The 56,127-nt window shown below is 74.3% G+C and carries 50 protein-coding genes (1 of these 50 only partly in view); 26 read left to right on the top strand and 24 right to left on the bottom strand.

The annotated features are described in order from the left end of the window. The 3 genes from ACZ6EM_RS31440 to ACZ6EM_RS31430 form a co-directional block, all read left to right on the top strand. Positions 1-972, top strand: partial view of a glycosyltransferase family 4 protein gene (locus ACZ6EM_RS31440; protein ID WP_465773814.1) — the 3' portion only. It extends 303 nt beyond the left edge of the window; the window shows 972 of its 1,275 coding nt (coding positions 304-1,275); its start codon lies off the left edge, out of view; its stop codon occupies positions 970-972. A gap of 174 nt (positions 973-1,146) precedes the next feature. Then, positions 1,147-1,821, top strand: a complete 675-nt coding sequence (locus ACZ6EM_RS31435; protein ID WP_465773813.1) for a thiol:disulfide interchange protein DsbA/DsbL — start codon at positions 1,147-1,149, stop codon at positions 1,819-1,821. Between the two features lie 118 nt (positions 1,822-1,939). Then, complete coding sequence (locus ACZ6EM_RS31430) at positions 1,940-2,815, top strand: alpha/beta fold hydrolase (protein WP_401051829.1); 876 nt, start codon at positions 1,940-1,942, stop codon at positions 2,813-2,815. A 111-nt stretch (positions 2,816-2,926) separates the two neighbouring features. On the opposite strand, the gene ACZ6EM_RS31425 is transcribed toward ACZ6EM_RS31430, so the two are convergent. Beyond that, positions 2,927-3,673, bottom strand: a complete 747-nt coding sequence (locus ACZ6EM_RS31425; protein ID WP_401051827.1) for an SAM-dependent methyltransferase — start codon at positions 3,671-3,673, stop codon at positions 2,927-2,929. Positions 3,674-3,730: 57 nt separating this feature from the next. Next, positions 3,731-4,918 carry a glycosyltransferase gene (locus ACZ6EM_RS31420; RefSeq protein ID WP_465773812.1) on the bottom strand — a complete coding sequence of 396 codons (1,188 nt, stop codon included), beginning with the start codon at positions 4,916-4,918 and terminating at the stop codon, positions 3,731-3,733. 18 nt (positions 4,919-4,936) lie between these two features. On the opposite strand from ACZ6EM_RS31420, the gene ACZ6EM_RS31415 reads away from it, so the two are divergent. Continuing rightward, positions 4,937-5,707: a glutamate racemase gene (locus ACZ6EM_RS31415; RefSeq protein ID WP_465773811.1), complete on the top strand. Its 771-nt coding sequence runs from the start codon at positions 4,937-4,939 to the stop codon at positions 5,705-5,707. An 809-nt stretch (positions 5,708-6,516) separates the two neighbouring features. Here the strand turns inward: ACZ6EM_RS31415 and ACZ6EM_RS31410 are convergent. After that, positions 6,517-7,752, bottom strand: a complete 1,236-nt coding sequence (locus ACZ6EM_RS31410; protein WP_465773810.1) for a polysaccharide deacetylase family protein — start codon at positions 7,750-7,752, stop codon at positions 6,517-6,519. Between the two features lie 450 nt (positions 7,753-8,202). On the opposite strand from ACZ6EM_RS31410, the gene ACZ6EM_RS31405 reads away from it, so the two are divergent. The 3 genes from ACZ6EM_RS31405 (at position 8,203) to ACZ6EM_RS31395 (ending at position 9,762) form a co-directional block, all read left to right on the top strand. Then, positions 8,203-8,427: a hypothetical protein gene (locus ACZ6EM_RS31405; RefSeq protein ID WP_359914598.1), complete on the top strand. Its 225-nt coding sequence runs from the start codon at positions 8,203-8,205 to the stop codon at positions 8,425-8,427. Between the two features lie 284 nt (positions 8,428-8,711). Continuing rightward, the gene (locus tag ACZ6EM_RS31400) at positions 8,712-9,263 is read left to right on the top strand and encodes a sugar transferase (protein ID WP_465773809.1); all 552 of its coding nucleotides are present in this window, start codon (positions 8,712-8,714) and stop codon (positions 9,261-9,263) included. 10 nt (positions 9,264-9,273) lie between these two features. Then, complete coding sequence (locus tag ACZ6EM_RS31395; RefSeq protein WP_359914604.1) at positions 9,274-9,762, top strand: NUDIX hydrolase; 489 nt, start codon at positions 9,274-9,276, stop codon at positions 9,760-9,762. Between the two features lie 66 nt (positions 9,763-9,828). Here the strand turns inward: ACZ6EM_RS31395 and ACZ6EM_RS31390 are convergent, their stop codons facing one another. Next, positions 9,829-10,368: a PTS-dependent dihydroxyacetone kinase phosphotransferase subunit DhaM gene (locus ACZ6EM_RS31390; RefSeq protein WP_359914607.1), complete on the bottom strand. Its 540-nt coding sequence runs from the start codon at positions 10,366-10,368 to the stop codon at positions 9,829-9,831. Between the two features lie 364 nt (positions 10,369-10,732). Between ACZ6EM_RS31390 and ACZ6EM_RS31385 the strand changes: the two genes are divergently transcribed. The 4 genes from ACZ6EM_RS31385 to ACZ6EM_RS31370 all read left to right on the top strand — a co-directional run bounded on the left by ACZ6EM_RS31385 (position 10,733) and on the right by ACZ6EM_RS31370 (position 13,941). Next, positions 10,733-10,960 (top strand): DUF397 domain-containing protein, encoded by a 228-nt coding sequence (locus tag ACZ6EM_RS31385; protein WP_359914630.1) that lies wholly within the window; start codon positions 10,733-10,735, stop codon positions 10,958-10,960. 734 nt (positions 10,961-11,694) lie between these two features. Next, positions 11,695-12,189 (top strand): hypothetical protein, encoded by a 495-nt coding sequence (locus tag ACZ6EM_RS31380; protein WP_030058989.1) that lies wholly within the window; start codon positions 11,695-11,697, stop codon positions 12,187-12,189. 80 nt (positions 12,190-12,269) lie between these two features. After that, complete coding sequence (locus ACZ6EM_RS31375) at positions 12,270-12,353, top strand: putative leader peptide (RefSeq protein WP_350526312.1); 84 nt, start codon at positions 12,270-12,272, stop codon at positions 12,351-12,353. A 331-nt stretch (positions 12,354-12,684) separates the two neighbouring features. After that, entirely contained in the window at positions 12,685-13,941 is a 1,257-nt protein-coding gene (locus ACZ6EM_RS31370) for an acyl-CoA dehydrogenase family protein (RefSeq protein WP_465773808.1), read from the top strand. Positions 13,942-14,112: 171 nt separating this feature from the next. Here the strand turns inward: ACZ6EM_RS31370 and ACZ6EM_RS31365 are convergent, their stop codons facing one another. Continuing rightward, complete coding sequence (locus ACZ6EM_RS31365; RefSeq protein ID WP_359914633.1) at positions 14,113-15,123, bottom strand: aminoglycoside phosphotransferase family protein; 1,011 nt, start codon at positions 15,121-15,123, stop codon at positions 14,113-14,115. Positions 15,124-15,865: 742 nt separating this feature from the next. On the opposite strand from ACZ6EM_RS31365, the gene ACZ6EM_RS31360 reads away from it, so the two are divergent. After that, positions 15,866-17,347: a DNA-binding protein NsdB gene (locus ACZ6EM_RS31360; RefSeq protein ID WP_401050257.1), complete on the top strand. Its 1,482-nt coding sequence runs from the start codon at positions 15,866-15,868 to the stop codon at positions 17,345-17,347. Positions 17,348-17,408: 61 nt separating this feature from the next. Here the strand turns inward: ACZ6EM_RS31360 and ACZ6EM_RS31355 are convergent, their stop codons facing one another. Next, positions 17,409-17,978 carry a hypothetical protein gene (locus ACZ6EM_RS31355; protein ID WP_452180643.1) on the bottom strand — a complete coding sequence of 190 codons (570 nt, stop codon included), beginning with the start codon at positions 17,976-17,978 and terminating at the stop codon, positions 17,409-17,411. Between the two features lie 288 nt (positions 17,979-18,266). On the opposite strand from ACZ6EM_RS31355, the gene ACZ6EM_RS31350 reads away from it, so the two are divergent. Continuing rightward, positions 18,267-19,778 carry a HEAT repeat domain-containing protein gene (locus ACZ6EM_RS31350; protein WP_401050252.1) on the top strand — a complete coding sequence of 504 codons (1,512 nt, stop codon included), beginning with the start codon at positions 18,267-18,269 and terminating at the stop codon, positions 19,776-19,778. Between the two features lie 88 nt (positions 19,779-19,866). Here the strand turns inward: ACZ6EM_RS31350 and ACZ6EM_RS31345 are convergent, their stop codons facing one another. Together ACZ6EM_RS31345 and ACZ6EM_RS31340 are read right to left on the bottom strand one after the other, a co-directional pair. Continuing rightward, positions 19,867-20,709 (bottom strand): undecaprenyl-diphosphate phosphatase, encoded by an 843-nt coding sequence (locus ACZ6EM_RS31345; RefSeq protein ID WP_380353153.1) that lies wholly within the window; start codon positions 20,707-20,709, stop codon positions 19,867-19,869. Positions 20,710-20,941: 232 nt separating this feature from the next. After that, entirely contained in the window at positions 20,942-21,637 is a 696-nt protein-coding gene (locus tag ACZ6EM_RS31340; RefSeq protein WP_465773807.1) for a class I SAM-dependent methyltransferase, read from the bottom strand. A 144-nt stretch (positions 21,638-21,781) separates the two neighbouring features. Here ACZ6EM_RS31340 and ACZ6EM_RS31335 point away from each other — a divergent pair, with 144 nt between their 5' ends. Continuing rightward, positions 21,782-22,378, top strand: coding sequence for a DUF4396 domain-containing protein (locus ACZ6EM_RS31335; RefSeq protein WP_465773806.1), 597 nt, complete (start codon positions 21,782-21,784; stop codon positions 22,376-22,378). Between the two features lie 89 nt (positions 22,379-22,467). On the opposite strand, the gene ACZ6EM_RS31330 is transcribed toward ACZ6EM_RS31335, so the two are convergent. After that, positions 22,468-23,001 (bottom strand): PadR family transcriptional regulator, encoded by a 534-nt coding sequence (locus tag ACZ6EM_RS31330; protein WP_401054846.1) that lies wholly within the window; start codon positions 22,999-23,001, stop codon positions 22,468-22,470. Between the two features lie 140 nt (positions 23,002-23,141). Here ACZ6EM_RS31330 and ACZ6EM_RS31325 point away from each other — a divergent pair, with 140 nt between their 5' ends. Further along, on the top strand, positions 23,142-23,912 hold the full coding sequence (locus tag ACZ6EM_RS31325; RefSeq protein WP_465773805.1) for an alpha/beta fold hydrolase: 771 nt from the start codon (positions 23,142-23,144) through the stop codon (positions 23,910-23,912). 66 nt (positions 23,913-23,978) lie between these two features. Then, positions 23,979-24,902, top strand: coding sequence for an aminoglycoside phosphotransferase family protein (locus tag ACZ6EM_RS31320; protein ID WP_465773804.1), 924 nt, complete (start codon positions 23,979-23,981; stop codon positions 24,900-24,902). An 83-nt stretch (positions 24,903-24,985) separates the two neighbouring features. Here ACZ6EM_RS31320 and ACZ6EM_RS31315 read toward each other — a convergent pair whose 3' ends face one another. From ACZ6EM_RS31315 to ACZ6EM_RS31295, 5 genes are all read right to left on the bottom strand, one after another. Beyond that, a complete protein-coding gene (locus ACZ6EM_RS31315; protein WP_452180515.1) occupies positions 24,986-25,849 on the bottom strand; it encodes a 5-oxoprolinase subunit C family protein in 864 nt (287 codons plus the stop codon). Between the two features lie 12 nt (positions 25,850-25,861). Then, positions 25,862-26,518, bottom strand: a complete 657-nt coding sequence (gene pxpB / locus ACZ6EM_RS31310) for a 5-oxoprolinase subunit PxpB (RefSeq protein WP_465773803.1) — start codon at positions 26,516-26,518, stop codon at positions 25,862-25,864. Continuing rightward, positions 26,515-27,291, bottom strand: a complete 777-nt coding sequence (locus tag ACZ6EM_RS31305) for a LamB/YcsF family protein (protein ID WP_401055377.1) — start codon at positions 27,289-27,291, stop codon at positions 26,515-26,517. The genes pxpB and ACZ6EM_RS31305 overlap by 4 nt, the downstream gene beginning before the upstream one ends. Before the next feature lie 172 nt (positions 27,292-27,463). Then, entirely contained in the window at positions 27,464-27,988 is a 525-nt protein-coding gene (locus ACZ6EM_RS31300; protein WP_401055379.1) for a hypothetical protein, read from the bottom strand. A gap of 210 nt (positions 27,989-28,198) precedes the next feature. Continuing rightward, positions 28,199-29,266 carry an IPT/TIG domain-containing protein gene (locus tag ACZ6EM_RS31295; protein WP_465773802.1) on the bottom strand — a complete coding sequence of 356 codons (1,068 nt, stop codon included), beginning with the start codon at positions 29,264-29,266 and terminating at the stop codon, positions 28,199-28,201. Between the two features lie 194 nt (positions 29,267-29,460). Between ACZ6EM_RS31295 and ACZ6EM_RS31290 the strand changes: the two genes are divergently transcribed. The 4 genes from ACZ6EM_RS31290 (at position 29,461) to ACZ6EM_RS31275 (ending at position 37,414) form a co-directional block, all read left to right on the top strand. Next, positions 29,461-30,990: a hypothetical protein gene (locus tag ACZ6EM_RS31290; RefSeq protein ID WP_401044015.1), complete on the top strand. Its 1,530-nt coding sequence runs from the start codon at positions 29,461-29,463 to the stop codon at positions 30,988-30,990. Between the two features lie 77 nt (positions 30,991-31,067). Further along, on the top strand, positions 31,068-31,943 hold the full coding sequence (locus tag ACZ6EM_RS31285; RefSeq protein ID WP_359911107.1) for a hypothetical protein: 876 nt from the start codon (positions 31,068-31,070) through the stop codon (positions 31,941-31,943). Positions 31,944-32,023: 80 nt separating this feature from the next. Beyond that, a complete protein-coding gene (locus ACZ6EM_RS31280) occupies positions 32,024-36,586 on the top strand; it encodes a hypothetical protein (protein ID WP_465773801.1) in 4,563 nt (1,520 codons plus the stop codon). A gap of 60 nt (positions 36,587-36,646) precedes the next feature. Then, positions 36,647-37,414 carry a metallophosphoesterase gene (locus tag ACZ6EM_RS31275; protein ID WP_465773800.1) on the top strand — a complete coding sequence of 256 codons (768 nt, stop codon included), beginning with the start codon at positions 36,647-36,649 and terminating at the stop codon, positions 37,412-37,414. A 15-nt stretch (positions 37,415-37,429) separates the two neighbouring features. On the opposite strand, the gene ACZ6EM_RS31270 is transcribed toward ACZ6EM_RS31275, so the two are convergent. Then, the gene (locus ACZ6EM_RS31270; protein ID WP_465773799.1) at positions 37,430-37,909 is read right to left on the bottom strand and encodes a hypothetical protein; all 480 of its coding nucleotides are present in this window, start codon (positions 37,907-37,909) and stop codon (positions 37,430-37,432) included. Between the two features lie 183 nt (positions 37,910-38,092). Next, entirely contained in the window at positions 38,093-38,788 is a 696-nt protein-coding gene (locus tag ACZ6EM_RS31265; RefSeq protein WP_359911119.1) for a FadR/GntR family transcriptional regulator, read from the bottom strand. A gap of 151 nt (positions 38,789-38,939) precedes the next feature. Between ACZ6EM_RS31265 and ACZ6EM_RS31260 the strand changes: the two genes are divergently transcribed. Then, positions 38,940-39,494: a gluconokinase gene (locus tag ACZ6EM_RS31260; protein WP_359911122.1), complete on the top strand. Its 555-nt coding sequence runs from the start codon at positions 38,940-38,942 to the stop codon at positions 39,492-39,494. Positions 39,495-39,496: 2 nt separating this feature from the next. Next, the gene (locus ACZ6EM_RS31255; protein WP_380552211.1) at positions 39,497-40,885 is read left to right on the top strand and encodes a GntT/GntP/DsdX family permease; all 1,389 of its coding nucleotides are present in this window, start codon (positions 39,497-39,499) and stop codon (positions 40,883-40,885) included. A gap of 67 nt (positions 40,886-40,952) precedes the next feature. Here ACZ6EM_RS31255 and ACZ6EM_RS31250 read toward each other — a convergent pair whose 3' ends face one another. Then, positions 40,953-41,579, bottom strand: coding sequence for a TetR/AcrR family transcriptional regulator (locus ACZ6EM_RS31250; protein ID WP_401043996.1), 627 nt, complete (start codon positions 41,577-41,579; stop codon positions 40,953-40,955). Positions 41,580-41,729: 150 nt separating this feature from the next. Between ACZ6EM_RS31250 and ACZ6EM_RS31245 the strand changes: the two genes are divergently transcribed. Next, positions 41,730-42,950 (top strand): metal-dependent hydrolase family protein, encoded by a 1,221-nt coding sequence (locus ACZ6EM_RS31245; protein ID WP_452181082.1) that lies wholly within the window; start codon positions 41,730-41,732, stop codon positions 42,948-42,950. A 145-nt stretch (positions 42,951-43,095) separates the two neighbouring features. Here the strand turns inward: ACZ6EM_RS31245 and ACZ6EM_RS31240 are convergent, their stop codons facing one another. The 5 genes from ACZ6EM_RS31240 to mmuM all read right to left on the bottom strand — a co-directional run bounded on the left by ACZ6EM_RS31240 (position 43,096) and on the right by mmuM (position 49,424). Then, entirely contained in the window at positions 43,096-44,691 is a 1,596-nt protein-coding gene (locus tag ACZ6EM_RS31240; RefSeq protein ID WP_401043990.1) for a glycerol-3-phosphate dehydrogenase/oxidase, read from the bottom strand. Positions 44,692-44,867: 176 nt separating this feature from the next. Continuing rightward, positions 44,868-46,388, bottom strand: a complete 1,521-nt coding sequence (glpK, locus tag ACZ6EM_RS31235) for a glycerol kinase GlpK (protein WP_359911136.1) — start codon at positions 46,386-46,388, stop codon at positions 44,868-44,870. Between the two features lie 99 nt (positions 46,389-46,487). Then, entirely contained in the window at positions 46,488-47,207 is a 720-nt protein-coding gene (locus tag ACZ6EM_RS31230) for an MIP/aquaporin family protein (RefSeq protein ID WP_401056094.1), read from the bottom strand. Between the two features lie 324 nt (positions 47,208-47,531). Next, positions 47,532-48,296: an IclR family transcriptional regulator gene (locus tag ACZ6EM_RS31225; RefSeq protein WP_359911141.1), complete on the bottom strand. Its 765-nt coding sequence runs from the start codon at positions 48,294-48,296 to the stop codon at positions 47,532-47,534. 183 nt (positions 48,297-48,479) lie between these two features. Next, complete coding sequence (mmuM, locus tag ACZ6EM_RS31220; RefSeq protein WP_359911143.1) at positions 48,480-49,424, bottom strand: homocysteine S-methyltransferase; 945 nt, start codon at positions 49,422-49,424, stop codon at positions 48,480-48,482. 175 nt (positions 49,425-49,599) lie between these two features. Here mmuM and ACZ6EM_RS31215 point away from each other — a divergent pair, with 175 nt between their 5' ends. The 3 genes from ACZ6EM_RS31215 (at position 49,600) to ACZ6EM_RS31205 (ending at position 53,327) form a co-directional block, all read left to right on the top strand. Further along, entirely contained in the window at positions 49,600-50,505 is a 906-nt protein-coding gene (locus tag ACZ6EM_RS31215) for an NUDIX hydrolase (protein ID WP_465773798.1), read from the top strand. Between the two features lie 51 nt (positions 50,506-50,556). Beyond that, positions 50,557-51,111 (top strand): NUDIX domain-containing protein, encoded by a 555-nt coding sequence (locus ACZ6EM_RS31210; protein ID WP_465773797.1) that lies wholly within the window; start codon positions 50,557-50,559, stop codon positions 51,109-51,111. A 68-nt stretch (positions 51,112-51,179) separates the two neighbouring features. After that, a complete protein-coding gene (locus ACZ6EM_RS31205) occupies positions 51,180-53,327 on the top strand; it encodes an acetoacetate--CoA ligase (RefSeq protein ID WP_465773796.1) in 2,148 nt (715 codons plus the stop codon). Positions 53,328-53,412: 85 nt separating this feature from the next. Here the strand turns inward: ACZ6EM_RS31205 and ptsP are convergent, their stop codons facing one another. Beyond that, positions 53,413-55,083 (bottom strand): phosphoenolpyruvate--protein phosphotransferase, encoded by a 1,671-nt coding sequence (gene ptsP, locus ACZ6EM_RS31200; RefSeq protein ID WP_465773795.1) that lies wholly within the window; start codon positions 55,081-55,083, stop codon positions 53,413-53,415. A gap of 96 nt (positions 55,084-55,179) precedes the next feature. Then, entirely contained in the window at positions 55,180-55,629 is a 450-nt protein-coding gene (locus ACZ6EM_RS31195; RefSeq protein ID WP_380554578.1) for a PTS sugar transporter subunit IIA, read from the bottom strand. Positions 55,630-56,127: the final 498 nt, after the last annotated feature.

Here is a 56,127-nt window from a genome sequence, read left to right as displayed (position 1 = left end):
GCCTCCGTGGACTGCTCCGCCGCCCCCGGGTTGCGCTCCGCCGCCGTGCTGGGCCCCGGGCGGCTGCACCCGAGCACCCTGCGGGCGCTGCGCGCCGCCTCGCGCGCCGCCGACGTGGTGCTCGCCCACGGCTCGGACACCCTGGCCGCCTGCGCCCTCGCCCTGGCCGGGACCCGGACGCCCTTCGTCTACGTCTCGGTCGGCCACCCGCGCTACTGGACCGCCAACCGGCTGCGCCGGGTGCGCGGCGGCGCGCTGATGCACCGCGCGGCCGCCGTCACCACCCTCACCGACGAAGCGCGCGTCGTTCTGGAGGAGCAGTTCCGGCTGCCCGAGGGCAAGGTCCACGTGATCCCCAACTCCCGTGCCGCGGAGAGCTATCCGCCAGCCGACGGCCGAGACGACCGGAGGGCCGCGCGGCACGCGCTGGGCCTGCCGGCCGACGTGCTGCTGGTCGCCTGGATCGGGGCGATAGCTCCCGAGAAGCGGCTCGACCTCGCCCTGGACGTGCTCGACCGGCTGCCCGACGTCCGGCTCGCCGTCGCCGGGGACGGGCCGCTGCGCGAGACGCTGGCCCGCCACCCGGCCGCCGCCCGCGCCCACTTCCTCGGCCCGTTGTCCGACCCGGCCCCGCTCTACCGCGCCGCCGACGCGCTGCTGCTGACCAGCGACAGCGAGGGCGTGCCCGGCGCGCTGATCGAGGCGGCGCTGGCCGGGGTGCCCGCCGTGGCCACTGACGTCGGCTGGGTGCGCGAGGTGGTCCGGGACGGTGCGACCGGCGCGCTGGTCGCCCCCGGGGACCCGCTCGCCCTCGCCGAGGCGCTGGGCAAGGTGCTGGCGGTCAACCGGGCGGGCCTGGGCGCGGCGGCCCGGGCGCACGCGCTGGAGCACTTCGAGCTGGGTGCCGTCGTGGACGCCTGGCAGCACCTGGTCGCCGAGGTGTGGACGGCGGGCCCGGAGGCCGCCGGCTGACCCGCCGCGCACCCCGGTCCCGTGGGCCCGCCGAGTACGTCGGTTCTGTTGGCCCTGTCGGGTGGTCCGTCCCGTCAACGGGTGCGGGCCCGGGTGCGCCGATCGAGCGAATCCGGCCCTGCCTGCGCCGCAGCAACCGGCCGGTAGCGAACCGCCGCCAGCACACTGCCCGGTGTGAACTCGAAGTCGTTGCTGCGGTCCACCGTCCTGCTCGCCGTCGCCGTCGGGATTGCCGCGTCCCCCGTCCAGGCCGGCGCGATGTCCCACCAACCCCCTGTCGAGGGCGCCAAGTTCGTCGAACTCGACCACCCGCAACCGGTGCGCGTGAGCGCCCGGACCGAGGCGGTCGAATTCTTCTGGTACGACTGCGGCCACTCCCAGGCGCTCGAACAGCCTTTGCAGGCCTGGGCGGAGAAGCACCGCGCCGATGTCGTGCTGCGCCGCGTCCCGGCCGTCTGGCCCGGCAGCCAGGACGAGGCCGTGCAACGCGGCCACGCCCGGCTGTACTACGCGCTGGACCGGCTGGGCCTGGTCGGCCGCCTCCAGAGCAGCGTGTTCCGCGCCGTGCACAACGAGGGGATCGACCTCACCACCGAGGCCACCGCCACCGACTGGGCCGTGCGCAACGGCGTCGACGCCCAGGCGTTCGGACGGGCCTACCGCTCGGCCGCGGTGGGCCGGTCGGTCGACGAGGCCGCCGCCGCCTTCACCCGCTACGGCATCAACGAGCTGCCGACGGTCGTCGTCCAGGGCGAGTACCGCACCTCGCCGACCCAGGCCGGCGGGGTCGAGGCGATGCCCGAGGTGCTCGACCACCTGGTGCAGCAGGAGCGGCAGCACCGCCACTGAGCCGGCCCTCCCGGCCACGTCGGTGACATCGGATCAGCTCGCACATGTGCCTTGTCCGGCAAGCGGTTTGCCGGACAGGGGCCTTGCCTAACTGTTCAGATGCTGTTTAATGGTTAGCATGAGCGAGCTGACGATCCCGCACGTCCACCACCGCCACGTCGACGTCGACGGCCTGCGTGTCTTCTACCGCGAAGCCGGCCCGGCAGACGCGCCCGTGCTCCTGCTGCTGCACGGCTTCCCGTCGTCCTCCCACCAGTACGCCCGGCTGCTCGACGCGCTCGGTACCCGCTACCGCCTGATAGCCCCCGACTACCCCGGGTTCGGCAGCAGCGACAGCCCCGCGCCCGGCACCTTCACGTACCGCTTCGACAGCCTCGCCGAGGTGATCGAGGGGTTCTGCCTCACCCTCGGCCTGGACCGCTTCGCGCTGTACGTCTTCGACTTCGGCGCCCCCGTCGGCCTGCGCCTGGCCACCCGGCACCCGGAGTGGATCACCGGCCTGGTGATCCAGAACGGCAACGCCTACGAGGAGGGACTCTCCGACCAGGCGCGGGAGTTCATCGCCAACAAGCGCGGCGTGCCGGGTGCCGAGCAGGCCGCCCGCTCGATCCTCACCCTGGACGTCACCCGCGACCAGTACGAGGGCGGCACGGGCGACCCGAGCCTGGTCGCCCCCGACGGCTGGACGCTCGACCAGCACTTCCTCGACCTGCCCGGCCGCAAGGACATCCAGGTCGAACTCGCCCTCGACTACTTCTCCAACGTCGAGCTCTACCCCGCCTGGCAGGCCTGGCTGCGCGCCGACCAGCCGCCCGCTCTGGTGCTCTGGGGCCTGGGCGACCCGTTCTTCACCGAGGCCGGCGCCCGCGCCTACCTGCGCGACCTGCCCGGGGCCGAGCTGCACCTGTTCGACACCGGGCACTTCGCCCTGGAGGAGAAGCTGCCCGAAATCGCCCCGCTGATCGACGACTTCCTCGCGCGGATCCCGAAGTAGCCGATCGCCGGGGCGGCGGGAACCCGGCCGCTCCGAACGCTCCAACGGAGCCGGAGGCTTCCGCGGCTTCGGCCGTCGCGGTCGCTCCGGTCACTTCAGTCGCGTCAGTCGTCAGTCGCGGCGCAGCAGGTACGTGACGAAGCCGAGCGTCCCCCGGTAGCCGTGCAGCCACTCGGTGCGGTGCCGGTCCGCGGCCTCGCGGGCGGCCGCCGCGCCCGGGTGGTCCGGGTGGTCCAGCGCCCACTCGGCCAGCGAGCCCGTCCAGGAGAACTCGTAGTCGTCCCACTCCTGTTCGGAGCTGGCGTGACCGAACACCGGCGTCCAGCCGTCCGCGAGAACCCGGTCGGTGGTCGTCGCCAGATCCGCGAAGTCCTCCCGGGCGGCGCCCAGCCCGTCCAGCGCCGGCTGCGACGGCTCGCGCTGCCAGAACCCTTCGCCGACCAGCAACCGGCCGCCCGGGGCCAGGAGTTCGCGGGCCGCGGCGAGCGTCGGCAGCAGACCGCCGAACGCGTGGGTGGCGCCGACGCACAGCACCAGGTCGAACGGCTCCCGCGCGGTGAACTCCCGTACGTCCAAGTGGTGCAGGCCGATCCGGCGAACCACGCCGAGTGCGGTCGCGGTCTCCCGGGCCCGGGTCAGCGCGGCCGCGTCCAGATCCACGCCCACCGCCCGCCAGCCCGGATGGGCGGCCAGCGTCCGGAGCAGCCAGGCGCCCTCACCACAGCCCAGGTCCAGGGCCCGGCCCCGCTCCGTCCCGGCCGTGGCGCGGTCCAGCAACCGGGCCACCGACTCGTCCGCCAGCGGGGCCGCGACCGGGTGGCGGGCATGGGCGAGGCGGGAGATCTGCTGACGGTCCATCCGAGCAGTATGGAACGGGACGGCCCACCGCGCAGCGGGTTCGGCACGGGGGACTTCTCAGGCCCGGGAGTACGTCCGGCCCTTCCACGCGGCGCCCCGGCCGCGCCAGTGCCGCACCGCCGAGTCCACCGTCATCAGCAGGTACAGCCCCGCGGTGAACGGCAACAGCAGCACGGCCGCGGCCGGCTGCCCGTAGTACCGGACCATCGGCAGGTACGTGCCCGCCATCAGCGCCCACGCCGCCCCGCCCGCGGCCGCCACCGGCGGCACCCCGCCCACCAGCCCGGCCACCGTCGCCACCGGCGGCACCAGATAGACCAGCCCCAGCCCCAGCACCGTCCCGAGCAGCAGCACGGGCGAGTGCCTGAGCTGGGCGTAGGCGCTGCGCGAGACCATCCGCCACAGCTGCTCCAGCCGCGGGTACGGGCGCACGCTGTCCACGTCGTCGGCCAGGCCCAGCCAGGTCCGGCCGCCGGCGGACTTCACCGCCCGGGCCAGCGACACGTCGTCGATCACCGCGCCCCGGATCGCCGCCACCCCGCCCGCCCGCTCCAGCGCCTCGCGCCGCACCAGCGAGCAGCCGCCGGCCGCGGCCGCCGTCCGGGCACCGGGACGGTTGCTCCGGCGGAACGGGTACAGCTGGGCGAAGAAGTACACGAAGGCCGGCACGATCAGCCGCTCCCAGCCGGTCTCCACCCGCAGCCGGGCCATCTGCGACACCAGGTCCAGCCCGTTGCTCTCGGCGGCGGCCACCAGCTCGGCCAGCGAATCCGGACCGTGCGCGATGTCGGCGTCCGTCAGCAGCAGGTACTCGACGTCCGGCCCGGCCAGCGCCACGCCGTGCCGCAGCGCCCACAGCTTGCCGGTCCAGCCCGGCGGCAGCGGGGGAGGGGTGGTGACGGTCAGCTCCAGCCCGTCGATCGTCCGCAGCTCCGCCGCCAGGGCACCGGTGCCGTCCGAACTGTGGTCGTCCACCAGGAACACCCGGGCCCGCCCCGGATACTTCTGCGCGAGCAGCGTCGGCAGGCTCGCCGGGAGCACCGGGGCCTCGTCCCGGGCCGGCACCACGACCGCCACCTGCGGCCAGCGGACCGGCGGGCGACGCGGCGGCAGCCGTACGTCGGTGCGCCAGAACGAACCGTGGCAGCACGCCAGCCAGAGCCAGACCAGCAGGGAGAACGCGGCGATCCACAGCAGGACGGTCACCCCGGCAGTCTGCCGCAGAACCGGGCCGGACGGGCGCATCGACTAAAGTCTTGACCCGTGAAGATCGCACTGATGGACTCCGGAATCGGCCTGCTGGCCGCCGCCGCCGCCCTTCGGAAGCTGCGCCCGGACGTGGATCTGGTGCTCTCTTCCAACCCGGCCTCGATGCCGTGGGGGCCGCGTACGCCGGAAGAGGTAACGGAGCTGGCCCTCGGCTGCTGCCGGGCCGCCGCCGTGCTCGAACCCGACGCGCTGGTGATCGCCTGCAACACCGCCTCCGTGCACGCGCTCGCCACCCTGCGGGCCGAGCTGGAGCCCGGGCTTCCGGTGATCGGCACCGTCCCGGCGATCAAGCCCGCCGCCGCGCAGGGCGGCCGGGTCGCCATCTGGGCCACCCCGGCCACCACCGGCAGCGACTACCAGCGCGGGCTGATCCGCGACTTCGGCGGTTCGGCGGACGTCACCGAGGTCGCCTGCCCGGGCCTCGCGGACGCGGTCGAGCACGGCGACGACGAGGCCATCACCGCCGCCATCGCCGACGCCGCCGCCCGGACGCCGGTCGGGACCGACGTCATCGTGCTCGGCTGCACCCACTACGAACTCGTCGACGACCGCATCCGCGCAGCCGTCGCCCCGACCGCCTCGCCGGGGCTCACCCTGCACGGCTCCGCCGACGCCGTGGCCGCCCAGGCCCTCCGCCGCGTCGCCGACCCCACCCGGACGGGCGGCGGCACCCTCACCGTCCTCCACGCCGGCGCCCCCGCCCACCTCCCCCCGGTCGCCGCCCTCTACCCCCAGGGCAACGCCCTCGCCACCCTCATCGGCTGACCCCGGGTGGCCGAGCGACCGACCGACGCAGCGCGCGCAGGAAGTCGATCCGGTCGACTTCCTGCTCCGCGCTCGGGCGCCACGGCTCCGCCGTCCCGAGGCCTGCTGATCGCCCACCCGAGCGCGCCTGGTGCGTGAGAAGTCGACTCGGCCGACTTCTCACGCGGCGTTCGCTTGGGTGGGCTTCACCTCTCCCGGTGCGTCCGGCCGCAAGCCCGCAGGATTTTGGTGCGTGGATCTGCCGTGCGCAGGAAGTCGACCGGGCCGACTTCCTGCGCTGCGCTGCGGTGGCTGCGGCTCCGCTGCCCGGCGGCTTGAGGGCTTCTGATCGCCAGCCCAGGTCGTCCCGGTGCGCGGGAAGTCGGCCTGGCCGACTTTCATGCCGAGCTCCTGCGCGCGGGGCCGGCTTCGGGCAGCCTCTACGCGCATAGAATCGGGTCGTGGGGTGTGGGGGAGTCGGGCTGGCCGGAATTTGGCGCGGGGCCAACTTTGGGCGTGCGGGACGTCGGCGGGGTCGGCATTCCTGGGGGCGCGCGGCTTCGGCCTCGCGGGTGCGTGAGAAGTCGATCTGGTCGACTTCTCGCGCGGGGGCGATGGCCCGGACTGGCTCGTTGCTCACATGATCTTGGAATCGAAAAGTCGGCGCGGCCGATTTTCCGGTGCGGGGAGTGCGGGAGGCCGGGCGGGGTGCGGCGGCCGTGCCCGGATGGCACCTCCGGTGCCTGTGGGGCGAGCGGGTCGGCGGTGGTGCGCGCGCAGGAAGTCGGCCGCGCCGACTTCCTGCGCGCAGGTGGGGCCTGGTGCCCCCGTTAGGCGACGGCTTGACGGCGCCAGCGGCGGTAGGCGGGTTCCAGGCCGGACAGGATGGTGTCGAAGCGGCGGGTGCTGGTGGTGGAGTCGACCTGGAGGCGGCTGATCTGGAGGGGATGGGACGGGAGCCGGGGGCCCAGGCGGTGGTCGGAGAGGAAGCCGAGGCGGTAGCCGAGCTCCTGCAGAACGGTTTCAGCACGGACGTCGTGGCCGCCGTCCGGGTAGGCGAAGGCGATCGGTGGTTCGCCCAGCCAGTGGGTGAGGGCCTCGTGGGCACCGGTGATCTCGGTGCGCACGGTGTCGTCGTCGCAGCGTCCGAGGCACGGGTGCCCCTGGGTGTGGTTGCCGATGGCGACGCCCCCGTCCCGCAGGGCGAGCAGGTCGGCCGGGGTCAGCTGCTCCTGGCGGGGTGGCCGGCGGTCGGCGCTGACCCGCAGCTCGTGCAGGCTGCGTCGGCGGTCCGGGTCCGGCATGGCCTTGAGTCGCCGGAGCAGTTGGGACGGGTGTCCGCAGTCGAGCGAGCGGGCCCGGCCCCCGTGCCGGGCCAGGAAGTCGGCTTCGTGCCACCAGAACGGCCGCTCGGTGCCGATGAGCTCCGAGATGACGAACGCGGTGGCCGGAATGCCCCGGGCGTCGAGGGCCGGCAGGGCGTGGGTGAGCACGCTCCGGTCGGCGTCGTCGAAGGTGACCAGGACGCTCCTGGGCGGCAGCGGCCGCCGCTCGGTGACGGCCTGGAGGACCGCGCCGAGCGAGACGGGTGTCGCGAGCCGCTGGAGCCGGTCGAGCTGGGCGCCGAAGGAGTGGTGGTCGGTCACCCCGTGGTAGGCGAGCACGGCGAGTCGCTGGGCGGCCAGGGCCCGGAACAGCGGCTGGACGGGGGCGAACCGCAGCCATTCGCCCCGAGCGTCCTGCTGTTCCGTGCCGCCGGCCGCCCGGTGACGGCCCCCGCCGTCCCGGTGCCCGCTGTGACGGCCCCCGCCGTCCCGGTGCCCGACATCCCGGTGTCCGGCGTCCCGGTGCCCGCCGGGCCGAGGCTCGCGATGCCGAGGCTCGCCGTGTCGATGGTCGCCCTGAAGAAGCTCACTGCGCAGAAGCTCACTGTGCAGAAGTTCGTCGTGCAGAAGCTCGTCGTGCAGAAGTTCGCCGTGGAGCAGCCCGCCGTGCAGACGGTCGGCGGGCCGTCCGGCGGGCGGGGGCAGCGCGCGCAGGCCGGGTGCCGGCCGGGCGCGGGCCATGGAGATCGATGTACTGGACTGGGACTGCGGCACGGTTCCCCCTCGTTCGCCGAGCGGCGTGGCGGTACCGCCGGAGGACGGAGCCCGGCCTCCGACTCCAGGGGCGGCGGCTCCGCTCCTGGATATTCCTGTTCTCGGTGGGGGTTCACGCCCACCCTCGAACGGCTCCTGGATCACTCAATGCCATTGAGACCGCTGTACCGGACCGATGGTTGTACCGGGGGGACGAGGATTTTTCGTGGACTGATTGTGGAGCCGGAATGCCCGCGCCGACGTCTCGGACACACCTCGCGGCGATCTCGGTGGGCCCCTGACCAGCCCGGATTCTCCGGTCGCAGAGGGTGTTCGACCCTTCACTCCCTGCGGGCTGCCACTCGCCCCGTCCCGGGGTACCTTGGGCTCATGGCAGATGCGGACCGTGACCCCTTCCATCTCCACGGGGCCTCCCGAATGGCTCGCGCGTGCAGTGGCGGAGCGCTGGTCACCCACCAGCTCCCGCTGGCCGTGGTGGGCTTGGCCTGCCTGGTGCTCGGCATCGCCGTGGCCGTGTTCGTGCCGGACAGTGACGGGCCGGCCTGGGCGATGGCGGTGGCCGGCTGTCTGGCCGCCGGCGTCCTGCTGCTGGGCCGGATCGCGTTCGGCGTGTTCCGCGACCGTCGCCGCGCCGTGCTCTGACGGCTCCCGGCCGGGGTGCCGGCCGTGCGGCAGGCGGGTTTCGTTCGGGTGTCGCCCCCACCCGTTATGTCGATCGCTCTCGGCATTTCGAAACGGCAGATCGAGCGAAATTGGTCAGACCGACTGAATATCGTCCAGTCTGACAATCTCGGGTCCTCTTCTTTCACCATTCCCGGACAACGGCTTCATCCCGCCTCTACTGTGAATGCGTTCTTCCGGCTCGACTCGAAGCGCCGCGGAGGGGGAGCGATGGGCGGCAGACCGGATCGTGCCGTGGCCACCTCATGAGACGCGCCGGCGACCTCGCCGTCGCCGCCCTGGCCGCGATCGTCGCGCTGCCGCTGGCCCTGCTGATCGCCGTCCTGCTCCGCTGCGCCGCCGGTGGCCCGGTGCTCCAGCGGCAGACGCGGATCGGACGGCACGGCCGCGAGTTCCAGATCCTGCGCTTCCGGACCGGCGGGGACGGCCGGCTCACCACCCTGTTGCGCCGCACCGGCCTGGACGAGCTGCCCCGGCTGTGGAACGTGGTGCGCGGCGAGATGGGGGTGATCGGTCCCCGGCCGGCCAGCCCCGTCCAGGTCGTGGGCTACTCCCGCCGAGAGCGCGGCCGACTCGCGGTGCGGCCCGGCCTCACCGGCTGGGCCCAACTGCACGCCCTGGACCGCGGCCGGACGCCCCGCCCGCTCAGCCGTCCCGAGTGGGCCGAACTCGATCTCTGGTACGTCGAGCACCGCTCGCTCGGGCTCGACCTGCACATCCTCGGGCTCACCGTGCTCGCCCTGCTGCGGCCCGACACCGGCCGGGCGCACCGGGTCGGCCCGGAACCGCCCCGATAGGCTGCGGTTCATGGCCATTCCCCCTTTTCTCGCCGAACTCCGCGCCATCGTGGGTACCCGTCCGCTCTGGCTCAGCGCCGTCGTCGCCGTCGTGCTGGACGACCGCGACCGGGTGCTGCTGGCCCGCCGGGCCGACGACGGCCGGTGGGCGCCGGTCGGCGGCATCCTCGACCCGGGCGAGCAGCCCGCCGACGGCGTGGTGCGCGAGTGCGAGGAGGAGACCGGGGTGGTGGTCGTGCCCGAGCTGCTCGCCTCCGTCACGGTCTCGCCGCAGGTCACGTACCCGAACGGCGATGTGACGCAGTACCTGGTGCTGACCTTCCGCTGCCGCGCGGTCGGCGGCGAGGCACGGGTGAACGACGACGAGTCGTTGGACGTCGGCTGGTTCGGGCTGGACGAGCTGCCGCCGATGATCGAGACCGAGCACGAACGGCTGCGCCACGCGCTGGAGTGCGAGGGGCCGGCGGTCTTCACCTGGGAGGGCAAGGAGCGCCCCTGAGCCCGAGCGGCCCACCCGCCGAGCCTGCCGCGCCCGCCCGACCCACCGGGCCCCGCCCGGGCGAGATCAGCCCTTGTACTGCCGGTAGGCCTCCTCCGCCGCGTCCAGCACCGCGGCCAGGTCCCCGCCCGCCGTGGCGGTCGCGGTGGCGGCCACCGCGCCCTCGACGAACGGGGCGTTGGCGAACCTGACGGGGAACGGCAGTCCGTGCTCGTCCGCGTCGGACAGCAGCGCGCGGACGGTGGTGACCGCCCCGCCCAGGTCGGCGAGCACCACCACGCCGTGGCCCTGGTCCACCCGTCGGGTCGCGGCGGCGACCAGGACGGCGCTGATGCCCGGTCCGTCCGACGGGTCGCCGCCGGTGGCGGCGACCGGCGCGGGGGAGTCGGATCCGGTCAACGCGAGCGCGAGGGAACGTACGGCGGTGGCCAGTTCCTGGCTGTGCGAGACCAGGACGATCCCGACCCGCCCGTGCACGGCGGGCCGGGCGGGGGTCGGCCGGGGCAACGACGTGGGCGAGGGGGGCGTACGGGGTGCCGGGGGGTGGGCCGAGGGGGCGTCGGAGATGGGGATGACGTCGGCGCGGGTGCCGTCCCGGCGGCTCATCGGCTGCTCCCTTGAGCGGATCGTTGGGTGGACCGGTGGATGGATCGTTGGGCGGGTCAGTGGGCGGACCGGGTGGGCGGGGCCGGTGAATGGATCGGCGTCCGGATCGGTGGCTGAATCGTTCGAGTGGCGCGGGCCGGCAGGGCGGTCGGGCGGCGCCCTGGCAGCACTCTGGCAGCTGCCCGCCGCCCCCGCCGGTCGGGACACGCCTCGACCCGTCCTCCGGCGGTGTCCGTCCCCGCCCGGAGGAGTCCTCGTCAACCCGCTGACCGGGGCCGGGCGGTGTGGCTAGGCTGGCTCCGGAACGTCGTCGGGAGGAGATCGGTCAGTGGGATCCAGCAGCGGGACGAATACGGAGGCCGGCGTGGCGCGGCCGGAGTTGGCGCCGAACGGGAAGCCCAGGGTGGACTTCACCGGGGCGGAGTGGCTGTGCAGCAGTCAGGGCGTCGGGGACGTGCAGATCGCCTTCGTGGACGGCTACATCGGGATGCGGGACGGCCGTCAGGAGGACGGGCCGGTCCTGGTCTTCACGCCGGGCGAGTGGCGGGCCTTCGTGCTCGGCGCCCGGGACGGCGAGTTCGACCTCACCTGAGGCGGCGCGCCGGGCGGTTCACAGCGGGAGCGGACCCCCGATCGACGGGGGTCCGCTCCGCAGACGATCTTTCGGGTCCGAACATCACAAGTGATGATCCATTGAGCGTGCCCCGTCAGAATTTCTGTTGACTGTTAGACAAACGCAGCTCAGAGTATGAGCACGGGCAGACGCCGTGCCCACCGCCCCCACGCGGCCAGACACGGCGCCTGCTGTGCGGCCCGGCACTACTGCCAGGCCATCCTCCCAGTCATCCCCTGCGCACCGGGGTGCGTCGGCCGGTCCCGGCCCCATGAGGGGCCGGCAGTCGCCGGGAGGTTGGCGCCGACGCCGAGAGCGACTCGGATGACGGCACCGATGCTCGGGACCCGCACGCCCCCACGCGGCGGCGTCCCGAGCAGATCCACGGGAGCGACGGGCCGGGGCCCCGCGGATCTGGCTTGTGATGCATGGAACTGTTGGCTTGTGTGTTCGTGCTGTGTGCGACGACGAAGCTGGGTGCTCGGCGGTTCGGCACGACAAGTGCACAGTGAGGGAAACGCGTGTAGGGCCGCGTTGCGACATGCCGTCCCCCCGAAGGGTGAAACCCAGAACGGCTGTCGTGCTGAACCGAACGTAGCCCGGACGGTTGCTCAGAGTCAACATTGGTCTCTGAGCGTCGATCTCCCGCTCGTCCCCCGGCGGCGCCCCACCCACCTCGCGAGCGTGGTCTGCCGGACACGTACGATGTTCCCATGTCTTTTCTCCGCCGTCGCTCCGGACAGCCCGCCGGCCCGGACTTCGACGTGCTCGCGATGGACCCGGGTGACTGGCCCGGTGACTTCGGTGCGGCCATGATGACCGGCCCGGACGGCTCCTGCCAGGGGATTTTCCTGCGCTACGACCTGTTCGGCGGCAGAGGCCCGGCGATGTTCATCGGCAACCTCCCCGAGGGTTCGCCCGCCCGGGAGACCGGCGACGACGTGCCCTTCGAGGTGCGGCAGCTGCTCGCGGCGCTGGAGAACGACGAGCCGGTCGAGTTCGTCTCGGCCGAGGACTTCCCGGTGATGCTCGGGGACGACCTGCTGATCGTGAAGAAGGTCAAGGTCAGCGAGGAACGCGTGTTCTGCGCCCAGTTCGGCCGCAGCGACGGCGTCCTGGTCACCATCGCGTCCTGGGACCGACCGATTTCGGACGACCTGTATCAGCTGCTGAAGCCGCTCCCCGCGGACATGTTCCAGCAGGGCTGATCCCGGCGGGGCCGGCCGGTCCCGCCCGGGGGGCGGACGCTGCTTGACGGTATCGATCAACGGTTCGTACAGTCGCGAACATGCCGTGCCGTCTCCCGCTGCTGACCCGTCGCAGGCATCTGGACCTGCGGCGCACCGCCAGCGCGGCGTGTCCGGGCCGCTGAGGGGGGATTCGCCCCCCGGCGGCGGGCGGTCGACCGGGTGTCCGGTCGGCGCCGACACCAGGGGGCGGGCCGTGAGCCGGCCTCCGGGGCCGCCAGTCGGTACCGCGCGCCCGTACGGCGTGCCGCCCGCATTCGCCGAGCCCACGCTGTCGCCCGGAGGCACCGCATCATGACGACCCGCACCGTCAACCGTTCGACCGTCGATCGTGCGTCCGAGGGCGCTCCCGCCGAACGCCGTTCCCGGACCGCCCCGCGAACGGCGGATTCCGACCGGTCCGATTCCGGCCATCTCGAATCCACCGGTTCCACACCCACCGGTTCCGCCGATCCCGTGCCCGCCGCTTCCGCCGGCCCGGTGCGTTCCGCCTCCGCCACCGCGCCCGCCGCTTCCGCTTCCGCCTCCGCCACCACCGACCCCGTGCCCGACCGCACCGGGATCGAGGCCGCTCTCGCCGGGCTGCCCCGGGTGGTCGACCTGCTGGCCGCCCGCGCCGAGGAGCACGACCGCGACGCGACCTTCCCCTACCAGGGGATCGAGGCGGTCCACGAGGCCGGGCTGCTCACCCTCACCGTCTCCGCGCGGTACGGCGGTCCGGGCGGAACGCTCGCCGACACCGTCCGGGTGCTGTCCCAACTCGGCCGCGGCGACGCCTCGGTGGCCGTGGTCACCGCCTTCACCCTGCTCCGGCACGCCGAGCAGGCCCGCCGCGCCGACTGGCCGACGGCCGGCTACCGGCGGCTGCTCACCGAGTCCCGGCGCGGCCCGGTACTGATCAACACCCTGCGGGCGGAGCCCGGGGCCGTCGTGGGCGAGCTGCCCGCCACGGTCGCCCGACGGGACGGCGACGGCTGGCTGCTGACGGGCCGGAAGACGTACTGCACCGGCGCCGAGGCGCTCGCCTGGATGGCGGTCACCGCGCGGACCGACGAGGAGGAGCCGAGGGTCGGCACCTTCCTGGTCCGCGGTGAGAGCGAGGGCCTGGAGATCGACCCGACCTGGGACCAGCTCGGCCTGCGGGCCAGCGCCAGCCACGATGTCGTACTGGACGGGGTCCGGGTGCCGGTCGACCTCGCGCTCGGCCTGACCACCGGCCGCCGGACGGCCCGTCAGAGCGTCGACGCCGAGGCCGAACTCTCCCTGGCCTGGCACGACCTGGCCCTCTCCGCGGTGGCGATCGGCGTCGCCCGGGCCGCCGAGGCCTGGCTGATCCGTTTCCTCAACCAGCGCACTCCGGCCAACCTGACCGAGCCGCTCGGCACTCTGCCGCGCTACCGGACCGCCCTCGGCGAGATCGAGGCCCAGCTGATCGGTGCCGAGGAACTGGTCGAGGGGCTGGCCTCCCGGGTGGACCGGGGCGAGCCGGAGGCGGTCGCCCGGACAGGTCCGGCCCACCTGCTGGCGACCCGGGCCGCGACGGCGGTGGTCCAGCAGGCCGTCGCCCTCACCGGCAACCCCGGCCTGAGCCGGCGTCACCCGCTGGAGCGCTACCTGCGGGACGTGCTCAGCAGCCGGGTGCACCTGGCCGTCGACGAGACCGTCCTGGAGGCCGTCGGACGGGCCGCGCTCGAACGGGGCACCCGGCCGTAGCGCCCGGGCCCGGCGGTCGTTCCCGGAGCCACGACGTGCCCCGGCCCGGCGGCCGGGAGAGGCCCCCGACCTCCGCCCGGCGATGCCCGGGCCCCACCGCCGCGCCCCGCCCGCGCCGACCAGCGGGGCGAGCAGGGCAGGGCGGGCGGGACGGGGCCGGACCCCCGTGGCTCAGCGGGTCCCGACCGCGGCGCGGACGGCGCGGCGGGCGAGCGCCGCGTCGTCGTAGAGCCGGCGGATCATGATCCGCTGCTCCTCGCCGGCGCCCGGCACGTCGTACAGCCGGATCTCCCGCATGAGCACCAGCACCAGGTTCACCAGGAACGCGTCCCGGGCCATCGTGCCGCCGTTCTGGGCGAGTTGGCTGATCTGGCGGCGTGCCGCGGTGTCCCCGGACAGGACGCTCCAGAGCACCGCCAGGTCGTAGCCGGGCAGGTACCAGCCGGCCTGCTCCCAGTCGACCAGCACCGGGCCGGACGGCGCCAGCAGCATGTTGCTGAGCAGGGCGTCGCCGTGGCAGAGCTGGAGCGGGGTGTGGCCGAGGCCGTGCAGCAGGCCGCGCAGGTCGCCGGCGTCCCGGTCGGTGAGCTGGCCCACCGAGTGGTAGCGGGCGATCTCCAACTGGTAGTCCAGGCGCGGCTGGAAGACGTCGGTCGGCGGCCGCCACAGGTTCAGCGTGCGGACCGCGGTGAGCAGCGCCCGCACCTCGCCCGGGGTGGGCGCGTTGACCGGGTGGCGCTCGCGGGCGGCCGGGCGCCCGGGGACGCGCTCCATGACCAGCACGCACCGGTCGTGGTCGGCCGCCACCAGCCGGGGCAGCCGCACCGGCGGGCGGTGCCGGACGAACGCCCGGTAGACCGCGACCTCGTGGTGGAAGTCGGCCACCAGCTGCTCGAAGTACTCACTCCGCACCGCCTGCGGCGCCAGGCACTTGGCGACCACCGGAGCCCGCCCGATGGTGCCCGCCACCAGGATGTGGCGGCTGCCCTCGCGCAGGACCTGGCGCGGGGTGAACGCGGGACATATCCGCGCGACACTGGCGAGCGCCGCCCGGACCGCCGGGGTCTGGAGCGCCGAGGGATCGATCCGCTCGGGGCCGCCGCCGGGCTGGCCGGGCCGCCGGGCCCGCAGCACCTGGCCGTCGGCCTGCCGGGCCAGCGGCATCCGGCCACCGGCCGGCATGGCGGTCTCGGGGGCGCGCAGCCCCAGCGCGGTACGGCCGGTGGGGCCCAGCGCCGTGCGGCCGGTCGGGACGACCCGGGTGTCCGTGGCCCGGCCCTCCGCGCCGCGCGGGGCCGCCGGACGGCTCGCCGGGGGCACCGCCCTCGGGCCGGTGCGGCCGGCGGCTGCGGCGGGGGGGCGCAGCGCGGGGCGGGTCGCGGTGGGCGTGGGGGTCGTCGCTGAGGAGTACATGGGCTGAGGGTGGTCCCTTCCGGTCCGTCGGCGGGTGTTGCCCCGCGGGGGCGGGGGAGGGCCGGTGCCGTGTGCTTCCTGGCGTGACGGCGGCCCTGCGGGTGGTGCGGTACGTCGGGTGGTGCGGTACGTCGTGCCGTGCGGGGGGTGGTGCGCGGGCGCCGGGCACGGACGCGGGGTCAGGAACCCCTGTTCGGCGGTGCTCCGGCCGTCCGCACCCTGGGGAATGCGGTCGGCCGGACTGCCGTGGCCGTGCCCGGCGCTCCCGCGCCACCCGGCCGCGCCACCCCCTCGGGTGAGGACCGGGAGCGCCCCGCGCCACCGTCGGGGGGACAGCCCCGACGCTGGTGGGACGCCGCCCGACCCGGGGGGCGAGGTGGCGCACCCCTACAACACACCCGTCGGGCACTGGCTTAGTAGTCTGGCGGGCCCTGGCGAACGGTGGCGAATGCTCGCCCGGCACTTGCCCGAGCCTCTAGCCTCGGATCAGCCGAGGAACCTGGGGGCTTCATTGAGCAGGGAACCCAACACCCGACTGGCCGATCTGTTCGTCCTGACCGGATGGTCGAAGGGCGAGCTGGCGCGGCTGGTCAACCGTCGGGGTGCCGCGATGGGTCAGCTGCAGCTGTCCACCGACACGTCGAGGGTACGGCGTTGGATCGAGCAGGGGGAGATCCCGCGCGATCCGGTGCCGAGGGTGCTGGCGGCCGTGTTCACGGAGCGGCTCGGCCGTGTCGTCACCACTGAGGACCTCGGTCTGGAACGACACCGGCCCACCAGGTCCGGAGCGGACACGTCCGGAGCAGTCCCGTGGTCGCCGGATCGAACAGCCGCGGTCCTCACCGAGTTCACGGGAATGGACCTCATGCTGAACCGACGTGGATTGGTGGGCGCCGGAGCCGCGCTCACGGCCGGGGCGGTCATCGCCGACTCGCTGAAGGGCTGGCTGGGAGGGGACGCGGTCGCGTACGCGGCGTCCGTCCCCGGGCCGCGACAGGTGGTCACCGGGAGCGGAGCGCACCCGGTGGTGGACGTGTACGACGCGGGCCCGGTCGGGTTCGACGAGGTGGAGTCGCTGGAGCACTCGGTGCAGGTGTTCCGGGCCTGGGACGCCGCCCGCGGCGGCGGCTTGCAGCGCAAGGCGGTGGTCGGCCAACTGAACGAGGTCGGCGGGCTGTTGACGCACCGGCACGCACCGGCGGTCGAGCAGCGGCTGTGGCTGGTCGCGGCCAACCTGGCGGTGCTGGCGGGCTGGATGTCGCACGACGTGGGCCTGGAGCCCACCGCCCAGAAGTACTTCATGATGGCGGCGGACGCGGCCAAGGAGGCCGGCGACCGGCCGCGGGCGGGTGAGGCGATCTCCCGGGCCGCACGGCAGATGGTGCACCTGGGCCGGGCCGACGACGCGCTCGACCTGATGTCGGCGGCCAAGGCGGCCGGCGGGCGGCTGCTGCCCAGAACGCGCGCCATGCTCAATACCGTCGAGGCGTGGGCGCACGCGTCGATCGGGCACTCCCAGGACACCTACCGGCTGCTGGGGGAGGCCGAGGACCTGTTCGGCGAGGAGGCGTCGGAGCCGCCGCCCTCGTGGATGCAGGTGTTCGACGAAGCCGAACTGCGCGGTATGCAGGCCCTGGTGCTGCGCACGCTGTCGGAGCACGTCCCGGCGGCGGCCGCCGAGGCCCGTCGGCACGCGGAGCGGGTGATCACGCTGCGGGAGGGCACCGGGCAGCTGCGTTCGGCGTTGTTCGACCGGATCACCCTGGCGTCGGTGCACCTGATCACCGGGGAGCCGGACGCGGCACGGTTCCAGGCCAAGATGGTGCTGAACCTGATCGGCCAGAACTCCTCGCACCGGACCTGGGACCGGCTGCGGGAGATGTACCGGCTGACCGCGCAGTACCAGGGGCTGGCGGTGGTGGACGAGCTGCGGGAGGAGCTGGGCCGGGAGCTGCGGGCGGCGGACGCCAAGAACCGGCGGCGGCTGACCTGACGGGCTCCCGGGTGGCCCCCGGCGGGTGCGCCCCGGGGACGCGGGCGCGCGTCCGTCGGAGTCAGAGCGGCGGGGCCGGGCGGAGCAGCATGTGCAGGGCGACCACGGTGCCGTCCGTGCCGAGGACGGGCTCGCTCGCGCACTCGACGCCGTCGTGCCGTCCGCAGGGGCGGCGGACCCGCAGGGTGCCGGCGGCGTGGCGGCCGTGCACCAGGGCGTCGGTCATCATCCGCCGCAGCAGCGGCCGGTCCGCTTCGGGGAGGCGGTCGGGCAGCCGGTCGAGGCTGAGCGGGCCGTGGTCCGGGTCGCAGCCGAGGAGGAGGTAGGTCTCCGGGCTCCAGTGGATCCCGTCGGTGAGCAGGTCCCATGCGGCGGAGCCGAGCAGACCGTCGTCGATTCCGCCGTGGCCGCCGCCGTTGTCCAGGTAGCGGCCGGACGGCTCCTGCGTGGTGCCGTCCACTCTGCCGTCCGTTCCGCTGCCGGCGTCGCCCGTGCCGTCGCCGGCACCGTTTCCGCCCGCGGTGCCGGGAACGTCCGCCGCGGTGCCGTGCACCGTGCCGCTCCCGCCCGTCGGGGCGCCGTCCACCGCGGCGGCTCCCGGCGGGCGGGTGGCGCCTAAGGGCATGTTCATGGCGAACCCATCGCTCGGGTACGGCCCGTGGGGTGCGAGCCGTTCGGACAGTGAGAAGACTGTCGCACAGCGTCGTCACCCTTGCGGGCGATTTGGACAGAACGCAGGCAAAATTCCTCTGGCATATGCCACTGTGGCCGGAGCCTTCGTCGCCCTGTGTGCGGACCGGGGCCCGAGGCGGTAACCTTCGGTGATTCCGGCGCCCGGGCGCCCACCGCAGTACCGACCAGAGACCCCGGCGACGGAAATCCCGTTGCCACTCCGACCGCCGCAACGGATGCTGACCTCATGTTCGAGCCAGTGATAGCACCCAGTGCCAGCCTCCTAGGCCTCCTTCAGCGAGGCCGTGGTGACGGGCAGCTCCACGCGCTGGCCGCCGACCGTGCCGAGGCCATCGCCGCGCTGGAGGAGTGTGTCACCAGGGACCCGCGAGCCGACTGGCAGGTCGAGAGCCGCTCCCTCTACTACGCCCGCATCTACATGGACCTGGAAGCCCCCCTCGAAGGCATCGAGGACCACCTCCACTCCGCCGAGGACCTGGTCACCGACGACGAGAGCCGCACCGGCCTCGCCCTTTCCGTCCTGGGCCACCTCGCCGCGTACGGCCGGCGCGACGCGCTGCTGATGCTGCGCGAGTACGCCGCCACCGGTGCCAACTGGTCCTGGGCCCTCGACGAGCTCGCCCTGCGGGACGACGACCGCGGCCTGCTGCTGCTCGGCACCGCCGTCCTGGACCACTTCGCGCCGGGCCCCGAGGGCGACGCCGAGCTGCGCGAGTTCATCCGCAACGCGTACGAGCCCCGCCCCTGGCGGCTGTGGGCGGCCTACCACCCCAGAGTGGCCGCGGCCAGTGAGCAGTCACCCTTCGACCTGTGGCAGCGCCAGATCAACCGCAGCGGCGTCACCCCCGGCTGGTCCACGGCCGACGTGCTGGCCTGGGCCGACCAGGGCGAGCTCGGCGGCCTCGGGGTCGGCGCCTTCCTCGGCCGCCCCGACGGCCGTGGGGAGCCCGCACGCGGCACCGACGCGCCGTCCGGCCCCGACGCGGTGGACCGCCGCGCCGCCGCTGCCGCCCGCTGCCTGACCGCCGTGGTCCGGCCCGAGGACCGCCCGCTGCTGCTGGAAGCGGCGCGCGACGGCCTCCCCGGCGCGCGCCGGGCCGCCCTGCGCCACCTGGTCGAGCAGCGCGACCCGGCCGCCGTCGGGCTCATCGAGGCCGCCGCCGCGGACGTGGACGACCGGATCGTCCGGGCCGCGCTGGAACTGCTCGGCCGGATGCGCGGCCCCGAGGTGCTGGTCCACGCCCGGCGCTGGGCCGACCCGGCCAGCGGCGGTGCCGACAGCGCGCTCGGCGAGGCCGCCGTCCAGCTGCTCGCCGACGCCGGGGAGCCGGCCGACGCGCCGCTGGTGGTGGCCGGGCTGCGCCACTGGATCTCCGTGCGCGGGGTCAGCGGTACCGGGCTCGGGTCGCTGGTGGACGGTGCGGGGCGGCTGGCCGCCGCCGACGCCGTGCCGGTCCTGCGCCACATCTACGGCGAGGCCGCCTCCTCCGAGCTGCGCGGACGCGCCGCCCAGGCGCTGGCCGCGACCGACGTGCACTTCCCCGAGGGGCCCGCCGTCGAGTGCCTCTGGGACTGCGAGGAGTCCACGCGCGAGCTCGCCGCGCGCCACGTCGCCACCACGGGCGACGCGCGTGTGCTGGAGCGGTTGCGCAGGCTCGCCGCCGACCCGGCCGAGGAGGCCGAGGTCCACGCCGCCGTGCGCGGCCGACTGACCGCCGCCCGGGAGTTCGGGCGTTAGGGTCGGCCCACAACGTTCAGTGGGCCGGGACACCGACACGGTGTCCCGGCCCACTCGTTTCCGCGGGTCCTCGTACTGAAATCCGGTTCTACTTCACCGCGCCCGCGTCCGGGGTCAGCACGCCTCCGATGACCAGTCCGATGATCAGGACGCCGAGCAGGACCCGGTAGACCACGAACGGCATGAAGCTGTGACTGGAGATGTACTTCAGGAACCAGGCGATCGCCGCGTAGCCGACCACGAAGGCGATCACGGTGGCCAGGATGGTCGGCCCCCAGGCCGGCGCCGGACCCTCACCGATCTTGAACAGCTCCAGCGCCCCGGAGGCGAGCACCGCCGGGATGGCGAGCAGGAACGAGTAGCGGGCGGCCGCCTCCCGGCTGTAGCCGAGCAGCAGGCCCGCGCTGATCGTGCCACCGGAGCGGGACACACCCGGGATCAGCGCCAGCGCCTGGGCGAAACCGTAGATGCCCGCGTGCGGCAGCGTGAGGTCGGTGATCGGACGGGCGTGGCGGACGGCCCGGGTGCGGTCGGCGAAGGCCAGGACCAGGCCGAAGACGATCAGGGTGGTGCCGATGATCCGCAGGTCGCGCAGGTGGGTCTCGATGGTGTCCTGGAACAGCTTGCCCAGGATGCCGATCGGCAGGGTGCCGATGATCACGAACCAGCCCATCCGCGCGTCCGGGTCCGAGCGCAGCGCCGGCCGGAACAGGGACAGCGACCAGGTCTTGATGATCGAGGCGATGTCCCGGCGGAAGTAGATCAGCACCGCCGTCTCGGTGCCGAGCTGGGTGACGGCCGTGAAGGCCGCGCCCGGGTCGTCCCAGCCCAACAGGGCGGAGAAGACCCGCAGGTGGGCACTGGAGGAGATCGGCAGGAACTCGGTGAGGCCCTGGATCAGGCCGAGGACGGCCCCGTGGAACCAGTCGATCACCGGGCACCCGCCGGGGATATCCGTCGGGCGTGGGGCAGGGGCGGCATGGGCGGGTCCTTGCGGGTCGGAAGGGCATGCGGGGCCGCCGTGACCCGCCCGGCCCGCGGGCCGCGCGCGAGCCCGGCGCGCGGCTGATGGTACGGGGTGAAGGTGACGGTTCTTTGTTCACCCTTTGTCGCGGCTTTGCGCACAAGCCCGCCGCCGCTCCGGAGCCCGCCCGGCGTTGGGTCTAGAGCACCGGCCGGGCCCGGACCCAGGTGCGGTCCGCGGTCAGGTAGCGCTCGACCACCAGGTCGGCCTCCGCGAGCGCCCGCTCGAACGCCTCCGTGTCGAGCGGGCGGGACAGGAAGGTCTGTGTCCAGGTGCCGTCCGGGAAAACGTACTCGAAGCGCACGGAGTTGACGCCGTCGCCGACCGGCGTGGCCGAGACCAGCCGGGCCCGGGCGTCCGGGCCGATGGCGCTCTCCCGCGGTACGTTCCGGTGCCAGTCCTCGCCCTCGCGCTGCACCAGTACGCAGCCGTCCTCGGTGACGTGGCGGCGGCAGGTCTCCAGCAGGCCCCGGCGGACCGTCACGTCACCGGCGTGCACCAGGAAGGAGGCGAGTACGACGACGTCGAAGCGCTCGCCGAGGTCCAGCTCCTCGATCGGGCTGCGCACCGTGCGGACGTCCGCGCGGACCCGGGCCAGCATGTCGGGGGACTCGTCCACGGCCGTCACGGCGAAGCCTCGATCGGTCAGCGGGTGCGTCATCCGGCCGATGCCGCAACCGAGTTCGAGGATGCGCGCACCGGGCGGCACCGCGGCCTCGATCACGTCCGGGGCGTCGCCCACGGGGAGCCGGCTCCACACCTCGACGGCGCAGCCGTCCGGGCTGATCGCGCCCTCACCCGTTCCGTCGTAACCCGCGCGTCGTTCGTCTGCCATGCCCTTCATCGGAACACGGACGGGTGCACGGGGGAAGAGGGTGTCGGAACGGGATTGTCAGATACCCCAGGGGGGTATATGTTCGACAGCGACGGAGCGAGGGAAGCGGCGCCGAACGGGGCGCCGGGGCGCGTGGAGGACGACATGGCACACCCCGAGCAGCACGAGCACCAGGAGCGGGCCGAGCGGCAGCACGCCGCTCACGAGCACCACGGACACCATGAGCGGCACGGGCACGACCATGTCGGCCACCACGGCCAGCAGGCCCACGGCGGCCACCACCAGGCCGGCGGCGGTGGCGGAGCCGGCTGGCGGACGGCCGCGCAGGCGACCCTGCACTGCCTCACCGGGTGCGCCATCGGCGAGATCCTGGGCATGGTGCTCGGCACCGCCTTCGGCCTGCACAACGGCGCGACCGTGGTGCTCTCGATCCTGCTGGCCTTCGTCTTCGGTTACGCGCTGACCATGCGCGGCGTGCTGAAGGCCGGCCTCGACGTCGGCGCCGCGGTCAAGGTCGCGCTGGCCGCCGACACCGTCTCGATCCTGGTGATGGAGCTGATCGACAACACCGTGATGGTCACCGTCCCGGGGGCGATGGACGCGGGCCTCGGCGACCTGTTGTTCTGGGTGGCGCTGGCGGGTTCGCTGGCCCTGGCGTTCGCGCTGACCGTCCCGGTCAACAAGTGGATGATCGGCCGGGGGCGCGGCCACGCCGTGGTGCACGCCCACCACGGGCACTGATACCACCCCAGGGTGTCGAAGCCTCTCGCCTGCGGCCCGCGCCGACCGTTCGACGGCCGGCGCGGGCCGCGGCGTGTGCGGGCCCGGGTCTAGCGCGGGCGGCCCTCCAGGTCGGCCAGGGTCGCGTGCAGCCAGGCGAGTTCGGCCTCGGTGGTGGCGCGGGCGACCAGCAGCAGGCCGCGCCGGAACGGGTCGGCGAACTCCTCGGCGCCCACCGGGCGGTCGCCCTCGTAGAAGAAGCTGGCCGGTTCGGCGAGGAAGGCCAGTCGGCGGCGCAGTACGGCCGCCTGGTCGGCGGGGTCGGCGAGGTGCCGCAGGAAGGCGAGCAGGGTGAACCAGCGGTTCTCGTCGCTGACGTCGAGCGGCTCGGGCTCGCGCAGCCGGTCGAGCAGCGCGGTGCGGCCGGCCTCGGTGAGGTGCAGGGTGTGCCGGGGCGCGGCGGCGCTGCCCGGCTCGGTCTCGCGGACCAGCAGGCCGTCGGTCTCCAGGCGTTTGATCGCGGGGTAGAGCGTGCCGTCGCTGATCGGGCGGACGTGGCCGGTGAGCGCGGCGAGGTGGCGGCGCAGCTCGTAGCCGTGCAGGGGGCGGTCGTACAGGAACCCGAGGATGGCGAGCTTCAGCATGGGGCCACTCTCTCAGATCCTTCCCTCGGGGTATGGGTATCTCACTATCGCTATACCTCGACTTCGATGTATGGTCCTGGTCGTCCGCCGGAGTCCCCGGAGCCGGGAGCCGGCACACCCAGGAGAAGGAGCGAGTGAGCATGCGCGAGGCCCCCGTCACCCCGAACGGCGACCGGATCCGCTGGGTCGAGCTGCCCGGCGCCGAGCCGGCCCGGCTCTACCTGCACGGGCTCGGCGCCACCTCGCCGGCCTACTTCGCGGCCGCCGCCACCCACCCGCTGCTCGCCGGGCGGCGCTCGCTGCTGCTGGACCTGCTCGGCTTCGGCCTCAGCGACCGGCCGACGGACTTCGGCTACACCCTGGAGGAGCACGCGGACGCGGTCGCGGCGGCCGTCGCGGCCGCCGGGACGGCCCGGGTCGAGGTGATCGGCCACAGCATGGGCGGGGCGGTCGCGATCGTCCTCGCCCAGCGGCACCCGCACCTGGTCGAACGGCTGCTCCTGGTGGACGCCAACCTGGACCGGGTCGACCCCGACCGGCGCCACCCCGGCAGCAGCGGCATCGCGGCCTACGCAGAGGAGGAGTTCCTGGCCGGCGGCCGGGACGAAGTCGCCGAGCGGGTCGGGCCGTTCTGGTGGTCCACCATGCGGCTGGCCGGCCCGGAGGCGCTGCACCGCAGCGCCCGCTACCTCGCCCGGGCGACCGAACCGACCATGCGCGAGGCGCTGCTCGGCCTCGACCTCCCGCGCACCTTCCTCCATCCGGCGGCGGACGGCGAGCCGGCGGGTGCCGGGACCCTCCGCGCGGCGGGCGTACGGGTGGTCGCGGTGCCGGACTGCGGGCACAACATCATGCTCGACAACCCGGACGGCTTCGCGGCCGCCGCGGCGCGGGCGCTCGGGCAGGGGTGAACGGGGGGAGGCGCCGGCCGCCGCCCGTCGTAGGCTGGGGCGGACCGTCCGAGAGGAGCCCGCCCGATGTCCGTCCAGGTCCCGCCCGCGCTGGCCGCGTCCCTGGAGAGCTTCCTCGGCGCCGAGGGGCGCGCCTGGGTGGCCCGACTGCCCACCCTGGCCGGCGAGTTGCTCGACCGCTGGGCGCTGCGCCCGGACGGGCCGGTCGCGCACGGCGTGGTCGGGCTGGTGCTCCCGGTGCTGCGCGCCGACGGGATGCCGGCCGTGCTCAAGCTCCAGCCCGTGGACGAGGAGACGGTGGGCGAACCGCTCGCCCTGCGGGCCTGGGACGGCCGCGGCGCCGTGCGGCTGCTCGACCACGAACCGGCCACCGGCTCCCTGCTGCTGGAGCGGCTGGACCCCGGGCGCTCACTGCTCGACCTGCCCGACGACCTCGCGGCGCTGCGCGTGATCGCCGAGCTGCTCAGGGAATTGACGAAGAGTCAGGCGCCGTCCGGACTGCGGACCCTGGCGGGTGCGGCGAGCGACCTGCTCGACCGGGCCCCGGCGGCCGTCGCGGCCCTCGCCGACCCGGTGGAGCGGCGCCTGCTCGCCGACTGCGCGGCCGCCCTGTGCGAGGTCCGCGCCGACCCCGGCGACCGGCTGCTGCACTGGGACCTGCACTACGGCAATGTGCTGGCCCCGCTCCCGGGCAGCGGCCGGGAGCCCTGGCTGGCCATCGACCCCAAGCCGCTGGCCGGCCACCCCGGCTTCGAGCTGCTCCCGGCGTTGCGCAACCGCTGGGAGGACGTGGTGGCCACCGGGGATGCAACCCGGGCGCTGCGGCGGCGCTTCGACCTGTTGACGGAGGTGCTGGAGCTGGACCGCGAGGTGGCGGCGGCCTGGACGCTCGCCCGGGTGCTGCAGAACGCGGTCTGGGTGGCCGAGGAGGGCGGGGCGGAGCTGGACCCGGCCCAACGTGCCGTCGCCGAGGTGCTGTTGGGGCGCTGACCCGGGAGCCCGCGTGGCTTTCCGCGCCTGCGAGGTACTGCTGCTCGGCGCTCCCGCTCGGTGCTTCCGCTCAGTGCTTCCGATCAGTGCTCGCGCAGGGGCGCGAAGCGCACCGGTGTCCCCGGCCTGGCCTGTGCGGCGGCCGCGAGGTCGCCGGCCGGCACGACGCCGATCACCGGGTAGCCGCCGGTGGTCGGGTGGTCGGCCAGGAACACCACCGGCTGCCCGTCCGGCGGAATCTGAACGGCGCCCAACACCATGCCCTCGCTGGGCAGTTCGCCGTCCCTGGCGCGGGCGACCGGCGGGCCCTCGGTGCGCAGCCCGACCCGGTTGCCGGTCGGGGAGACCAGGTACCGGTCGCGGCCGAGACGGGCCACCGCCTCCGGGTCGAACCAGTCCGCGCGCGGTCCGAGCCGCAGCCGCAGCACCAGCTCGGCCGGGGGACCGGGCAGCGGCACCAGCTCGGGCCTGGCCCGGTACGGCGGCGGGGCGCCCACCGGCAGCCGGTCCCCGGCGGCCAGCGGGGCCGGCCCGAGCCCGGAGAGCAGGTCCGCCGAGCGGCTGCCGAGCACCGGCGGGACGGCGATCCCGCCCGCCACCGCCAGGTAGCCGCGCACCCCGGCCGTCGCCGCCCCCACCTCGACCAGCGCCCCGGCCGGCACCACCACCGGCGCGCCCCAGGCGGCCGGCCGGCCGTCCACCCGGACGGGCGAGGGCGCACCGGTGACGGCGACCAGCGCCGTTCCGACGGCCCGCAGCGCGACCCCGCCGAGCGTGGTCTCCAGCCCGGCGGCCCCGGGCTCGTTGCCCACCAGCCGGTTGGCCGCCCGCAGCGCCGGCTCGTCCAGTGCCCCGGCCCTCGGCACCCCGAGGTGGGCGACCCCGCGCCGCCCGAGGTCCTGGACCGTGGTCAGCGGCCCCGGCCGCTCCACCACCAGTTCGTTCAACTCCGGCTCCCCTCAGGCCCGTTCCGCCGTGAAGCGGACCCGGGTGCCCGGCGCCAGCAGGGCCGGGGGCTCGCGGTCGGTGTCCCAGAGGGTGAGCGCCGTCCGGCCGATCAGCTGCCAGCCGCCGGGGGAGGGGTGCGGGTAGACGCCGGTGTACGGGCCGGCCAGGGCGACCGAGCCGGCCGGGACGGAGCTGCGCGGGGTGGCTCGGCGCGGCACCTCGTAGCGCGCCGGGAGGCCGGTGAGGTAGCCGAAGCCGGGGGCGAAGCCGCAGAACGCGACGACGTACTCGGATCCGGTGTGGATCCGGACGGCGGCCTCCTCGGACACCCCCCACAGTGCGGCGACCTCGGCCAGGTCGGCGCCGTCGTACACGGTCGGGACCTCCAGCAGTGGCCCGCGCGCCGCCCCGGCCGTCGCCGGACGGGCGGTGCGCAGCAGCGCCGCCACCGCACCGACGTCCGCGACGCCGTCCAGCAGCAGGGTGCGCGCGGCCGGTACCAGCTCTTCCACCGCGCCGAGCGCCCCGGCCTCCCGGCGCTCGCTCAGCCAGCCGTACAGCGCCGCCACCTCGGCCGTCCCGGGCAGCTCGACCAGGAGTGCCCGCTCGCCGACCCGGCGCACCGTCCCCGCCGTCGCGTCGAGGCCGGGTACGCGAGGGGCTGTCACGTGAACGCCTCCACCCGGACCCCGGCGGAGGCCAGGGCGCCGCGGACCCGCCAGGCGAGCTGGGCGGCGCCGGGGGTGTCGCCGTGGACGCACAGTGAGCGGGCCTCGACGGCGATCCGCTCGCCACCGGCGGCCTCCACCGTGCCGTCCCGGGCGATGGCGACGGCGCGGGTGATCACCGACTCGGGGTCGTGCACCACCGCGTCCGGCTCGCGGCGCGGGACGAGGGTGCCGGTGCGGGTGTACGCGCGGTCGGCGAAGGCCTCGGCGACCACCGGGAGCCCGACGCCCTCGGCCACCTCGAGCAGCAGCGAGCCCGGCAGGCCGAGCACGGGCAGCGGGCCGTCGCAGACCGCGCCCGCCCGCAGCACGCCGGCCACCACGGCCTCGGCCTGCTCGGAGTCGCCGACCACCCGGTTGTAGAGGGCGCCGTGCGGTTTGACGTAGGAGACCTTGGAACCGGCCGCGCGGGCGAACACCTGGAGGGCGCCGATCTGGTACGCGATCTCGTCGGCGAGCTCCTCCGGGGGCACGTCCATCGCGCGGCGGCCGAAGCCGGCCAGGTCGCGGTAGGAGACCTGGGCGCCGATCCGGACGCCGCGCTCGGCCGCCAGGGCGCAGACCCGGCGCATCGTCGACGGGTCCCCGGCGTGGAACCCGCAGGCGACGTTGGCGCTGGTCACCACGGACAGCAGGGCCTCGTCGTCGGTCAGGGTCCAGCGTCCGAACCCCTCGCCGAGGTCCGCATTGAGATCGATCACCGCATCGGCCACGCCCGTCCGCCTCCCAGCAGCTGTTGAGCCAGATGGTAGGGCCTGCGGATGAAGGCCGTTGCCCGTGACCCGGAGCCCCGCGGGTGCCGCGGCGTGTGCCCGGGGTCGCACGCCCCGGGGCGGCGCCTCACGGGGTCGCGCCGGGGCGCGAGCGGGCGCGGACCGCCCGGACTCAGCCGGTGGTCACCGGTGCGCGGAAGGCGCGCTCCAGTGGACGCAGCGCCCGCAGCACGATCAGCAGCGGAACGACGCCGAGGACCCCGAACGACATGTCGACGAATCGCCAGGCCAGTGGAATCCCGCGCAGCGGCCCGCAGATCAGTGCCAGCGGGATGACGGCCCCGCAGGCGAGCACGGCCCAGCGGATCACCCAGATGTTGCGGACCGGATCCTTGAGCGGCCCCCAGAAGGCGGCGGCGATCACCAGGTGGGCGAAGGCCAGCCAGTCGGTGCCGTAGGCCAGGAAGGGGTAGCGCCCGTTGGTCTCGGCGAGGCCGGTGTGGACCCGTTCGAGCCAGGCCGCCGCTGCGGGGAGGCGGTCGCTCAGCGGGGCGGCCGGCCCGGAGGCGAAGTCGACCAGCCAGCGGGTCTCGGTCTCCAGGGGGAACGCGGTCAGACCGCTGAGCACCAGGCAGACCAGGAAGAGCCAGAGCCACCGTCGGACCTTGCGAAGGATGACCGCGGGGTCGCCGTCCATTTCGCCCACCTCCATGCCGAGCATGCCGAAGTGCAGGCGGAGCCTCGTCCGACCTGCGCGGAACCGACTCTAGACCTATTTTTTGAACGTGTTCAACTCGCATGGTGGGTGGGGTGGGGCAGGGGCGGCCGGGGCCGCCCCGGAACGCAGCGGTGCCCGGGCTCCGTGGAGCCCGGGCACCGGTGGCGGGCGGAACGCCGCCCGCGGCCGTTACGCCGTGTAGGTGTACGTCACGGGAGCGCTGGTCCCGCCCGCCGTGGTGACGGTGACGGCCACCGCCCCGGGCTGGGCGCCCGCCGGGGCCGTGGCCGTGCAGAAGGACGGGCCGCAGGAGACGTGCGTGGCCGGCACTCCGCCGAAGGCCACCGTCCCGTACGCCAGGTTGCTGCCGATCACGTTCACCCTGGCCCCGCCGGCGGTCGGACCGGACGCGGGGGACAGGCTGCTGACCGCCGGGGCGGCCGGGGCCGGCGGCGGGGCGCCGGTGTAGTCGAAGGCGGCCGGGGCCGCGGCGGTGCCGCCGGGCGTCACCACGGTGACCGGGGCGCTGCCCGAGCCGCCCGGGGTGGTCACCGTGCAGGAGGTGTCGGTGCAGCTGCCGGGCGCCGGGACGCCGCCGACCAGCACCATGCCGTTGGCCAGGTCGGTGCCGCCGACGGTCACCGCGGTGCCGCCCGCGCCGGGGCCGGTGGTGGTGCCGAGGCCGGTGACGGCCGGGGCGGCCTGGACGGTCGCCGGCAGGAGGCTCCGGGTGCCGAGGTCGTAGCGGGAGATGTGGCCGGTCGGGTCGGTGTCGTTGGGGTTGGCGGCCGTCACCGTGATCACGCCGGCGATCGGCACGCCGGGCGTGGTGCGCAGGCTGAGCTTCATGAACTCGTACTTCCCGACCACCCGGGTGCCGTTCAGCACGGCCTCCAGGTGGCGGCCGTCGGGGGAGAGGGTCGAGCTGAAGGTGTAGTCGTACGGCGTGGAGTAGAACATCGCGCCGTCGGTGGTGATGCCGGGCGGCAGGTCGACGGTGAAGTGCGTCGGGCCTGTCAGGTCCGCGGTGCCGGACGAGGTCCAGCCCGCCGACATGTTCCCGGTGGTGAAGAACCCGCCGGGGTAGTTCCCGCTCTGCGACACGGTCACGTGCTGGGCGGAGGTCGACGTCGTCGCGGCCGGGGCGGCCGGGGCGGCCGCGGCGGCGGTGGCACCGGTGACGAGGGCGGCGCCGGTGGCGAGGGTGGTCACGGACAGCGCGGCGGCGAGGCCCGCTTTGGCCAGTCGGGTGATCATAGGTCGATCATCACCGAACAAGCGCGCCCTCCTCACGCTTTTCTCGAATGCCGGTTCGGGAATGGCGGGATCTCGTCGAAATCACGTTCTGAATCCGTCACCCGTACCGTCGTCCACCTGCCGCTCCGCCCGCCCGCAAGGTCCGTTTCGGTCGATGTCGGTGCGAACCTCTAATCTTGTCCTCCGTGACCGTCATCGCAGACCCGCTCACCGAGCCCGGCCTCCGCCCGCCCGCCGGCCCGGCCGCCGCGCGCCCCGCGCCCGGCCCCGCCGCCGACGAGGGCCTGGCCCGCCGGCTCAAGGCGCTGGCCTGCACCGCCCCGCTGCACGACCTGGACAACCGCAAGGTCAACCTGGCCGGCGAGTACGGCGGCTACGCGATGGCCGAGGTCGGCCTCGCCGCGATCGACCTGGTCACCCTGAACATGGACTTCGACACCGGGGCCGACCGCGACATAGTGCTCGCCCGCCTGCTGCCCCGGGTCGCCGTCCAGGCCACCGGCCGCCCCGCCGCCGAGCACGAGCGGGTCGCCCGCTGGGTGCTGGAGTCGCTGATCAACGTCGGCAGCGTGGACCGCGGCTTCCGCGCCGTCTACGGCACCTTCGGCGCGGACGGCGAGTACGTCCGCCGGGACTACGACTTCAAGCTGATCGAGGAGGTCCCCGGCCCGGACGGCGGCGTCTACCTGCGCACCACCGACGAGGCGGTCAACGTCCTGGTCGGCGCGCTCGACACCGACGTCACCTCGGCCCAGATCGCCGCCGAGGTCAAGCTGGAGGTGCTGATCCGCCGCGGCCGCCTGGCCGACGCCCAGCTCGCCGCCGAGCAGGCCCGCTACCGCACCGTCCAGTACGCCGAGACGCTGCGCCGCGCCCTGGACGCCACCCGCCGCAACGTCCGCGCCGTCGACTGGATGCGCGCCGTCCCCGACCTCATCGCGGAGGCGCTGGACCACATCGCGGACCGCTACCGGCACGAGAACGCGATTCTCACCAACATCCGCAAGGCCCGCGACGAGGCCGAGGACCCGGAGCACAAGCGCCGCGCCGCCGAGCTGGTCGACATCGTCAAGGACTGCATCCGCCGCCACACCCAGCTCCAGACCCGCCTGCTGGAGGCCGGCCCGCTGTTCCGCGCCGAGCAGGACCGGCAGGCCTTCGCCACCCCCGGCGCCCGCAGCGGCATCGACCTCTACGGGCAGCTGCTCGCCCCCGTGCTGCGGCTGCCGGTGGAGCAGGCCGTCCGCCCCACCGGCGCCTTCTTCGCCCGTGGCGCCGGTCTGCGCACCCCGGTCTCGGTCCGGGTCTCCGATCTGGTCGACCTGCTGCTCACCCCGCCGGTCGAACGCGAGCACCTCGGCGCCGAGCTGCCCGACCCCGACCTGGTCGCCACCCCGGACGACAGCCGGTTCTCCGAGGCCCAGCTGGAGTCCGCGATGGTCCTGCTCGACCTGCCCCCGGACGCCCCCCGCAGGCTCTCCGGCCTGCTCGCCGACGCCCGCAAGCAGGACCCGGACCTGCCGTACCTGCTGGCCCTGCTCGCCGTACACGCCGCCAGCCCGCCGGTCGGCACCGCCTACCGCCAGGGCGAGGAGCGGCTGCTGTTCGCCGTGGACGACGGCACCCCGCTGCACGACCCGGAGTTCGGCGGCGCCGACCTGATCGTCGGCAGCGCCCTGCTCGACGCGGTCGGCATGGCCGCCGACCGCAAGGACGCCGGCTGACCGGCCGGGAGGCACACCTTGCCGGGACCAACCTTGACGAACCGTAACCACCGCGCCACCCCCGAGGAGCACCGCCCGTGACGACCCACCACGACACGTCCTGGGCGACCGAGAGCGAACCCGCGGCCCCCGCGCCGATCACCCCGGCCGACGTCGCGGACGCCGCCCGGCTGGTCTCCTTCGGCCTCCAGGCCAAGCTGCTGCCCGCCCGGGACGCCGAGTACGCCGAGCTGGTGCGCCGCCACCGCGAGGACCCGCCGTTCGCCCGGCTCGCCGACGCCGTCGCCACCGGCATGGGCCTGGTCGTCCTGGAGGTCTCCCCGCGGGCCGGCATGGCCGTGGCCGCCGCCGAGGACTCGCTGTTCGCCGTCCGGATGGGCGACTACTCGCGCCGCGCCGCCTCCGAGTCCACCGACCGCTTCCTGCACGGCCTGGCCCACCTGGCCGTCGCCGCGATGGCCTTCCCCCGCCCCGAGGACCTCGCCGACGACGGCTACCTCGGCCGGATCACCGTCAACGGCGTCGACTCCTTCGTGCGCCAGGCCTGCCGCCGCCTGGAGGAGCAGGCCGACGCCGAGGGCGCCAACACCGACCCGGCCTCCGACGCCCCCGGCCTGGAGGCGGCCTGGCGGGTCTGGGCCCGGCGCACCGCCACCGGCGCCACCAAGGACGCCCGCCGGCTCTCCGGCTCCACCATCGGCATCGTCGCCAAGGCCGTGCTGTTCCTGGTCGACTCCGGCTTCCTCCAGAAGGTCTCCGACGACTCCGGCGGCACCTACCGCACCACCGCCCGCTACCAGCTCCAGGTGCGCGACCTGGCGGGCAGCGCGGCCATGGCCGAACTGCTCGACCTCGGCATCGTCCCGGTCTCCGACGGCACCGCCAGCCTGCTGCCGCCGGACACCGGCGACGAACTGGTCGCCGACGCTGGCCTGCCGTTCCACTCGCTCTGAACCCCGGCCCCGGCCCACCCGCCCCGAACCGGCCCGCCGCCCACCCCTCACGCCACGCAAGCCACGGAGAACCGCCGCACATGTACGAGCTCAACCGGGTCCGCCTCTACTCGATCGGACCGGCCGGCGCCCGCTACGCCGACACGGTGCTCGACCTGCGCGGCGTCGGCGAGCCGGTCGCCGACCCGGCCCCGCAGCAGATCGGCCTGTTCGGCGAGGACACCGACGGCCCGGTCCGCCGCCCCGCCCCCGCCGGCGTGCTCTTCCTGGAGAACGGCGGCGGCAAGTCGGTCCTGCTCAAGCTGATCTTCTCGGTCATGCTCCCCGGCCACCGCAACACCCTCGGCGGCGCCAGCTCCGGCGTGCTGCGCAAGTTCCTGCTCGCCGACGACTGCGGCCACGTCGCCCTGGAGTGGCAGCACACCGTCACGGGCGAGCTGATCGTGGTCGGCAAGGTCAGCGAGTGGCGCGGCCGCCAGGTCTCCTCCGACCCGCGCAAGTTCGCCGAGACCTGGTACTCCTTCCGCCCCGGCGCCGGCCTGACCCTCGACTCGCTGCCGGTCGCCGAACGGGTCAGCCTGGCCGGCGACCAGAAGGCCCGCGGCCGCCGCCGCACCATGAAGGGCTTCCGCGACGCCCTCACCGAGGCGGGCAAGGCCCACCCCCACCTCGACCTGGTCTTCGAGGACGGCCACGACCGCTGGACCGAGCACCTCGGCGAACTCGGCCTCGACCCCGAACTCTTCCGCTACCAGCGCGAGATGAACGCCGACGAGGGCGAGGCGGCCGGCCTCTTCGCGGTCAAGCACGACAGCGACTTCACCGACCTCCTGCTGCGCGCCGTCACCGACACCCGGGACACCGACGGCCTCGCCGACCTCGTGCACGGCTTCGCCGCCAAGCTCGGCCGCCGCGCCGAACTCACCGCCGAACGCGACTTCACCGCCGGCTCGCTGGACCTGCTGGAGCGCATCGCCGAGACCACCACCGCCCGCGAGACCGTCCGCGAGGCCCACCGCACCGCCGAACGCCGCACCCGCCGCCTCGCCCACGCCCTCGCCTCCCGCGCCACCGCCGAACGCGACCGCGCCCAGGACCTCGCCATCGAGGTCGCCGCCGCCGCGAGCGCCGTCACCGCCGCCGAGGCCGACCGCACCCGGCACAGCCTGATCACCGACGAACTCACCCACCGGCACGCCACGTTGGGCCTCACCGCGGCCACCGCCGAGGCCGCCGCGCTGCGCCGCGAACTCATCGACGCCCGCACCCTGCACTCCGCCTGGCAGGCCGCCGAGGCGGTGCTGCGCCAGCGCGCCGCCGCCGACCGGGTCACCCGGGTCGCCGCCGCCATCCGCGAGGCCGAGCTGGACGCCGCCCCCGCGCTCGCCGCCCGCGCCCGCGCCGCGACCGCCCTGGCCCGCGCCCTGGAGGCCGCCGCCGCGGCCGCCGAGTCCCGCGCCGACACCGAGGAGGAGCGCGCGGGCGAACTCCAGGAGGACGGCGGCAAGGCGCAGTCCGACGCCACCGAGGCCGCCACCGCCGCCCAGAAGGCCCGCAGCGAGGCCGAGCACCTGCGCCAGCGCCTCGCCGAGGTCGAGCAGGAGACCGAGGCCGCCGTCTCGGCCGGCTTCATCGACGCCGACGGCGACGTGGACCCGGCCCGCGCCGCGCTGCACGCCGCCGACGTCGAGAAGGCCGCCGCCGCCGCGCTCGCCCAGGCGCGTACCGCCGCCGAGTCCGCCGCCGCCCGGCTGCGCGAGTCCGCCGCCGCGACCTCGCGCGCCGAACTCGCCGCCGAGCGGGCGGGCGACGCCCGCAAGGACGCCGCCCGCTCCCTCGCCGCGGAGCAGCGCACCGCCGCCCTGCTCGCCACCGAGGAGCGCCTCGCCGACCTGCTCTCCCTCACGCCCTACCAGGAGGGCGCCGAGGAGGACGCCGGCTTCCTCACCCCCGCCGTGCTCGACCGCAACGCCGAGTACCTGCGCGAACTCCTCGACGAGTCCATCGCCACCGCCGAACGCACCCTGTTCGACCTCCGCACGGCCGCGGCCGACGACTCCCGCATCCTCGCCGCCCTCGGCGACGGCGGTCTGCTGCCGCCCGGCCCGGACGTGCTCGCCACCGTCGAGTACCTCGCCGAGCACGGCATCCCGGCCCTTCCCGGCTGGCGCTACCTCGCCCAGTCCGTGGACCCGGCCGACCACGACGCGATCCTCGCCGCCCGCCCCGAACTGGTCGACGGCGTGGTCGTCACCGACCCGTCCTCGCTGGAACGCGCCCGCGAGGCCCTGCAGGCCGCCGCCCTGCTGCCGCGCTCCACCGTCGCCGTCGGCGCCGCCGCCTCGCTGATCGCCCCGATCACCGACGAGCCCGCCTTCTTCCTCGTCCCGCCGAACCCGGCCATGCACGACGAGTCCGCCGCCGACGGCGAGCGCCGCGAACTGCGCGCCCGGGCGAGCGCCCGCGAGGAGCACATCCGCGAACTGGCCGGCCGCCTCGGCGCCGACCGCGCCCTCGCCGCCCGCCTCGCCTCCTGGCACGCCAGCTGCCCGCCCGGCACCCTCGCCGAATTCGCCGCCGCCGCCGAGGCCGCCCGCGAGCACGCCGAGCAGGCCGCCGCCGCCCTGGCCACCCTGCGCGCCGACCACGACGAGGCCGAGACCGACCACGCCGCGGCCGCCTCCGTCCACGAGGAGCACCGCGAGGCCGCCCAGCGCGCCCGCCGCCGTGCCGACGCCCTCTCCGGCCTCGCCTTCCGGCTGCGCGAGCGCGGCAACTGGGCCCGCCGCCAGCGCGAACTCGCCGAGGACGCCGCCGAGTGCGACCGCCGCCAGGTGCTGTGCGCCGAGCGCGCCCGCACCTGCGACGAGGACCGCCGCGCCGCCCAGCGCGCCGCCGACGACGCCCGCCGCACGGCCCGCGCGCTGCGCGCCGAGCGCGCCGAGATCCCCGCCGCCGAGCAGTCCGACGAGCCCGTCGAGACCGCCCCCGCCGCGCTGCCCGCACTGCGCGAGGCCTACCGCGCCGCCTCCCAGCTGTACGAGAAGGTCGGCGTCGGCGCCGACCTGCGCGCCGAACAGGCCCGGGCCGAGGGCGACGAGGCCGCCGCCGCGACCGAACTCGACCGCCTCACCAACAAGGTGCGCACCCGCGCCGAGGAGCTCCTCGGCAGCCCCGACGGCGCCGACGGCCCGGCCCGCCAGGCCGCCGCCGCCCGCGCCGAGGAGCTGGTCGCCACCATCGAGGCCCGCTCCGCCGCCGCCAGCGAGCAGCTCGGCCGGCTGCGCGGCGAGGCCGAGCGCTCCGCCCCCGCCGACGGCGAGGCGCACACCGAGCTGCCCGAGGACCTCGTCCCCACCGATCCGGAGCACGCCCAGGTCCTGCTGCGCACCGCCACCAGCCGACTCGCCGAGCGCCGCGAGGCCCTGGACGCCGCCCGCACCGCCCACGCCGACCTCCAGCGCACCTTCGACAGCGCCCAGGCCTCGGCCGCCGACTTCGACGAGTTGGCCGGCCAGCTGCGCGACGGCCTGCGCGACCACCAGGAGGACCCGGAGGACCCGGTCGAGCCGTACCTGGGCTCGCTGGCCGACGCCCGCACCGGCGCCACCGAGGCCCGCCGCTCGCTGCGCACCGCCGCCGGCGAGCTGTCCTCCTCCGAACTCGCCGTCCGCGACGCCGCCGACGCCCTGGTCCGGCACGCCAACGCGGCCCGCTACGAGGCCGTCCGCACCCCCGCCCGCCAGCAGATCCGGGAACTGCCCGCCTCCGCGCTGCCCGAGCACGCCGCCGCCTGGGCCGCGGCCTTCGCGCCCCGGTTGCGGGTGCTCACCGACGAGCTGGCCCAGCTGGAGAAGAACCGCGGCTCGATCGTGGACCGGCTGCGCGGCCTGGTCGAGTCCTCGCTCACCACGCTGCGCGCCGCCCAGCGGCTGTCCCGGCTGCCCGAGGGCCTGGGGGAGTGGTCCGGCCAGGAGTTCCTCCGGATCCGCTTCGAGGACCCGGACCACGCCACCCTGGTCGAGCGCCTGGGCGAGGTCATCGACGAGGCCACCCGCGCCGCCGTGAAGAAGAACAGCGACCTGCGCCGCGACGGCATGTCCCTGCTGCTGCGCGGGGTCGCCGCCGCGATCGGCCCCAAGGGCGTCAGCGTCGAGATCCTCAAGCCCGACGCGGTGCTGCGGGCCGAGCGGGTCGGTGTCGGCCAGATGTCCGACGTCTTCTCCGGCGGCCAGCTGCTCACCGCGGCCATCGCGCTGTACTGCACGATGGCGGCGCTGCGCGCCAACGACCGCGGCCAGTCCCAGCTGCGGCACGCCGGCACGCTGTTCCTGGACAACCCGATCGGCCGCGCCAACGCGACCTACCTGCTGGAGCTCCAGCGGGCCGTGGCCGACGCGCTCGGCGTCCAGCTGATCTACACCACCGGCCTGTTCGACACCACGGCGCTCGCCGAGTTCCCGCTGGTGATCCGCCTGCGCAACGACGCCGACCTGCGCGCGGGCCTCAAGTACATCTCGGTCGAGGAGCACCTGCGCCCGGGCCTGCCGGCCGCGCCGGACCCGGACGGCCCGGCCATCCACGGCGAGATCACCGCCACCCGGATGTTCAAGCGCCCCGCGGAGGTTCCGGCGCAGGCGTGAGCGGGCCCGTTCGGCCGGGAGAGGTTCCGGTTCGACCGTGAACTGACTAGCGTGATCTCCATGCTGACGATCGCGCACCTCAGTGACATCCACCTCGGCCAGGTCCACCGCCGGGACGGCGGCAAGCGCGCCCGGCGGCGGGCCGAGCAGGTGATGGCGTACCTCGACGCCCTGCCCGGCCCGCTGGACGCGGTGCTGGTCACCGGCGACCTCGCCGACCACGGCCTGCCCGAGGAGTACCGGGAGATCGCCGAGGTGCTGGCCTCCCGGCACCCGGTGCTCATCTGCCCCGGCAACCACGACTCCAGGGCGCCGTACCGGGAGGTGCTGCTCGGCGAGGCACCGGGGGAGGGGCCGATCAATCGCCTGCACCAACTGCCGGGCGCCGACGTGCTGATGCTCGACTCCTCGATACCCGGGCAGGACGACGGCCTGCTGGACGAGCGGACGCTGGACTGGCTGGACGCCGAACTGGCGTCCGGCCGCGGCGAGTTGCCCGCGCTGGTGGCCTTCCATCACCCGCCGGTGGAGCTGTACCTGCCGTACGTCGACCCGATCCGCCAGTTCGGCGAGGCGCGGCTGGCGACGGTGCTGAGCCGGCACCCCCGGGTGGCCGCCCTGTTCTGCGGCCACGCGCACACCTCCGCGGCCACCACGTTCGCCGGTCTGCCGCTGCTGATCGCGCCCGGCGTGGCCTCCACCGTCACGCTGCCGTTCGAGGGCGGGCGCGGCATCTCCTTCGACCACCCGCCGATGGTGGCCTTCCACATCCTGGACGGGGACCGCCGGCTCACCACCCACTACCGGGCGCTGCCGGTGCGGGACTGACCGATCGGCCCGGCGCTACGGGTGGTTGGGCTGCACCCGGGCCTGGCGCGGCGGCTGTTGCGGCGCCTGGCGCGGTGGTTGGTACGGCTGCTGCCCGGGCCCGTACGGCTGCGGTGGCTGCTGCTGCGGCTGGGGCTGGGGCGATTCGTACGGCTGCCGGTAGACCGAGGACGGGCCGGGCCGGGGGAACGGCCGCGCGGCCGGCGGCTCGGAGGGCCCCCGGTCGCCCGCCGTCGGGTGCGTGGTGCCCGGCGTCCGCATCCGCTGGGCCGCGACCTGGCGGGAGATCAGGATCTCCAGCAGGCACCACATGGTGCCGAACACCCCGAGCCCCATGGCCAGCAGCGCCGGTGTCAGCAGCCAACTGCCCGCGTACGAGGCCAGGGTGGCCACCACGACGCCCACCAGGGTGAAGGACAGGCAGAGCACCGCCCGGACTGCGGCGGCGCGCACCTCGTCGGGCAGGCGGCGGCGACGGCGGCGTGGCACGGACATCGAGCGACCCCCAGGCGCGTGGCGCGTGTTCTGTGAAGCATACGGAACGGGTGCACACGAAACGCGCCCCTCGCCTCACTCTGCCCCGCCGAACCAGGACTATGCGTCCGAAACCGCCGAACTGCCTTCAAATCGTGTCAACCGGGCCGTCCCGGCAGGCCCGGTGCCGTCCGGCGGCCCGGTTCAGTCCAGCTGGACGTTGAGCTCCTCCAGTGCGCCGGTCACGATCGTCCGCATCGCCCGCTCGGCGTGGACGGCGTCCTCGGCGCAGATCGCCTCCGCGACCTCGCGGTGCAGGCGGATCGCGTACGGCTCCGGCTGATGGGGCATCAGATGGTACTCGGTCCGGCCGGTGAGCACCGCCGCGACGCTGTCCCCGAGGTGGGCGAACATCTCGTTGCCGGAGGCACGCAGCACCAGGGAGTGGAAGGCGATGTCGTGCCTGAGGAAGGCGTTCAGGTCGGCGGCCCGTGCGGTGACCGTCAGGTCCACGGCCAGTGAGCTGAGTTCGCGCCGGTCGTCGTCGCTCGCGTGGGTGGCGGCGAGCGCGGCCGCGGCCGGTTCGACGGCCACGCGCAGCGAGCCGAGCGAGCGCAGCTGGGCCGGGCGGTCCGCGCCGGCCAGGCGCCAGCGGATCACCATCGGGTCGAAGACGTCCCAGAGCGACTTCGGCTGCACGGTGATCCCGACCCGTCGCCGGGACGCCACCATCCGCATCCCCTCCAGGACGCGCACCGCCTCCCGGACGACCGTCCGGGACACCCCGAACCGGCCCTCCAGTTCCTCTCCGCGCAGTACCGCCCCCTCGGGGATCTCCCCCGACGCGATCGCCGGCCCGAGCTCGGCAAGCAGCCGCCCGGGCAGCCCCTGGATCTCCATCCGCCCAGCCTAGACGCCCGCTCCGTGGGCCTTCACCTCGCCCTGCGACCCAGACCACATCGCAAAAGTATGACGATTTGGTTTCCGTCACTTGAATACGTCATATCTTTGAGGCGATAGTGGCGGCCAGGCAACGAAGGAGCACCACCCCATGGCTCTCAGCGTCGAGAACCACGACCTCCCGCAGGCCCCCCTCACCGTCGTGGTGATGGGCGTCTCGGGCGTCGGCAAGACCACCCTGGCCCGCCTGCTGGCGGACCGTCTCGCCCTCCCCTTCGCCGAGGCGGACGAGTTCCACCCCGCGGCCAACATCGCCAAGATGTCCGCCGGCATCCCGCTGGACGACCAGGACCGCGCCCCCTGGCTGCGCGCCGTCGGCGCCTGGCTCAAGGAGCGGACCGAGGCCGGTACCGGCGGTGTGGTCACCTGCTCGGCGCTGAAGCACCGCTATCGCGACACCCTGCGCGCGGCCTGCCCGGGCGCCTTCTTCCTGCACCTCAGCGGTGGCCACGAGCTGGTCGAGGACCGGCTCAGCCACCGCACCGGCCACTTCATGCCGTCCTCGCTGCTCGACTCGCAGTACGCCGCCCTGGAACCGCTGGCGGCGGACGAGCGCGGCGGCGTCCTGGACGTCGGCCCGTCCCCCGAAGAACTCGTCGAGATGGCCGTGGCGCTGCTGCGGCCCGTCAATGGAGACCTCGCGTGAGCATTGCCCCCACTCTGCTGGCGGCCGCCCCACCGGCCCTGCCGCACACCAGCAGCGACTCCCAGCTGCTGATCGCGGTGCTGCTCAGTATCGGTGCGATCGTCGTACTGATCACCAAGCTGAAGCTGCACCCGTTCCTCGCCCTCACGCTCGGCTCCGGTCTGCTGGCCGCCGTCGCGGGTGCCCCCTTCGACAAGCTGCTGAGCAGCTTCTCCACGGGCTTCGGATCCACCGTCGCCAGCGTCGGCCTGCTGATCGGCCTCGGCGCGATGCTCGGCAAGCTGCTCGCCGACTCCGGCGGCGCCAACATCATCGCGGACACCGTCCTCTCCCGGACCGGCAACAAGGCGCTGCCCTGGGCGATGGCGCTGATCGCGGCCGTGCTCGGCCTGCCGCTGTTCTTCGAGGTCGGGGTCGTCCTGCTGATCCCGATCGTGCTGCTGGTCGCCCGCCGCGGCAACGTACCGCTGATGCGGATCGGCATCCCGGCGCTGGCCGGCCTGTCGGTGCTGCACGGCCTGGTGCCCCCACACCCGGGCCCGCTGGTCGCGGTCGACGCGCTGAAGGCCGACCTCGGCATCACCCTGGCGCTCGGTCTGCTGATCGCCGTCCCGACCCTGATCATCGCGGGCCCGCTGTTCGCGCGGCTGGCCGAGCGCTGGGTCGGCCCGCTGGAGATCCCGGCGGCCACCGCCCCCGAGGAGACGGCCAAGCACGACCGCACCCCGTCCTTCGCCGCGGTGCTGGCCACCATCCTGCTGCCCGTCGTGCTGATGCTCGGCAAGGCCCTGGCCGACGTCGTGATCGACGACCCGAAGGCGCTGGTCCAGCGGGTGTTCGACTTCATAGGCTCCCCGCTGATCGCCCTGCTCGCCGCGACCCTGCTCGGCATGGTGACCCTCGGCAGGGCGGCCGGCTTCGACAAGGCCCGGATCTCCGACACCGTCGGCAAGTCGCTCGGCCCCATCGCCGGCATCGTGTTCATCGTCGGCGCGGGCGGCGGTTTCAAGCAGACCCTGATCGACGTGGGCGTCGGCAACGCGGTCAGCGAGTGGTCCGGCAAGTGGCACATCTCGGCGCTGCTGCTCGGCTGGCTGATCGCCGTGCTGATCCGGCTGGCCACCGGCTCGGCGACGGTCGCCACGATCACCGCCGCCGGCATCGTCTCCCCGCTGGCCGCGAACATGTCCTCGACCCACGCGGCCCTGCTGGTGCTCGCGATCGGCGCCGGCTCGCTGTTCTTCTCGCACGTCAACGACGCCGGCTTCTGGCTGGTGAAGGAGTACTTCGGGATGAGCGTCGGGCAGACGCTGAAGTCCTGGTCGGTGATGGAGACGGTGATCTCGGTGGTCGCCATCGCCCTGATCCTGCCGCTCAGCCTGATCATCTAGCGCGCGAAGCGACGACTGCCGAGGGGCGGCACCCGTGACCGTACGGGTGCCGCCCCTCGGCGTTTCCTCAGTCCGACCCGTCCAGCAGCCCCGACAGCACCGCCGCCGTCGCCGTCAGCAGGTCCTCCGCGACCGCGCCGCCCGCCGCCGTGCGGGCCAGCAGTCCCTCCCGCGCCGCCAGGACCACCGTCGCGGCCTGGTCGGCGCTCGCGCCCGGGGGCACCAGCTCCGGCAGCGCCCGCTCCAGGACCTCGGCCAGCGCCCGCGCGACCGCCCGGTCGTGCGCGGCGACCTGCTCGGCCAGTGCCGCCGTCCGGGCCGCGACCAGCCGGAACTCCAGGAACAGCAGGATCCACCCGGACTCCGTCGGCTCGACCCGCAGCAGCGCCTCGACCAGCCGCTGCGCCCGCTCCCGGGGCGCCAGCGCCTCGCAGGCGGCGGCCAGTTCGGCCAGTTCGGCCATCCGCCGAGCGGCCTGGTCGTCGAAGAGCGCCAGCAGCAGCTCCTCCTTGCCGCCGAAGTTCGAGTAGAAGGCGCCGCGGGTGTAGCCGGCGGCGGCGCAGACGTCCTCGATGCTCGTCCGGGCGAAGCCGACGGAGAGGAACAGCTCGCGCGCGGCGGCGAGCAGCCGGGCCCGGGTGTGGATGCGGCGTCTGGGTGGTCGGGGGGCGGTATCGGCGGGGGGCGGGTTCACGGCAGCACGATACATGGTGTATTCAGTACGAGTCGTATTCAATACGAGTCGTACTGAAACGAGGGCCATCATCGTGAGCGAGCGAAGCGAACGAACCGCCAAGAAGTGCGCGTGGGCGAGTGCCCCCGTCGAGCGCGGCGAGGTGGGCGCATGAGCCGCCTGCTGATCACCAACGCCCACCTGCTCCACCCCGAGGACGGCACCCGCACCGACCTCGGCTGGCTGGAGACCGCCGACGGCCGGATCGCCGCCACCGGCACCGGCCGCCCGCCCGCCGCCGCCGAGGACGTCCGGGTCCTCGACGCGGCCGGCGGCACCGTCCTGCCCGGCCTGATCGACGCCCACGTCCACCTGCTGGTCACCTCGCTCGACCTGCACGACTTCACCAACTGGACCCCCGGCTACGCCACCGTGCGCGCCCTCGCCGAGGCCGAGCGCATGCTGCGCCGCGGCTTCACCACCGTCCGCGACGTCGGCGGCGCCGACCACGGGATGGCCCGGGCCCTCGCGGAGGGCCTGGTCCCCGGCCCGCGGCTGCTGCACGGCGGCAAGGCGCTCTCCCAGACCGGCGGCCACGGCGACCTGCGCCCGCTCGGCGACGACGCCCTGCCCTGCTGCGAGTCCCGCCCGCACTTCGGCCGGATCGCCGACGGCGTGGACGCGGTGCGGACCGCCGCCCGGGACGAGTTCCGCAAGGGCGCCCGCCACCTCAAGGTGCTGCTCTCCGGCGGCGTCGCCTCCCCGCACGACGAGATCGGCGCCGTCCAGTACAGCGAGGAGGAGATCCGCGCGGCCGTCGAGGAGGCCGAGAACCACAACCGGTACGTCACCGTGCACGCCTACCACCCGCGGGCGATCGACCGCGCCCTGCGGGCCGGCGTGCGCTGCGTCGAGCACGGGAACCTGCTGGACGACGGCACGGTCGCCCTGCTGCTGGAGAAGGACGCCTTCCTGGTGCCCACCCTGGTCGCCTACGAGCAGACCGCCCGGGCCGGCGCCGCCTCCGGCCTGCCGCCCGCCTCCCTGGGCAAGCTCGCCGAGGTCCGCGACCGGGGCCTGGAGGCGCTGGAGCGCGCCCACCGCGCGGGCGTCAACCTCGTCTACGGCAGCGACCTGCTCGGCCCGCTGCACCCGGCCCAGCTGGAGGAGTTCACCCTGCGCGCCCAGGTCCAGCCGGTCGCGGACGTGCTGCGCTCGGCGACCACCACGGCGGCCCGGCTGCTCGGCCTGGCGGGGGAGATCGGCACCCTCGCCCCGGGCGCCCACGCCGACCTGCTCGTCCTGGACGGCGACCCGCTCGCCGACCTCGCCGTGCTCACCCGCCCCGACCTCCACCCGAAGCGGGTGGTCAAGGCCGGCGTCCCGGTCTGACGGCGAAACGGCGGGCGGGCGCCCGGGGAAACCCCGGACGCCCGCCCGCCGTGAATGCCTCGACCTGCTTGGCGAGGCTGTGCCTACTTGTTTCCGCGCTTGGCGAGGCTGTGCCTACTTGTTTCCGCGCTTCGCGAGGCTGTGCCTACTTGTTTCCGCGCTTCGCGAGGAAGGCCTCGACCTCGGCCTTGATCTCCGGCGTGTCCAGCCCGCGCACCGTCATCGTGGTGCGGCGGCGCAGCACGTCGTCCGAGGTGTACGCCCACTCGTTGTCCGCCGCGTACGCGACCTGCGCCCAGACGTCCGGACCGTCCTCGTGGATCGGCCGGCCGAGCTCCGGGTTCTCGTCGATCATGCGGGCGATGTCGAAGGACAGCGTGCCGTAGTGGCTGGCCAGGTGCTTGGCCACCAGCGGCTCCATCCGCGAGCCCGGCTCACGGTCGATCAGCAGGCGGTGCGCCACCGCGTTCGGCGCGCCGACGCCCGGCAGCGGGACGGTCGGGGCGATCGGGGACATGTCCTCGCCGAGGCTGGTGCCGGGCACGTGGGCCAGCTTCTCCAGGACGGCGCGGCCGATGTGCCGGTAGGTGGTCCACTTGCCGCCGGAGACCGACAGCATGCCGCCGCGGCCCTCGGTGACGACGGTCTCGCGCTTGGCGGCGGCGGTGTCGCCCGGGCCGCCCGGCAGCACCCGCAGGCCGGCGAAGGAGTAGGTGATCAGGTCGCGGTCGAGGTGCTCGTCGCGGATCGCGTGCGCGGCCTCGCCCATGATCTGGTCGATGTCCGCCTCGGTGGCCCGGACGTCCTTCGGGTCGCCGGTGTACTCCTCGTCGGTGGTGCCGAGGAGGACGTGGTCCTCCCACGGGATGGCGAAGGAGACGCGGTACTTGTCGATCGGGATGGTCAGCGCGGCGCGCCACGGCGAGCGGCGCTTGACGACCACGTGGGCGCCCTTGGAGAGACGGATCGACGGCGCGGCGCCGGCGTCCTCCATCGTGCGCAGGTGGTCCACCCACGGGCCGGTGGCGTTCAGCACCAGGCGGGCGTCGATGCCGAACTCGCTGCCGTCCAGGCGGTCGCGCAGGTCGGCGCCGGTGACCCGGCCGCCGGTGAAGCGCAGGCCGGTGACCTCGGCGTGGTTGAGCACCACGGCGCCGGCGTCGACGGCGGCGCGCACGGTCATCACGGCGACGCGCGAGTCGTTCATCTGGTGGTCGCCGTAGACGGCCACCGAGCGCAGGCCCTCGGTGCGCAGCGCGGGCACCTGCTGGGCGGCGTGGGCGGCGGTGGAGACCCGGCCCATGCCGTCGCGGAAGGCGGACAGCGCGGAGTACAGGAAGACGCCGGCGCCGAGCTTGGCTGCGCCGTGCGGGCCGCCCTTGTAGACCGGCACGAAGAAGGTCAGCGGGTTGACCAGGTGCGGGGCCACGTCGGTGGAGAGCGCGCGGCGCTCCTTGTGGTTCTCCGCGACCAGCTTGACCGCGCCGGTCTGCAGGTAGCGCAGACCGCCGTGGACGAGCTTGGAGGAGGCACTGGAGGTGGCGCCGGCGAAGTCGCCGGCGTCGACCATGGCGACCTTGAGGCCGGCCTGGGACGCGGTCCAGGCGACGGCCGTGCCGAGGATGCCGCCCCCGATCACCAGCAGGTCGTAGGTGGCCTTGCCGAGCAGCTCGCGGGTCTCGGCGCGGGAGGCGGTGTGGCCGGCGGTGCGCTCGGCGCCCAGGGTCGGAATGGTTGCCATGGTGGTTGTGTACGGCGCGCGCGGGTCGGGCGGCGCCGTTACTCCTCTCGTGTACGGTGCGGCCTCTGCGGGAGAGGCCGGTCGGCCCGGTGCGGCGGGCCGGTTGAACCCGGTGACACCCGCTGCCGGAACAGCGGGCGGCCGGTCGGGGCGCGGGGCCCCGACCGGCTTGTCGGTCAGTTGTTCTCTTCCTCCTCCACCCAGCCCATGGTGCGCTCCACGGCCTTGAGCCACTTCTTGTACTCACGCTCCCGGGTGGCCTCGTCCATGCGCGGGGTCCACTCGGCGGCGCGGTGCCAGTTGGCCCGCAGGGTGTCGAGGTCGTTCCAGAAGCCGACGGCGAGTCCGGCCGCGTAGGCGGCGCCGAGGGCGGTGGTCTCGGCCACGTACGGGCGCTCGACCGGGGCGTCCAGGACGTCGGCGATGTTCTGCATGAGCAGGTTGTTGCTGGTCATGCCGCCGTCGACCTTGAGGGCGGTGAGCTCGACCCCGGAGTCCTTCTGCATGGCGTCGACGACCTCGCGGGTTTGCCAGGCGGTGGCCTCCAGGACGGCCCGGGCCAGGTGGCCCTTGGTGACGTACCGGGTCAGACCGGCGATCACACCGCGGGCGTCGGAGCGCCAGTACGGGGCGAACAGGCCGGAGAAGGCCGGGACGAAGTAGGCGCCGCCGTTGTCCTCGACGGTGTTGGCGAGGGTCTCGATCTCGGCGGCGGTGGAGATGATGCCGAGCTGGTCGCGCAGCCACTGGACGAGCGAGCCGGTGACGGCGATCGAGCCTTCCAGGGCGTACACCGGGGCCTGGTCGCCGATCCGGTAGCCGACGGTGGTCAGCAGGCCGTGGTACGAGTTGACGATCTTCTCGCCGGTGTTCAGCAGCAGGAAGGTGCCGGTGCCGTAGGTGGACTTGGCCTCGCCCTCGTCGAAGCAGGTCTGGCCGAACAGCGCGGCCTGCTGGTCGCCGAGCGCGGAGGCGACCGGGACGCCGGCCAGGTCGCCGACGGCCTCGCCGTAGACCTCGGCGGAGGAGCGGATCTCCGGCAGGACGGCCATCGGCACGCCCATCGAGTCGGCGATCTTCTCGTCCCACGCCAGCGTGTTCAGGTTCATCAGCATGGTGCGGCTGGCGTTGGTGACGTCGGTGACGTGCTTGCCGCCGTTGACACCGCCGGTGAGGTTCCAGATGACCCAGGTGTCCATGGTGCCGAACAGGATGTCGCCGGCCTCGGCGCGCTCGCGCAGGCCCTCGACGTTGTCCAGCAGCCAGCGGATCTTCGGGCCGGCGAAGTAGCTGGCCAGCGGGAGGCCGGTCTCGCGGCGGAAGCGGTCCTGGCCGACGTTGCGGCCGAGCTCGCGGCAGAGCGCCTCGGTGCGGGTGTCCTGCCACACCAGCGCGTTGTGCACCGGCTCACCGGTGTTCTTGTCCCACAGGACGGTGGTCTCGCGCTGGTTGGTGATGCCGATCGCGCGGATGTCGTCCTTGGTCAGGCCGGCCTTCTCCAGCGCGCCGCGGACGACGGACTGCACCCGGGTCCAGATCTCGGCGGCGTCGTGCTCGACGTAGCCGGGCTGGGGGAAGATCTGCCGGTGCTCCTGCTGGTCGACGGAGACGATCCGGCCGTCGGCGCCGAAGATGATGCAGCGGCTGGAGGTGGTGCCCTGGTCGATCGCGGCGATGTAGTTACCGGTGGAGGTCATGGGGAGGGTCCTCGGCTCGGGTTCGGGGGATACGGGGTGGGTGGGCCTGACGCGCGTTGTCCGGTCAGTCCCCGTGTACGGCGGGGGCGAACCCGTCCTTTAGAACATGGCGTTGTAGACGCCACCGGCCGCGAGGCCGCCCAGGATCGGGCCGACGACCGGGATCCAGGCGTACGACCAGTCGGAGCCGCCCTTCTTCGGGATCGGCAGCAGGGCGTGCGCGATGCGCGGGCCGAGGTCACGGGCCGGGTTGATCGCGTAGCCGGTCGGGCCGCCCAGCGAGAGGCCGATGCCGACGACGGTGAAGGCGACCATCAGGGTGCCGGTGCCGGACTGGGAGAGGCCGGAGTTGGTGCCGATGGTGAGGATCGCGAAGCAGAGCACGAAGGTGCCGATGACCTCGGTGAGCACGTTCTGGATCGGGTTCCGGATCTCGGGGCCGGTCGAGAAGATGCCGAGGGTGGGCTCCTCGTTCGCGTTGAACTGGCCCAGGTAGGTGACCCAGACCAGTACGGCGCCGATGATCGCGCCGAGCAGCTGGGAGCCGAGGTAGAGCGGCACCTGGCTCCACTCGCCGCTCTTCACCGCGAGCGCGATGGTGACGGCGGGGTTCAGGTGGGCGCCGGACTTCGGAGCCGACATGTAGGCGGCGATGAGGACCGCGAATCCCCAGCCGAAGGTGATCGCCAGCCAGCCGGCGTTGACGGCCTTCGACTTCTTGAGGGTCACGGCGGCGCAGACGCCACCGCCGAGGAGTATCAGGGCGGCGGTGCCGAGGGTTTCGCCGACGAAGACGTCGCCGTTGGAGAACGCGGACACAAAGACTCCCTTGTCCATATGGCCCGGAGGGTAGGTGGGGGCAGGCGGCCGGTCGATCGCTGTGCGGATGAGCGCACTGTGGGAGCGATCTCTCCGGCCATCGTTCGACAATGTCGACCGTCATGCGGAAGCTTCCTCCCCAGGTCGCCCCCACGTCAAGGCAGGGTTACGCAGCTGTGACCCTCGCCTCGGCAGGTCCGTCGACGTTACCGAGCGGAGCGCCCCGAAACGGGACAAAACGCCAGAGGCGCGGACAGGGCTCCCGCCCGTCCGCGCCTCAGCGTGACGAATCGACGGCCCTCGGCGGGCCGTCCGTGGATGTGCTCAGAACCGCCCGGCGCCCAGGTCGCGGGAGATCGCCCGCGCCGCGCTGCGCACCGAGGCCACCAGCGAGGGCTTCACGAAGCCGTCCTCGCAGACCCGCTCGACCGCCCCGCTGATGCACACCGCGCCCACCGGGTTGCGCCGCCGGTCCTGGATCAGCGCGCCGATCGAGGCCACGCCCTCCCAGGTCTCCTCGATCGAGTCCGCCCAGCCGCGCTCCCGGATCAGCGCGCACTCGGCGTCCACGTCGGCCGCCCCGGTCAGCGTCCGCACGGTGTACGACTCGTACGGCCCGTCGCCCAGCTCCCCGCGCGCCACCGGGTCGTAGGCCACCAGCACCTTGCCCAGCGCGGTGCTGTGCAGCGGCTGCATCGAGCCCACCTCCAGCACTTGCCGGGTGTCGTCCGGCCGGAACACGTGGTGCACGATCAGCACGCCCTGCTGGTGCAGCACCCCCAGGTAGACCGTCTCCCCGGACGCCCGGGCCAGGTCGTCCGCCCACACCAGCGCCCGTGCCCGCAGCTCGTGCACGTCCAGGTAGCTCTGCCCCAGCCGCAGCAGCTCGGCGCCCAGCTGGTACTTGCCGGTCTCCGGGTCCTGCTCGACGAACCCCTCCTGCTGCAGCGTGCGGAGGATGCCGTGCGCGGTCCCCTTGGCCAGGTCCAGCGCCGTCGACACCTCGGACAGGCCCAGCCGGCGTTCACCGCCGGCCAGCAGGCGCATGATCGCGGCGGCCCGGGAAAGCGACTGGATCGGGCCGGGCATGGGTACCTCCGCGCTGAAAGGCGGTCGACAATGTCGACCACAGTGATGACGGGACGAGTCTGCCAGGCCGCCCGGACTCCGTGCACCTTCCCCCCGGGTAACCCGCCCGGGCCCTCCCGCCCGCGGCGCGGTCCGCCGGGTGCGCGGACGGCCCGGCGCCGGGCCCTCACCGCTCCCGCGCCGTCACCCCACCGCCCCCGCCCGCTGCGCCCGCAGCACCGTCACCTCCGCCGCCAGTGCCGCGATCCCGTCCGTCCCGACCCGGCAGCAGCCGCCCACCAGCCGCGCGCCGTCCGCGAGCCAGCCGCCCACCCGGGCCGAGCGGAAGGTCGGCTCGCCGCACCAGCCCCGGCGGGCGGCGTCCCAGCTCTCCCCGCTGTTCGGGTAGACCACCACCGGCTTCCCGGTCACCTCGGCGGCCACCGCCACCGCCCGGTCCGCGTCCTGCGGCGTGCAGCAGTTGACGCCCACCGCGACCACCTCGTCCACCTCCGCGGCCAGCGCGAAGGCCTCCGCCAGCGGTTGCCCGGCCCTGGTCCGGTCGCCCTCGACGCTGTACGACAGCCAGGCCGGCACCCCCAGTCCGCGCACCAGCCCCAGCAGCGCCCGCGCCTCGTCCGCGTCCGGCACCGTCTCCAGCGCCAGCACGTCGGGCCGGGTCGCCGCCAGCACCTCCAGCCGCGGCCGGTGGAAGTCCGCCAGCTCCGCGACGCTCAGCCCGTACCGGCCCCGGTACTCCGAACCGTCCGCCAGCACCGCCCCGTACGGACCCACCGAGGCCGCCACCCAGCGCCGCCGCCCGCCCGGCTCCGGCCGCGCCGCCTCCCGGGCCAGCTCCACGCTCCGCGCCAGCAGCCGCGCGGCCTGCGCCCGGTCGACCCCGCGGCGCGCGAAGCCCTCGAAGCTCGCCTGGTAGCTCGCGGTTATCGCGACGTCCGCGCCCGCCGCGAAGTACGCCCGGTGCGCCGCCACCACCGCCTGCGGGTCGTCCGCCAGCAGCCGCGCCGACCAGAGCTCGTCCGAGAGGTCGTGCCCGGCCGCCGCCAACTGGTTCGACATCCCGCCGTCGAGCACCAGCGGACCGGCGGCCAGCGCGGCGGCGAAGTCCGGCGGGGGAGCAGTGGGCATCTCGGTCTCCTCTGGAAGAGTTCCTGGTCACAGCCTAGGGGTGGGCGCCCCCGGGCCGGGCAGGAAAACCATTTGCCGCCGGGGAACGCACTCGCTACGTTGTGCTCAGCCCGAGAAGAACAGCACCGGCAGAACAGGCCCGGTGGCACCGGCGACCACGGAGAGGAGCCCGGCGATGGCAGCGGACGACCACCCGCCCCCCACCGGGCCCGGAGCCGAGCAGCAGTGGCTCGCCGCGTACGACCCGCGCGCCTACGCCCCGATCGCCGTCACCGTGGACGTGGTCGCCCTGACGTTGCGCCACGGCGGCCTGCACGTCCTGCTCGTCGAGCGCGGCGCCCCGCCCCACCAGGGCTGCTGGGCGCTGCCCGGTGGTTTCCTGCGGGCCGGCGAGGAGGATCTGGACGAGGCCGCCGCCCGCGAGCTCGCCGAGGAAACGGGCCTGCTGAGCGCCTCCGCGGCCGGGGCGATGCCCTGCCGCCTCCACCTGGAACAACTCGGCACCTACGGCGCCCCCGAGCGGGATCCGCGGATGCACGTCGTCTCCGTCGCCTACCTCGCCTTCGCCCCGGACCTGCCCGACCCCCGGGCCGGGACGGACGCCGCGGCCGCCGCCTGGCACCCCGTCTCCGACCTGGACCTCCGGCCCTGCGGCCGGTCCCGAGCCGCCGGTGCGCCCGTCGACACCCACGGGGGTGGTGTCGACGGGCGCCCCGGCCCCGGCCCGGTCACGCTGGCCTTCGACCACGCCCGCATCCTCTCCGACGGCCTCGACCGGGTGCGCGCCAAGCTGGAGTACAGCCCGTTGGCCACCGCCTTCCTGCCGTACGACTTCACCATCCCCGACCTCCGCGCCGTCTACGAGGCGGTCTGGGACGAGAAGCTCCACCCCGGCAACTTCCACCGCAAGGTGCTGTCCGTGCCCGGCTTCGTCGAGAGCACCGGCGCCACCACCGAGCGCGGCGGCGCCCGCGGCGGCCCCCGCGCCCGCACCTACCACGCCGGCGACGCCCGCCTGCTGCACCCCGCGCTGCTCCGCCCCACCCGCGACGACCCGGCCGGCGCCGCCGGCGCCCCCTGAGGTCCGGCGGCCCACGGCAACGCCGTCGACCGACCGGGCTACCATCCGGCCATGACCACTGACGAAGCGACGACCGCCGCCGAAGCCCACCGGCCGTTCTCGCACTGCCACTTCTGCGGCACGCCCTACCCGCCCGGCACCCGCCTCTGGCCCCGCACCTGCCCCGGCTGCGCCGAGATCAGCTACCGCAACCCGCTGCCCGTCGCGGTCACCGTCCTCCCCGTCACCCGCCCCGACGCCGACCCGGCCCTGGTCGTCATCCGCCGCACCATCGAGCCCGGCTACGGCGAACTCGCCTTCCCCGGCGGCTACATGGACTACGGCGAGAGCTGGCAGCAGGCCTGCGTGCGCGAACTGCACGAGGAGACCGGCATCACCGCCGACCCGGCCGACGTCACCCTGATCCACACCGCCTCCGACCCCGCCGGCCGCTTCGTCGTGCTCTGCGGTCTGCTCCCGGCCCGCCCGCTCGCCGAGCTCCCGCCCTCGCGCCCCACCGACGAGACCGACGGCTGGCTGCTCGCCACCGCCGACACCGCGCTCGTCTGGGACTTCCACAAGGGTGTCCTGCGCCGCTGGTTCAGCGGCGAGTTCACCCCCCGCTGACCCCGGGCCCGCCCTGCGGCGCGGGCCCCCGGCCCCCACCGGCCGACCCTGGCGCGGCGGCCGATCACATGGCATGGTCTGCACCGACAGCCCAACCGGACGGGTCTGCCACGAGCCCTCCCGTCCCCACCACCGGCCGGGAGACCACCACCGTGAGCACCCCACCGCAGGACCAGCCGCTCTGGCGCCCCAACCCCGCTCGCGCCGCCGCCACCCCCCTGGTGGCCTTCCAGGCCTGGGCGGCCGAGCACCACGGCGCCCCGGCCGCCCCGCTCGCCCCGGCCGACGACGACCAGCAGGCCGCCCAGCGCTACGCCGACCTGCACGCCTGGTCCACCGAGGACCTCGACCGGTTCTGGACCGCGATCACCCAGTGGTTCGACGTCCGCTTCACCCAGGCCCCCGACGCCGTCCTCGCCGACCCCCGGATGCCCGACGCCTTCCTCGCCGACGAGACCCGCACCGGCTCCCAGTGGTTCCCCGGCGCCCGCCTGAACTACGCCGAGCACGTCCTGCGCCACTCCGAGGACCCGGCCAACGCCGACCGGCCCGCCATCCTCCACGTCGACGAGACGAGCGGCGACCCGGTCCCGACCACCTGGGCCGAACTGCGCCGCCAGGTCCTCTCCCTCGCCGCGGCCCTGCGCGCCCAGGGGATCGGCCCCCACGACCGGGTCGCCGCCTACCTGCCCAACATCCCGCAGGCCGTCGTCGCGCTCCTCGCCACCAACGCCGTCGGCGCCGTCTGGACCTCCTGCGCCCCCGACTTCGGCGCCCGCAGCGTGCTCGACCGCTTCCAGCAGCTCGAACCGGACGTCCTGATCGCCGTCGACGGCTACCACTACGGAGGCAAGGCCCACGACCGCACCGACGTCGTCGCCGAGCTGCGCCGCGAACTGCCCTCACTGCGCACCGTCGTCCACGTCCCGCTGCTCGGCGGCCCGGCCCCCGAAGGCGCCCTCGACTGGGCCGACCTGGTCTCCGACCGGGCCCCGGGAGCCGACGGCGAAGCGGAGTTCGCCCAGCTCCCGTTCGACCACCCGCTCTGGGTGCTCTACTCCTCCGGCACCACCGGCCTGCCCAAGCCGATCGTCCAGAGCCAGGGCGGCATCCTGGTCGAGCACCTCAAGCAGGTCGGCCTCCACCTCGGCCTCGGCCCGCAGGACCGCTTCTTCTGGTTCACCTCGACCGGCTGGATGATGTGGAACTTCCTGGTCGCCGGCCTCCTGGTCGGATCCACGATCGTCACCTACGACGGCAGCCCCGGCCACCCCGACGCCGGCGCCCTGTGGTCGGTCGCCGCCCGCACCGGCACCACCGTCTTCGGCACCTCCGCCGCCTACATCGGCGCCAGCCGCAAGGCCGAACTCCACCCCGGCCGCGAGCTCGACCTCTCCGCCGTCCGCTGCATCGGCACCACCGGCTCCCCGCTCCCGCCCGACGGCTTCCGCTGGATCTACGACGAGGTCAGTGAGGACGTCTGGCTCGCCTCGGTCAGCGGCGGCACCGACGTCTGCTCCTGCTTCGTCGGCGGCGTCCCGACCCTGCCGGTCCACCTCGGCGAGATCCAGGCCCCCTGCCTCGGCGCCGCCGTCGAGTCCTGGGACGTCCAGGGCCACCCGCACATCGACACCGTCGGCGAACTCGTCGTCACCAAGCCCCTCCCGTCCATGCCCACCGGCTTCTGGAACGACGACAAGGGCACCCGCTTCCACGACAGCTACTTCGACATGTACCCGGGCATCTGGCGCCACGGCGACTGGATCACCGTCACCTCCCGGGGCACCGTCGTCATCCACGGCCGCTCCGACTCCACCCTCAACCGCCAGGGCGTCCGGATGGGCTCCTCGGACATCTACGAGGTCGTCGAGCGCCTCCCCGAGATCGCCGAGTCCCTGGTCATCGGCCTGGAGGAGCCCGACGGCGGCTACTGGATGCCGCTGTTCGTCGTCCTCGTCCCCGGCGCGGAACTGAACGACGACCTGGTCGGCCGCATCCGCACCGCGCTGCGCACCGAACTCTCCCCGCGCCACGTGCCCGACGAGGTCATCGCCGTCGACGGCCTCCCGCACACCCTCACCGGCAAGCGGATCGAGGTCCCGGTCAAGCGCATCCTCTCCGGCACCCCGCTGGAGCAGGCCGTCAACCCCGGCTCCGTCGACCGCATCGAGCACCTGCGCTTCTTCGAGCAGCTCCGCCTCGACCGCCGGGCCTGACCGGCCCCGGGACGGGCGAGAGGGGCGCCCCCACCATCCCGGGTGGGGGCGCCCCTCTCGCTGTTCCCGCTTCCGCCGTTCCCGGCTACTCGCCGGAGAGCACCTGCTGCGCCGCGGCCCGCGCCTCCTCGGCGCTGTCCGCGGCCCGGGCCGCCTCGGCCGCCCGGCGGCACTGCGCCAGCGTGTACTTGGCGAGCGTGGTCCGCACGTAGGGGATCGAGGCCGCGCCCATCGACAGGCTGGTGACGCCCAGACCGGTCAGCACCACGGCCAGCAGCGGGTCGGAGGCGGCCTCGCCGCAGACGCCGCAGCTCTTGCCGGCCGCCCGCGCGGCGTCGGCCGCCGCGGCGACCAGGTCCAGCAGGGCCGGCTGCCACGGGTCCTGGAGCCGGGCCAGCGCACCGACCTGGCGGTCGGCCGCGAAGGTGTACTGCGCGAGGTCGTTGGTCCCCAGCGACAGGAACTCGACCTCCTGGAGGATCGCCCTGGCGCGCAGCGCGGCCGACGGGATCTCCACCATCGCGCCGAACTTGGCGTCCAGCCCGGCCTCACGGCAGGCGGTCGCGAAGTCCTTGGCGTCCTTGCGGTCGGCCACCATCGGGGCCATCACCTCAAGGTGCACCGGCAGGCCCTCGGCCGCCTTGGCCAGCGACTCCAGCTGGGTCCGCAGCACCTCGGGGTGTTCGAGCAGGGTGCGCAGACCGCGCACGCCCAGAGCCGGGTTGGGCTCGTCGACCGGGGTCAGGAAGTCCAGCGGCTTGTCGGCGCCGGCGTCCAGGACCCGGACCACGACCCGGCCCTCGGGGAAGGCCTCCAGTACCTTGCGGTACGCCTCGACCTGCTTCTCCGCGCCGGGAGCCTTCGCCGAGTCGTCCAGGAACAGGAACTCGGTGCGGAACAGGCCGACGCCCTCGGCGCCGTTCTCCAGCGCGGCCGGCACGTCGGCCGGTCCGCCCACGTTGGCCAGCAGCGGCACCCGGTGCCCGTCCGAGGTCTGCCCCGGGCCGGACGAGGCGGCCAGCGCGGCCCTGCGCTCGGCGGCGGCCGCCCGCAGCTCGTCCTGCTTCTCCTGGGACGGCTCCAGCAGCACGTCGCCGGAGCTGCCGTCCACCGCGACGACGGTGCCCTCGGCGACCTCGATCGCACCCGGCAGCGCCACGACGGCCGGCACGCCCATCGCCCGGGCCAGGATGGCGCTGTGGCTGGTCGGCCCGCCCTCCTCGGTCACGAAGCCGAGCACCAGCGTCGGGTCCAGCAGCGCGGTGTCGGCCGGCGCCAGGTCCCGCGCGAACAGTACGTACGGCTCGTCGCTGTCCGGCACGCCCGGCATCGGCACGCCGAGCAGCCGGGCCACGATCCGGTTGCGCACGTCGTCCAGGTCGGCGACCCGCCCGGCCAGGTACTCCCCGGCGGAGGCGAGCAGCGCCCGGTAGGCCGCGAACGCGTCGTAGATGCCGCGCTCGGCACTGCTGCCGACGGCGATCCGGCGGGACACGTCGGCCATCAGCTCCGGGTCCTGCGCCATCAGCGCCTGGGCCTCCAGCACGGCCTGGGCCTCGCCGCCCGCGAGGTTGCCGCGCGCGATGAGGTCGGCGGCGACCGCCTCGACGGCGGCCTGGGCGCGAGCCTGCTCACGGGGGGCGTCCTCGGTCGGGATCTGGGTGGCCGGGGGCTCCAGCACCGCCGTCCCCATGTGCCGCACCTGGCCGATCGCGACCCCGTGGCTCACGCCCACGCCGCGCAGCGTCTTCTCCATGTCACCTGTCTCCGCTGAGATGAGCGGCCCCGCCGGGAACCGCTGTGTGTGGGGGCCGCCCCGTCATCTCGTCCGGGGCGGGTCGGAAGGAAGAGGTCAGCTCCAGTTGAACAGCTGCTCGCCGGCCTTGGCCTCGCCGTCCTCCCGCAGATCGCCCAGCGAGTCCACGGTGGCCTCCAGCGCCACGATCGGCGAGATCGGCGACTTGCCCGCGGCCTCGACGGCGGCCGGGTCCCACTTGATGACGGCCTGACCCCGGGTCACCGTGTCGCCCTTGTTGACGAGCAGCTCGAAGCCCTCGCCGTTCAGCTGAACGGTGTCGATCCCGAGGTGGGTCAGCACACCGTGGCCCTCGGCGTCCACGACGACGAACGCGTGCGGGTGCATGGAGACGACGACACCGTCCACCGGAGCGACCGCCGTGGTCTGCTCGCGAACGGGGTCGATCGCGGTGCCCGGGCCGACCATCGCACCCGAGAACACCGGGTCGGGCACGCCCGCGAGCCCCACGATCTTGCCGGTCAGCGGCGACGTCACAGTGGTCATGGTTGTGCCTCCCAAGTGCGCAGTACAGCGTGCGGCCGCGAGGAGCGGCACGACGATCAACTGAAGCCTAAATCATGTCAACTTTGGACATCTGCTGACATTCCCGGGCGAAGACCCCGCCCCTGCCGGCCCAGCCGGCCGGCGACTCACCGGCCCGCGAGTGGTCTAGTCCTCTTGGCTCCGATGCGCCGCACTCTACAGGCATCTTGGCGAATCGGGACCATTGCTGTATATGCTCGCGAGAGCAACAAATCATGCCGCCGTCCGGGGGACTCCCGGTGCGCCCCGATTCGCGCTCCGGCTGCCGACCCGCTATGGTTGGTCGAGTCGCCACAACTTGGCGGTTAACACCAGATTTCAGATGCGAAAAGCCCCGGTAAACGGAGCAGAAAGCATCTGGTAGGCTGGAAACACGAAAGAACGAAGCCCGGAGGGTCCGCTGGAAGGCGGTCCGAAGGAAGCGTCCGTTCCTTGAGAACTCAACAGCGTGCCAAAAGT

The sequence above is a fragment of the Kitasatospora sp. NPDC041917 genome (genome assembly GCF_055589745.1).
This window is presented reverse-complemented; position numbering and strand designations above follow the sequence as displayed.

Bases quoted from the DNA above. Each gene is read 5' to 3' on its own strand.
- ACZ6EM_RS31260 (WP_359911122.1), top strand. From the start codon at position 38,940: ATGGCTCTCAGCGTCGAGAACCACGACCTCCCGCAGGCCCCCCTCACC.
- ACZ6EM_RS31240 (WP_401043990.1), bottom strand. From the start codon at position 44,691: ATGGCAACCATTCCGACCCTGGGCGCCGAGCGCACCGCCGGCCACACC.
- ACZ6EM_RS31375 (WP_350526312.1), top strand. From the start codon at position 12,270: ATGCCGTGCCGTCTCCCGCTGCTGACCCGTCGCAGGCATCTGGACCTG.
- ACZ6EM_RS31215 (WP_465773798.1), top strand. From the start codon at position 49,600: ATGGCAGCGGACGACCACCCGCCCCCCACCGGGCCCGGAGCCGAGCAG.
- ACZ6EM_RS31330 (WP_401054846.1), bottom strand. From the start codon at position 23,001: ATGCTGAAGCTCGCCATCCTCGGGTTCCTGTACGACCGCCCCCTGCAC.
- mmuM (WP_359911143.1), bottom strand. From the start codon at position 49,424: ATGCCCACTGCTCCCCCGCCGGACTTCGCCGCCGCGCTGGCCGCCGGT.
- ACZ6EM_RS31380 (WP_030058989.1), top strand. From the start codon at position 11,695: ATGTCTTTTCTCCGCCGTCGCTCCGGACAGCCCGCCGGCCCGGACTTC.
- ACZ6EM_RS31410 (WP_465773810.1), bottom strand. From the start codon at position 7,752: ATGGCCCGCGCCCGGCCGGCACCCGGCCTGCGCGCGCTGCCCCCGCCC.
- ACZ6EM_RS31300 (WP_401055379.1), bottom strand. From the start codon at position 27,988: ATGGACGGCGACCCCGCGGTCATCCTTCGCAAGGTCCGACGGTGGCTC.
- ACZ6EM_RS31365 (WP_359914633.1), bottom strand. From the start codon at position 15,123: ATGCCGGCCGGTGGCCGGATGCCGCTGGCCCGGCAGGCCGACGGCCAG.
- ACZ6EM_RS31340 (WP_465773807.1), bottom strand. From the start codon at position 21,637: ATGGCAGACGAACGACGCGCGGGTTACGACGGAACGGGTGAGGGCGCG.
- ACZ6EM_RS31355 (WP_452180643.1), bottom strand. From the start codon at position 17,978: ATGAACATGCCCTTAGGCGCCACCCGCCCGCCGGGAGCCGCCGCGGTG.
- ACZ6EM_RS31270 (WP_465773799.1), bottom strand. From the start codon at position 37,909: ATGTCCGTGCCACGCCGCCGTCGCCGCCGCCTGCCCGACGAGGTGCGC.
- ACZ6EM_RS31350 (WP_401050252.1), top strand. From the start codon at position 18,267: ATGTTCGAGCCAGTGATAGCACCCAGTGCCAGCCTCCTAGGCCTCCTT.
- ACZ6EM_RS31265 (WP_359911119.1), bottom strand. From the start codon at position 38,788: ATGGAGATCCAGGGGCTGCCCGGGCGGCTGCTTGCCGAGCTCGGGCCG.
- ACZ6EM_RS31295 (WP_465773802.1), bottom strand. From the start codon at position 29,266: ATGATCACCCGACTGGCCAAAGCGGGCCTCGCCGCCGCGCTGTCCGTG.
- ACZ6EM_RS31335 (WP_465773806.1), top strand. From the start codon at position 21,782: ATGGCACACCCCGAGCAGCACGAGCACCAGGAGCGGGCCGAGCGGCAG.
- ACZ6EM_RS31320 (WP_465773804.1), top strand. From the start codon at position 23,979: ATGTCCGTCCAGGTCCCGCCCGCGCTGGCCGCGTCCCTGGAGAGCTTC.
- ACZ6EM_RS31280 (WP_465773801.1), top strand. From the start codon at position 32,024: ATGTACGAGCTCAACCGGGTCCGCCTCTACTCGATCGGACCGGCCGGC.
- ACZ6EM_RS31225 (WP_359911141.1), bottom strand. From the start codon at position 48,296: ATGCCCGGCCCGATCCAGTCGCTTTCCCGGGCCGCCGCGATCATGCGC.
- ACZ6EM_RS31390 (WP_359914607.1), bottom strand. From the start codon at position 10,368: ATGAGCCGCCGGGACGGCACCCGCGCCGACGTCATCCCCATCTCCGAC.
- ACZ6EM_RS31420 (WP_465773812.1), bottom strand. From the start codon at position 4,918: ATGCGCCCGTCCGGCCCGGTTCTGCGGCAGACTGCCGGGGTGACCGTC.
- ACZ6EM_RS31400 (WP_465773809.1), top strand. From the start codon at position 8,712: ATGAGACGCGCCGGCGACCTCGCCGTCGCCGCCCTGGCCGCGATCGTC.
- ACZ6EM_RS31205 (WP_465773796.1), top strand. From the start codon at position 51,180: ATGGCATGGTCTGCACCGACAGCCCAACCGGACGGGTCTGCCACGAGC.
- ptsP (WP_465773795.1), bottom strand. From the start codon at position 55,083: ATGGAGAAGACGCTGCGCGGCGTGGGCGTGAGCCACGGGGTCGCGATC.
- ACZ6EM_RS31425 (WP_401051827.1), bottom strand. From the start codon at position 3,673: ATGGACCGTCAGCAGATCTCCCGCCTCGCCCATGCCCGCCACCCGGTC.
- ACZ6EM_RS31405 (WP_359914598.1), top strand. From the start codon at position 8,203: ATGGCTCGCGCGTGCAGTGGCGGAGCGCTGGTCACCCACCAGCTCCCG.
- ACZ6EM_RS31245 (WP_452181082.1), top strand. From the start codon at position 41,730: ATGAGCCGCCTGCTGATCACCAACGCCCACCTGCTCCACCCCGAGGAC.
- ACZ6EM_RS31430 (WP_401051829.1), top strand. From the start codon at position 1,940: ATGAGCGAGCTGACGATCCCGCACGTCCACCACCGCCACGTCGACGTC.
- ACZ6EM_RS31275 (WP_465773800.1), top strand. From the start codon at position 36,647: ATGCTGACGATCGCGCACCTCAGTGACATCCACCTCGGCCAGGTCCAC.
- ACZ6EM_RS31210 (WP_465773797.1), top strand. From the start codon at position 50,557: ATGACCACTGACGAAGCGACGACCGCCGCCGAAGCCCACCGGCCGTTC.
- ACZ6EM_RS31395 (WP_359914604.1), top strand. From the start codon at position 9,274: ATGGCCATTCCCCCTTTTCTCGCCGAACTCCGCGCCATCGTGGGTACC.
- ACZ6EM_RS31325 (WP_465773805.1), top strand. From the start codon at position 23,142: ATGCGCGAGGCCCCCGTCACCCCGAACGGCGACCGGATCCGCTGGGTC.
- glpK (WP_359911136.1), bottom strand. From the start codon at position 46,388: ATGACCTCCACCGGTAACTACATCGCCGCGATCGACCAGGGCACCACC.
- ACZ6EM_RS31195 (WP_380554578.1), bottom strand. From the start codon at position 55,629: ATGACCACTGTGACGTCGCCGCTGACCGGCAAGATCGTGGGGCTCGCG.